The sequence below is a fragment of the Hymenobacter rubidus genome (assembly GCF_016734815.1).
Lineage (GTDB): Bacteria > Bacteroidota > Bacteroidia > Cytophagales > Hymenobacteraceae > Hymenobacter > Hymenobacter rubidus.
In genome coordinates, this window is record NZ_JAERQF010000002.1 from 115,343 (window position 1) to 173,013 (window position 57,671).

47 protein-coding genes (1 of these 47 cut by a window edge) are annotated in these 57,671 nt (G+C 58.7%); 38 read left to right on the plus strand and 9 right to left on the minus strand.

Annotated elements, in window-relative coordinates; genetic code table 11:
- Window positions 1-247: 247 nt before the first annotated feature.
- From JKL48_RS01790 to JKL48_RS01810, 5 genes are all read left to right on the plus strand, one after another.
- Window positions 248-1,153: a class I SAM-dependent methyltransferase gene (locus tag JKL48_RS01790; RefSeq protein WP_201977760.1), complete on the plus strand. Its 906-nt coding sequence runs from the start codon at window positions 248-250 to the stop codon at window positions 1,151-1,153.
- Window positions 1,153-1,437 carry a hypothetical protein gene (locus JKL48_RS01795; RefSeq protein ID WP_201977761.1) on the plus strand — a complete coding sequence of 95 codons (285 nt, stop codon included), beginning with the start codon at window positions 1,153-1,155 and terminating at the stop codon, window positions 1,435-1,437. Before JKL48_RS01790 ends, JKL48_RS01795 begins: the two co-directional genes overlap by 1 nt.
- Window positions 1,421-3,055, plus strand: coding sequence for an Ig-like domain-containing domain (locus tag JKL48_RS01800; protein ID WP_201977762.1), 1,635 nt, complete (start codon window positions 1,421-1,423; stop codon window positions 3,053-3,055). Before JKL48_RS01795 ends, JKL48_RS01800 begins: the two co-directional genes overlap by 17 nt.
- A gap of 997 nt (window positions 3,056-4,052) precedes the next feature.
- On the plus strand, window positions 4,053-4,547 hold the full coding sequence (locus JKL48_RS01805; RefSeq protein WP_201977764.1) for a DUF4385 domain-containing protein: 495 nt from the start codon (window positions 4,053-4,055) through the stop codon (window positions 4,545-4,547).
- Window positions 4,548-4,701: 154 nt separating this feature from the next.
- A complete protein-coding gene (locus JKL48_RS01810) occupies window positions 4,702-5,217 on the plus strand; it encodes a hypothetical protein (RefSeq protein ID WP_236668557.1) in 516 nt (171 codons plus the stop codon).
- A gap of 183 nt (window positions 5,218-5,400) precedes the next feature.
- On the opposite strand, the gene JKL48_RS01815 is transcribed toward JKL48_RS01810, so the two are convergent.
- Entirely contained in the window at window positions 5,401-6,804 is a 1,404-nt protein-coding gene (locus JKL48_RS01815; RefSeq protein ID WP_201977766.1) for an inorganic phosphate transporter, read from the minus strand.
- 285 nt (window positions 6,805-7,089) lie between these two features.
- Between JKL48_RS01815 and JKL48_RS01820 the strand changes: the two genes are divergently transcribed.
- The 14 genes from JKL48_RS01820 (at window position 7,090) to JKL48_RS01885 (ending at window position 24,877) form a co-directional block, all read left to right on the plus strand.
- Window positions 7,090-8,592, plus strand: a complete 1,503-nt coding sequence (locus JKL48_RS01820; protein ID WP_201977768.1) for a glycine--tRNA ligase — start codon at window positions 7,090-7,092, stop codon at window positions 8,590-8,592.
- A gap of 98 nt (window positions 8,593-8,690) precedes the next feature.
- Complete coding sequence (locus tag JKL48_RS01825) at window positions 8,691-8,939, plus strand: DUF433 domain-containing protein (protein WP_201977770.1); 249 nt, start codon at window positions 8,691-8,693, stop codon at window positions 8,937-8,939.
- Between the two features lie 3 nt (window positions 8,940-8,942).
- Entirely contained in the window at window positions 8,943-9,299 is a 357-nt protein-coding gene (locus JKL48_RS01830) for a DUF5615 family PIN-like protein (protein WP_201977771.1), read from the plus strand.
- A gap of 27 nt (window positions 9,300-9,326) precedes the next feature.
- Window positions 9,327-11,771 (plus strand): efflux RND transporter permease subunit, encoded by a 2,445-nt coding sequence (locus JKL48_RS01835; RefSeq protein WP_201977773.1) that lies wholly within the window; start codon window positions 9,327-9,329, stop codon window positions 11,769-11,771.
- Window positions 11,772-11,918: 147 nt separating this feature from the next.
- Window positions 11,919-15,368: an isoleucine--tRNA ligase gene (gene ileS / locus JKL48_RS01840; RefSeq protein WP_201977781.1), complete on the plus strand. Its 3,450-nt coding sequence runs from the start codon at window positions 11,919-11,921 to the stop codon at window positions 15,366-15,368.
- Window positions 15,369-15,535: 167 nt separating this feature from the next.
- Window positions 15,536-16,207, plus strand: coding sequence for a lipoprotein signal peptidase (locus JKL48_RS01845; RefSeq protein ID WP_201977782.1), 672 nt, complete (start codon window positions 15,536-15,538; stop codon window positions 16,205-16,207).
- A 146-nt stretch (window positions 16,208-16,353) separates the two neighbouring features.
- Window positions 16,354-17,022, plus strand: a complete 669-nt coding sequence (locus tag JKL48_RS01850; RefSeq protein ID WP_201977783.1) for a lipoprotein signal peptidase — start codon at window positions 16,354-16,356, stop codon at window positions 17,020-17,022.
- 104 nt (window positions 17,023-17,126) lie between these two features.
- Entirely contained in the window at window positions 17,127-17,435 is a 309-nt protein-coding gene (locus JKL48_RS01855) for a hypothetical protein (RefSeq protein ID WP_201977784.1), read from the plus strand.
- A gap of 165 nt (window positions 17,436-17,600) precedes the next feature.
- Window positions 17,601-19,520 (plus strand): ABC transporter ATP-binding protein, encoded by a 1,920-nt coding sequence (locus JKL48_RS01860; RefSeq protein WP_201977785.1) that lies wholly within the window; start codon window positions 17,601-17,603, stop codon window positions 19,518-19,520.
- A gap of 305 nt (window positions 19,521-19,825) precedes the next feature.
- Entirely contained in the window at window positions 19,826-22,306 is a 2,481-nt protein-coding gene (gene rnr / locus JKL48_RS01865; protein WP_201977786.1) for a ribonuclease R, read from the plus strand.
- 139 nt (window positions 22,307-22,445) lie between these two features.
- A complete protein-coding gene (locus JKL48_RS01870; RefSeq protein ID WP_201977787.1) occupies window positions 22,446-22,745 on the plus strand; it encodes a DUF2695 domain-containing protein in 300 nt (99 codons plus the stop codon).
- A gap of 109 nt (window positions 22,746-22,854) precedes the next feature.
- On the plus strand, window positions 22,855-23,826 hold the full coding sequence (locus tag JKL48_RS01875) for a polyprenyl synthetase family protein (RefSeq protein WP_201977789.1): 972 nt from the start codon (window positions 22,855-22,857) through the stop codon (window positions 23,824-23,826).
- A 6-nt stretch (window positions 23,827-23,832) separates the two neighbouring features.
- Complete coding sequence (locus JKL48_RS01880) at window positions 23,833-24,486, plus strand: rhomboid family intramembrane serine protease (protein WP_317191879.1); 654 nt, start codon at window positions 23,833-23,835, stop codon at window positions 24,484-24,486.
- 100 nt (window positions 24,487-24,586) lie between these two features.
- Window positions 24,587-24,877: a PLD nuclease N-terminal domain-containing protein gene (locus JKL48_RS01885; protein ID WP_201977791.1), complete on the plus strand. Its 291-nt coding sequence runs from the start codon at window positions 24,587-24,589 to the stop codon at window positions 24,875-24,877.
- Window positions 24,878-24,952: 75 nt separating this feature from the next.
- Here JKL48_RS01885 and JKL48_RS01890 read toward each other — a convergent pair whose 3' ends face one another.
- Entirely contained in the window at window positions 24,953-25,444 is a 492-nt protein-coding gene (locus JKL48_RS01890) for a hypothetical protein (protein ID WP_201977793.1), read from the minus strand.
- A gap of 289 nt (window positions 25,445-25,733) precedes the next feature.
- On the opposite strand from JKL48_RS01890, the gene JKL48_RS01895 reads away from it, so the two are divergent.
- The gene (locus tag JKL48_RS01895; protein WP_201977795.1) at window positions 25,734-26,591 is read left to right on the plus strand and encodes a glycerophosphodiester phosphodiesterase family protein; all 858 of its coding nucleotides are present in this window, start codon (window positions 25,734-25,736) and stop codon (window positions 26,589-26,591) included.
- Window positions 26,592-26,814: 223 nt separating this feature from the next.
- Complete coding sequence (locus JKL48_RS01900; RefSeq protein WP_201977796.1) at window positions 26,815-27,201, plus strand: helix-turn-helix domain-containing protein; 387 nt, start codon at window positions 26,815-26,817, stop codon at window positions 27,199-27,201.
- 538 nt (window positions 27,202-27,739) lie between these two features.
- On the opposite strand, the gene JKL48_RS01905 is transcribed toward JKL48_RS01900, so the two are convergent.
- Window positions 27,740-28,048: a DUF721 domain-containing protein gene (locus tag JKL48_RS01905; RefSeq protein ID WP_201977797.1), complete on the minus strand. Its 309-nt coding sequence runs from the start codon at window positions 28,046-28,048 to the stop codon at window positions 27,740-27,742.
- A 79-nt stretch (window positions 28,049-28,127) separates the two neighbouring features.
- On the minus strand, window positions 28,128-29,240 hold the full coding sequence (gene recF, locus JKL48_RS01910) for a DNA replication/repair protein RecF (RefSeq protein WP_201977799.1): 1,113 nt from the start codon (window positions 29,238-29,240) through the stop codon (window positions 28,128-28,130).
- Between the two features lie 74 nt (window positions 29,241-29,314).
- Between recF and pdhA the strand changes: the two genes are divergently transcribed.
- From pdhA to recJ, 12 genes are all read left to right on the plus strand, one after another.
- The gene (pdhA, locus tag JKL48_RS01915; RefSeq protein ID WP_201977800.1) at window positions 29,315-30,499 is read left to right on the plus strand and encodes a pyruvate dehydrogenase (acetyl-transferring) E1 component subunit alpha; all 1,185 of its coding nucleotides are present in this window, start codon (window positions 29,315-29,317) and stop codon (window positions 30,497-30,499) included.
- A gap of 66 nt (window positions 30,500-30,565) precedes the next feature.
- On the plus strand, window positions 30,566-31,336 hold the full coding sequence (locus tag JKL48_RS01920) for a tetratricopeptide repeat protein (RefSeq protein WP_201977801.1): 771 nt from the start codon (window positions 30,566-30,568) through the stop codon (window positions 31,334-31,336).
- A 123-nt stretch (window positions 31,337-31,459) separates the two neighbouring features.
- Window positions 31,460-31,936: a 6,7-dimethyl-8-ribityllumazine synthase gene (gene ribH, locus JKL48_RS01925; protein WP_201977803.1), complete on the plus strand. Its 477-nt coding sequence runs from the start codon at window positions 31,460-31,462 to the stop codon at window positions 31,934-31,936.
- Window positions 31,937-32,125: 189 nt separating this feature from the next.
- Entirely contained in the window at window positions 32,126-32,509 is a 384-nt protein-coding gene (locus tag JKL48_RS01930) for a TraR/DksA family transcriptional regulator (RefSeq protein ID WP_190926318.1), read from the plus strand.
- Between the two features lie 152 nt (window positions 32,510-32,661).
- Entirely contained in the window at window positions 32,662-34,614 is a 1,953-nt protein-coding gene (locus tag JKL48_RS01935) for a pseudouridine synthase (protein ID WP_201977805.1), read from the plus strand.
- 140 nt (window positions 34,615-34,754) lie between these two features.
- On the plus strand, window positions 34,755-35,495 hold the full coding sequence (locus JKL48_RS01940) for a type III pantothenate kinase (RefSeq protein WP_201977807.1): 741 nt from the start codon (window positions 34,755-34,757) through the stop codon (window positions 35,493-35,495).
- Window positions 35,482-36,813 carry an OmpP1/FadL family transporter gene (locus JKL48_RS01945; RefSeq protein WP_201977809.1) on the plus strand — a complete coding sequence of 444 codons (1,332 nt, stop codon included), beginning with the start codon at window positions 35,482-35,484 and terminating at the stop codon, window positions 36,811-36,813. The genes JKL48_RS01940 and JKL48_RS01945 overlap by 14 nt, the downstream gene beginning before the upstream one ends.
- A 24-nt stretch (window positions 36,814-36,837) precedes the next feature.
- On the plus strand, window positions 36,838-37,410 hold the full coding sequence (gene lptC / locus JKL48_RS01950; protein ID WP_262895971.1) for an LPS export ABC transporter periplasmic protein LptC: 573 nt from the start codon (window positions 36,838-36,840) through the stop codon (window positions 37,408-37,410).
- Window positions 37,411-37,436: 26 nt separating this feature from the next.
- Window positions 37,437-37,700, plus strand: a complete 264-nt coding sequence (locus JKL48_RS01955) for a hypothetical protein (protein ID WP_201977813.1) — start codon at window positions 37,437-37,439, stop codon at window positions 37,698-37,700.
- 238 nt (window positions 37,701-37,938) lie between these two features.
- Window positions 37,939-40,062, plus strand: coding sequence for a peptidylprolyl isomerase (locus tag JKL48_RS01960; RefSeq protein ID WP_201977815.1), 2,124 nt, complete (start codon window positions 37,939-37,941; stop codon window positions 40,060-40,062).
- Window positions 40,063-40,241: 179 nt separating this feature from the next.
- A complete protein-coding gene (locus JKL48_RS01965) occupies window positions 40,242-42,068 on the plus strand; it encodes a tetratricopeptide repeat protein (RefSeq protein ID WP_201977816.1) in 1,827 nt (608 codons plus the stop codon).
- 217 nt (window positions 42,069-42,285) lie between these two features.
- Entirely contained in the window at window positions 42,286-44,025 is a 1,740-nt protein-coding gene (gene recJ / locus JKL48_RS01970; protein ID WP_201977817.1) for a single-stranded-DNA-specific exonuclease RecJ, read from the plus strand.
- A 95-nt stretch (window positions 44,026-44,120) separates the two neighbouring features.
- On the opposite strand, the gene JKL48_RS01975 is transcribed toward recJ, so the two are convergent.
- The 3 genes from JKL48_RS01975 to JKL48_RS23490 form a co-directional block, all read right to left on the minus strand.
- Entirely contained in the window at window positions 44,121-44,486 is a 366-nt protein-coding gene (locus JKL48_RS01975; RefSeq protein ID WP_201977818.1) for a DoxX family protein, read from the minus strand.
- 70 nt (window positions 44,487-44,556) lie between these two features.
- Window positions 44,557-45,432: a T9SS type A sorting domain-containing protein gene (locus tag JKL48_RS01980; protein WP_201977819.1), complete on the minus strand. Its 876-nt coding sequence runs from the start codon at window positions 45,430-45,432 to the stop codon at window positions 44,557-44,559.
- Window positions 45,433-46,134: 702 nt separating this feature from the next.
- A complete protein-coding gene (locus JKL48_RS23490; protein ID WP_394368841.1) occupies window positions 46,135-49,272 on the minus strand; it encodes a T9SS type A sorting domain-containing protein in 3,138 nt (1,045 codons plus the stop codon).
- A 200-nt stretch (window positions 49,273-49,472) separates the two neighbouring features.
- On the opposite strand from JKL48_RS23490, the gene JKL48_RS01990 reads away from it, so the two are divergent.
- Both JKL48_RS01990 and JKL48_RS01995 read left to right on the plus strand, forming a co-directional pair.
- A complete protein-coding gene (locus tag JKL48_RS01990; RefSeq protein WP_201977826.1) occupies window positions 49,473-50,633 on the plus strand; it encodes an acyl-CoA dehydrogenase in 1,161 nt (386 codons plus the stop codon).
- A 158-nt stretch (window positions 50,634-50,791) separates the two neighbouring features.
- A complete protein-coding gene (locus JKL48_RS01995) occupies window positions 50,792-51,718 on the plus strand; it encodes a helix-turn-helix domain-containing protein (RefSeq protein WP_201977828.1) in 927 nt (308 codons plus the stop codon).
- A 126-nt stretch (window positions 51,719-51,844) separates the two neighbouring features.
- Here the strand turns inward: JKL48_RS01995 and JKL48_RS02000 are convergent, their stop codons facing one another.
- Together JKL48_RS02000 and JKL48_RS02005 are read right to left on the minus strand one after the other, a co-directional pair.
- A complete protein-coding gene (locus JKL48_RS02000) occupies window positions 51,845-52,654 on the minus strand; it encodes a hypothetical protein (protein ID WP_201977829.1) in 810 nt (269 codons plus the stop codon).
- Between the two features lie 173 nt (window positions 52,655-52,827).
- Window positions 52,828-53,187, minus strand: coding sequence for a hypothetical protein (locus JKL48_RS02005; protein ID WP_201977831.1), 360 nt, complete (start codon window positions 53,185-53,187; stop codon window positions 52,828-52,830).
- Between the two features lie 336 nt (window positions 53,188-53,523).
- On the opposite strand from JKL48_RS02005, the gene JKL48_RS02010 reads away from it, so the two are divergent.
- From JKL48_RS02010 to JKL48_RS02020, 3 genes are all read left to right on the plus strand, one after another.
- Window positions 53,524-54,240: a C40 family peptidase gene (locus JKL48_RS02010; RefSeq protein ID WP_201977833.1), complete on the plus strand. Its 717-nt coding sequence runs from the start codon at window positions 53,524-53,526 to the stop codon at window positions 54,238-54,240.
- A gap of 253 nt (window positions 54,241-54,493) precedes the next feature.
- On the plus strand, window positions 54,494-56,215 hold the full coding sequence (locus JKL48_RS02015; RefSeq protein WP_201977835.1) for a DUF1800 domain-containing protein: 1,722 nt from the start codon (window positions 54,494-54,496) through the stop codon (window positions 56,213-56,215).
- Window positions 56,216-56,233: 18 nt separating this feature from the next.
- A protein-coding gene (locus JKL48_RS02020; RefSeq protein ID WP_201977837.1) for a DUF1501 domain-containing protein crosses the window boundary here: on the plus strand, window positions 56,234-57,671 show its 5' portion. 140 nt of this gene lie beyond the right edge of the window; the window shows 1,438 of its 1,578 coding nt (coding positions 1-1,438); it begins with the start codon at window positions 56,234-56,236; the stop codon falls past the right edge of the window.

Sequence of the window (57,671 nt, forward strand, 5' to 3'; positions counted from 1 at the left end):
GTCTGTCATCCTGAGCAGAGCGAAGGACCTTATCACGTCATAACAAATAGTTGAAACGTGATAGGATGCTTCCTCCGTCAGCATGACAAATGGCACGGTAGAGATGCTGCGGCTACGCTCAGCACGACGTTCTTTTTGCTCTGAAAATAGTCCGTTCCGTTCCTGCTAAAATCTTGCGAACTTTGCCGGGCTACGAATTATGCTGCGCCGCACTTGTGCCGGCCGGCTTTTGCCTTTAGAAGTATCCGTGTCCTACGAACGAATAGATAATTGCCCGGTTTGCGGCAAAACCGAGTTTCGCAACAAAATGGTGGTGGAAGACCGCACGGTTAGCCACGAAAGCTTTGCCATCGTGCAATGCGCGGGCTGCGGCTTCCAGTTCACCAACCCGCGGCCGAACGAGGCCGAAATCGGCAAGTACTACGAGTCGGACGCCTACGTGTCGCACAACAGCGCGGCCCAGGGCTTCGTGAACCAAGCTTACAAGGTGGCGCGGTTCTTCACCATGCGCCGCAAGGTGAGTTTGCTGAACAAGCTGGCGCCGCGCCGGGGCAAATTATTGGACTACGGCTGCGGCACGGGCCATTTTCTGGCCGCCGCCAAAGCCGCCCGCTGGCAGGTGGCCGGCCTGGAGCCCAACGCCCGCGCCCGCGAGGAGGCCAGCCAGCGCCTCGGCCAGCCCATCGGACAGGAGAGCTTGTCCCAATTTCAGCCCGGCACGTTTGATGTGATTACCCTCTGGCACGTGCTGGAGCACATTCATACCCTCAACGAAACCCTAGCCCAGCTGGTGGCCCTGCTGAAGCCCGATGGCGTGCTGCTCATTGCCGTGCCCAACGTGGAAAGCCTCGACGCCCAGCACTACCGCGAGCTGTGGGCGGCCTACGATGTGCCGCGCCACCTCTACCACTTCGCCCCCAAAACCATGGCCCAGCTGCTGAAAAAGCACAAGCTGACCATCCGCCAAACCTTGCCTATGCCGCTCGATGCCTACTACGTGAGCATGCTCAGCGAGAAGCACAAGGCCGAGCGCGCCGGCGGCCTGCTCACCGTGCTCAAGGCCGGCTACAAGTCGAACCAGTACGCGGCCGACCACGAGGGGCAGTATTCGAGCCTGCTGTACGTGGCCGGGCGGCGCACCCCGGCGGCCTGATGCGACGGGCGGCGCGGCGGTGGGGGAGGGGGCTGGCCGTGGCCGCTTGCCTGCTGCCGGCTGCTTATGCCCAAACCGTGCCCACTGCGCCTGCTCAGACGCAGCCCGATTCCATCAAAAAGCCAACGCCGACCTTTGTGGCCGATACCGCCCGGCGCATTGTGGTCGTTAGCGCCGCCGAGCCGACCAACGAGGTGACGCGCCGCACGGGGCTGCGCATCGGGGCGGCCATTGTTGTTCTTACGCTCACCACGCTGCTGCTGTATAATGTCCGTTCGCGCTGAATTGCTGGCTTTGCTGGCGCTGGTTGCCTTGCTTGAAAGCTGCGCCGCCGTGGCCCCGCCCCTGGGCGGCCCGCGCGACCGCACCCCCCCGCGCCGCATCAGCAGCTCGCCCGACAGCGCGGCCCGCAACGTGAAGCAGCAGTTTGTGCGGCTGATTTTTTCGGAGCCCGTCATCACCAAGGACCTGAGCAAAAACCTGCTCATCACCCCGCAGCTGCCCGAAGACAATCCCTACAAGCTGCGCGAAGACCGCAACTCCGTCACGCTACTTTTCGACAAGCCCCTCGACCCGAATACCACCTACAGCTTCAATTTCCGCGACGGGGTGGTGGACATTACCGAAGCGCTGCCGGCCAAAAACGCCTACCTCACCTTCAGTACCGGCGCGGTGCTCGATTCTGGCAAAGTGAGCGGCACCCTGACCGACGTTCTTTCCCAAAAACCCGTGGCCGACGCCAGCATCGGCCTCTACCGCGTGGGCGACACCCTGGGGGTGCGCAAGGGCCGGCCGTACTACACCGTTCTCACGGATAAGAGCGGCAAATTCAGCCTGAATTTTCTGAAAGATGGTTCTTATAACCTCTATGCCCTGGTCGATAAAAACAACAACGGCCACTACGACGAAGGTGAAAAAATAGCTTACCTGCCTGCCCCCGTTAGCATTGTGGGCAGCACCGCTGCGCCCTTCGCGCTCGTGCTCACGCAGCCGGACAAACGGCCGCCCCTCCTCACCTCCCGAAACCCCACGCCCACGCAGTTGAGCATCAACTTTAACGAAGGCCTGCGAACGGCCGTGCTCTCGCCGCTCGGTGCCTCGGCCAGTGCCGCCGCGGTGGCCGAGGCCGTGCAACTCGCCGAACGAGGCCGCGCCGTGGTGGTCTTCAAAACCCCGGAAGTGGGCGACGGTCGCTACCTGCTCACCACAGCCGACAGCACGGGTAACGTCGCTCACGATACCCTCAACATTAAATTTCCGGTGCCGGCCGCCGCCGCCAAAAAAACGCTTCAGCCCACGCTCTACACCGTGGAAGGCGCCCCCCGTTCCGTGTACCACGAGGGTCAGGTCAAATTTCAGTTTCAGGTACCGGTGCGGGTAGTGCAAAACCGGCCTTTCGGCACCCTGGTCGAGGATTCGGTGAAGCGCCGCCCCCTGCGTCTGCCCACCGACGGTACCCTCAGCGCCGACCGCACCCACCTCATGGTGCGCTTCAATACCAAAGCCAAAACCCGGCTCGAAATCTGGCTCGACAGCACGGCCATCACCGCCATAACTGGCCAGAACCTGCGGCTAAAACCTTTGCGCCTCGGCCTAAGCGAGCAAGACGTTTCGACCAGTCTTGCGGGCACCATCACCACCAAGGCAAAGAATTTCGAGCTGCAACTGCTCGATGACAAGCTGCAGGTAGTGGCCAGCTTGGCCTCCCCCAAAGGAAGCTATCTGTTTTCCGACATAGCGCCCGGCACCTACCACCTGCGCGCGCTCATTGACACCGACGGCGATGGCCGCTGGCGCGGCGGCGACCCCAACCTGCTCTTGGCGCCCGAGCCCGTGTACCTCGACCCCAGGCCCCAGCAAGTACGGGCCGGTTTCGACATTGTGGAGAACCTCGCGTTTTAGTCGCGGCCCCCTTCAGAACTTTTCCTGGCCCTGGCAGGGCGGACCTTCCTCATTCGAAGGCCGTCCGGCCGGGGCTTCGTCGTCGGGCTCAGTTTGCGCAGAGTGAATTATCCGCGTTTTTGACCTGGTGTTAACGAAGCTGTTTAGAAAAACGGCTCGGGCCGGTCCCGACGCCCTCGGCGTCCGACCGGTTTTAGGTCGACGGTCGTTTGCGCATCGTTCTGACAACAGCCGGTCGGACGCCGAGGCGTCGGAACGGTCAACGAGGCACTTCCTAATCAGCCTTAACGTGAAGAACACACCCCGCAACGCGGTTTCGTGGATAAATAAGCTTTGAATCCAGTTACTGGGGGTGGTTTTTCATACTAATCCACCGGTTTTCCACGGGTTTTTCCACACGGGTTTGGCTTTGTGGGAAATTTCGGGGATAACCTAGGGGAAACAGGGGCACAACACGGGGATAAATGGGGCACAAGTTTTTTTGGCCATTCAGCCGCCTGCACAGGGACCAAAGCACGGGGATAAACGGGGATAACTTCCACCCGGCAGCGGGCCTTCCCACACCGCTATTTAAAGGTGGATAATAAAAATGTGGAAAGCCGGTGGAGATGTTGAAAAACAATTTAACCGGCTTTATTACAACGCTTTACTTTCCACAATGCTGGTGTATAGCACGTGGAAAAGCCCGGCCTTACCCCCACGTTTTCCACGCTGGGGATAACCTCGCTGGCTTATCCACTTATCAACTGACCTAATGAGTGGAAACAAGAAGAGTTTTTTAGAAAAAAATTTAATAAAAAGTTAAGACTGGGGAAAACCAGAAAAGCTGCGCTTCCTGCCCCACGGTTCGGGCCGCGCTTTGCAAACAGAGTCCGGCCCCCAGAAAAGGGCGCCTTCCAAGGTTTGGTGAAAAAGCTGTTGCAAAAAGCGGAGTTATCCCTGCCGCTTTGTGGAAAAGTGCGTAAAAAGGTCGTTCCAACCCTTTTGCCCACCCGCCATGCCGTTCGATTACACCCTCGATTTCCACACCACCGACTTCCGCCAGCACCCCGAGCTCTACCGCGTGGGCCGGGGCGAGCAGGGCGTGCTGCTGGTGCAGCCCTACAAGGGCGAAATTTTGCCGCACTGGCGCTTCAAAGACGCGGCGGCAGCCCGGGAGTCGTCCGAGACGATTTACGCGCTGTTTGAGGCTTATTTGAAAGCCCACGACTTTGTAGGGGCGGACATGGCCCGGAAGTTCATCCAGATGGGCTTCACCCGGGCCCGGCGCTATGCCAACCACAAAGGCGGCAAAAAATACGACGGCCCCGTGCCCGACGATAAAAAAGGCCAGAGCGGCGCCCACGGCCGTGCCGAATTGCCCCGCACCACCCACCCCGATGCCGACAAGGTAGAGGCCGCTGCCATTTTCAAGCGCAAATGGGACGAGGCCAAAGCTAACCCCGAATACATCCGTCAGAAAGACGCATTTATGGAGAAATACGGAAAGTGAGGTATAATTCTGCCTGTCATCCTGAGCGCAGCGAAGGACCTTATCACGACTGCCCGGCTTGCAGCAAACCAATTGGCACAGTCGTGATAAGGTCCTTCGCTGCGCTCAGGATGACAACCGACACCCGCTGAACACCCAACCTCCCTGCCTACCTTTGCTGACTACCCTTCACCCCAACCGCATGAGCACCACGCAACCCTCCAGCATCGAGGAAAACGAAATTATACTGGGCACCGGCATGGGCCCGCTGCGCTTCGGCGCCACCATGGACGAAGTGCGCACCCTCGTGGGCGAGCCCGAGGAAATTGAAGAGTCCGACGACGACGACGACTTTGAGCACCAAGCCTGGAACTACCACGAGGAAGACTACCTGCTTTCGCTCTACTTCGACCGCGAAGACGACTTCCGCCTGAGCTGCATCGAAACCGATAACCCCAACATGCGCCTCTTCGGCGAAGCCATCTACGGCCTGAGCGTGGACCAGGTGAAGGCCATCATGGCGCGTCACAACCAGCCCACGCCCGAGCTCGAAACCATGGAAGAGGGCGCGGTACGCCTCTCCTACGAGAAGTCGATGATAGACCTATACTTTGAAGAAGGCGAGCTGCAGTTCGTCAATTTCGGCGTCTTCATCAACGACGACATGGAAGTGCAGTGGCCCAAACAGTAGCTCACTTATCCACATTTACCGCTGTTTTTACTGTGGATAAGTGGATAAGTAACTAAAAACAGTGGGGTTATCCCCCAGTTTTGGCTTTCCGCTAGCAACGGTTGGCTTTGCTAATTTGCCGAGCACGAAAAAGGCTGCCCCGTTGAAGGGCAGCCTTTTTCGTATTCAAGCGGGTACGTTTTGTTAGCCCAGCACTGCGCGGAACAGGAGAAACAACAGGCCCGAGAGCACCATGGTCACGGGCAGGGTGAGCACCCAGGCCAGGGCAATGTTGCGCACCATGCCGGGGTTGATGTTCTTCACGCCGCGGCTGGCCACCATGCTGCCTGCAATGCTCGAGGTGAGCACGTGCGTGGTCGATGAGGGCAGGCCAAACTGCGTGCTCACGCCAATCATGGCCGCGGCCACCAGCTCGGAGCTGGCGCCCTGGGCGTAGCTCAGGTGCTCCTTGCCGATGCGCTCACCAATGGTTTTCACGATGCGCTGCCAGCCAATCATGGTGCCCACGGCCAGCGAGAGGCTCACCATCAGCAGCACCCACCAGGGAGCGTAGTCGGTGAAGGTTTTCATCTCCTTCGTGGCCGCGTCGTAGATGTTGCGGTCCTGGGTGCTGAGGCTCACGTTGGGCGAAGCCAGCAGCTTTTTCGACTGGTTGGCCAGCAGCAATACGTCGCGACGAATTTCAAAGCGCGTTTGCTGCGGCAGGTCCTTCACGTTGGTTTTGCCTTCGAAAATGCGGTCGAGGTCGGCGGTTTCGGTTTGAATTTGGGCCAGGCTTTTCTGGTCGTTGGGGCTGAGGTCGGCGCGGTTTACGCGGCCGATGACGTACTCAATTTTGCCCAGCGACTCGCGCAGGTCGAGCGGGTTCTTGGTTTCGTCGAGGGCGAAGCGGAAAGGCACAATGCCAATCAGAATCAGCATCACGAGGCCTACGCCCTTCTGGCCGTCGTTCGAGCCGTGGAAGAAGCTTACCAGCGTGCAGGTGGTGATGAGCAGCAGGCGAATCCAGAGGGGCGGGGGCTTGCGCTTATGCGGCTCCTTAAAAATGGCCTTGCTCGGCGTGAAACGCTTAAACAGGAACATCATGCCGATGGTGAGCGCAAAGCCCAGCAACGGGCCCACCAGCAGCGCGATGCCGGTTTCGCCGGCCTTGCTCCAGTTCACGGCCGCGCCTTTGGAATCGGGCAGCAGCGAAAAGGCAATACCCACGCCCAGAATCGACCCGATGAGGGCGTGCGAGCTGGAGGCTGGAATGCCGTAGTACCAAGTGCCCACGTTCCAGATAATGGCGGCCAGGATAAGGGCGCCCACCATGGCAATGCCGTGGTACACGTTCTGGTCGACGAGCGTTTCGACGGGCAGCAGGTAAATGATGCCCATGGCCACGCCAATGCCGCCGGCAAACACGCCGATGAAGTTCCAGAACGCCGACCAGATAACCGCGACCCACGGCCGCAGCGCGTTGGTGTAGATGACAGTGGCCACGGCGTTGGCCGTGTCGTGAAAGCCATTCACGAACTCAAATGCGCAGGCGGCCAGCAGGCACAGGCCGAGAAGCAGAAGTACGTGAGGTTCTAAACCAAACATAAAAGGCGGGTTTGTGGGAAATTGGATGTAATCATGGGTCAAAGGTAGGGAGGTAGCTTACAGACCCTATGTTACCGAATTGTGACGCGGGGCAGAGGGGATTGAGTTAGAACGTCATGCTGAGCGCAGTCGAAGCATCTCGCGTGCAATAGTGATTCAATCGTTTAAGAGAAAGGATTAGTGATGGCACGCGAGATGCTTCGACTGCGCTCAGCATGACGTTCTTGTTTCGCGCCTTCTACGCACAAGTTTCGGCTTCCGCCGTACCGGCCTACTTTTGTGGATATGAACCCAGCAATCGAAACCACCCAGCTTAAGGATATTGTGGCCCACGCCAAGGAATACGGCTTCGTGTTCCAGTCATCGGAAATCTACGACGGCCTAGCCGCCGTATACGACTACGGCCCCAACGGCGTGGAGCTGAAAAACAACCTCAAGCGCCTGTGGTGGGAAACCATGACCCAGCTGCACGCCGACGTGGTGGGCATCGACGCCGCCATTTTTATGGCTCCGCAAACCTGGAAGGCCTCGGGCCACGTCGACGGTTTCAACGACCCCATGATTGACAACCTCGACAGCAAAAAGCGCTACCGCGCCGACGTGCTGCTCGAAGAAAAAGCCGCTGAATACGAGAAGGCCGGCGACCCCGCCCGCGGCGCTGCCCTCACCGCCGAAATGGGCCGCCTGCTGACGGAAAACGACCTCGCCGGCGTGCGCCAGCTCATCATCGACGAGAAAATTCTGTGCCCCGTATCGGGCACCGGCAAGTGGACCGAGGTGCGCCAGTTCAACCTGATGTTCTCCACCCAGGGCTCGGCCGTGGACGGCGATGCACCGCCCGTGTACCTGCGCCCCGAAACGGCCCAGGGCATTTTCGTGAATTTCCTGAACGTACAGAAGTCGGCCCGCATGAAGATTCCGTTCGGCATTGCTCAAATTGGCAAAGCTTTCCGGAACGAGATTGTGGCCCGGCAGTTCATCTTCCGCATGCGGGAATTTGAGCAGATGGAGATGCAGTTCTTCGTGCGCCCTGGCACCGAAGGCGAGTGGTATGACACCTGGAAAGCCGCCCGTCGTCGTTTTCACGAGGCTATTGGTCTGCCGGCCGCCAAGCTGCGCTTCCACGACCACGACAAGCTGGCCCATTACGCCAAGGCGGCTGTGGACATCGAGTACGAATTCCCCTTCGGCTTCAAGGAAATCGAAGGCATTCACTCCCGCTCCGACTTCGACCTGACCCAGCACCAGAACCTGAGCCGCAAAAAGCAGCAGTACTTCGATGCCGACATCGACCCTGCCACCGGCAAGGCCTACGGCAACTACGTGCCCTTCGTGGTCGAAACCTCCGTGGGTGCCGACCGCCTGTTCCTGGCCACGCTCTGCAACGCCTACCAGGAAGAAACCATCACGGAAGGCGAGGGCGACGCCCAGACCACCAAAACCCGTACCGTGCTGAAGCTGCATCCCGCCGTGGCCCCGGTGAAAGCCGCCATTTTCCCGCTCGTCCGCAAAGACGGCATGCCCGAGAAGGCCCAGGAAATCTTCGACGCGCTGAAGTTCGATTTCCGCCTCGTGCTGGAAGAGCGGGATGCCATCGGCAAGCGCTACACCCGCCAGGACCTCATCGGCACGCCCTTCTGCATTGTGGTGGATGGCCAGACGCTGGAAGACGAAACCGTGACCGTGCGCCACCGCGACTCCCGCGAGCAAACCCGCATGCCGATTTCGGAGCTGCGCGCCTACATCGGCGAGGCGGTGAGCTTCCGTCGGATTTTTGAGCAGCTGTAGTAGCTTGTGGCGCGGACTCGCAGAGTCCGCGCCACTGCCGGGGCACCTTTCTGCGGGCCGCTGCCGTTATCAGTTAATTCTTCGCCAACTCCATCGCCATGCTCCGCTACATTCACGACCGAATTACCGTTCATCCGGATTTGTGCGGGGGGCGGCCAACCATTCGGGGACACCGGCTGACGGTGCAAACGGTTCTGGAATTTCTGGCGGCTGGCGACAGTCCAGAAGAAATTCTGGAAGATTTTGATTTTCTGGAGCCGGCCGACATCATAGCCTGCCAGCAGTTTGCCATGAAAATGGCCCTCGAAGCGCTAAGCCAGCGTACCTACCTGCCGGTGGCCGCCTAGCGCATGGCGGAATATTTAATCGACGCTAACCTGCCCAAAAAGCTCGTTTTCTGGCGCGACAGTGACTGTGAGATGCTGCCGGACAGCCAGTGGCACGATTCCGTCATTTGGCGCTACGCCCGGCAGCATCAGCTAACCATCGTGACGCGAGATGCCGACTTTGAGCGGCTGGCGCTGCTGGAAGGGCCACCCATCGTCATTCTGCTGTGCGTAGGGCCGGCTTCGCGGCGGGTAATCTGGGAAATTCTGGAGCGATGGTGGCCCACGGCTCAGGCTGCCAGCCGCTTGCCGGGCTGCCGATTAGTTCGTATTTATCCCGATTGGGTAGAAACCGTGCCCAGCCCGGTGGCTGACCTGTAATTTTGCCTGATTATTTACAAGGATTTTATGTGGGAAAAGCTCGCCGTCTTCATCATCCGATTCCGCCTGTCGCTGGTGGTGCTACTGGCTGCCATCACAGCAGTCATGGCCTATAAGGCCAAGGACGTGGAAATGACTTACGACTTCGCCCAGGTGGTGAGCGAGAAGGACCCGGACATGCTCTATTTCAAGCAGTTCAAGCGGACGTTTGGGGAAGACGGCAACGTGCTGGTTATCGGCCTGCAGGACAGTTCCATCTACAAGCTGGGTAATTTCAACGAGTTCCGGCAGCTGACCGACACGCTGGCTAAAGTGCAGGGCGTGAACGGTGTGCTTAGTGTGAGCAAACTGCTCAACATCAGCAAGGACACGGCCAGCAACAGCTTTAAGGCCGCGCCCATCTTCAAAGCGCCGCCTCGCTCGCAGAAGGAACTCGACAGCCTGATGCGCGTCGTGAACAGCGTCGAGTTCTACAAAGGCCAGCTCATCAGCCCGAACACCGGGGCCACGCTGCTGGCCCTCACCATGGACCCGAAGTACCTGAACTCCTCGAAGCGGCAGGCGGTGATGAACAACATTCTGGGCTTCGCGGCGCAGTTTGAGAAGAAAACCAGCATCAAGCTGCATTACGCCGGCCTGCCCTACGTGCGTTCCACGATGACAAGCAAGGTGGCCGGGGAGATGAAATTCTTCACCATCCTGGCCATGATTGTGACCGGTATCACGCTGCTGGTGTTCTTCCGGACTTGGTCGGCGGTGCTGTTTCCGCTCATCGTGGTGGGTGTCACTGTCATCTGGTGCATCGGCTCGATTGTGCTGCTGGGCTTTAAAATCAACCTGCTCACCGGCCTGATTCCCAGTATCATCATCGTTATCGGCATCCCGAACTGTACCTACCTGCTCTCGCGCTACCACTACGATTACCGCAAATCGGGCAACCAGATGCTGGCCATGACCCGGGTAATCCGCAAAATCGGCCTCGTCACGCTGATGAACAACACGACCACGGCCGTGGGCTTCATCGTGTTTGCCTTCACGGATATTGCCATTCTCTACCAGTTCGGCCTGGTCGCCACCATCAACATTTTCGCGGCCTTCATCATCAGCTTCATCCTGATTCCGGCTGCTTTCACCTACCTGCCGCCGCCCACGCCCAAGCAGCTGGAGCACCTCGATGCCGCGCCTCTCACCAAGCTGCTGGAGTTCTTCGACCACCTCGTGCTTGACCGCCGGCCCACCGTATACATCGCCGCGCTGGTGCTGGTGGCGGGCGCCGCCATCGGCATCTCGCGCATCGAAGCCGTGTCGTACATGGTGGACGACCTGCCCAAGAAAAGCTCCGTGAACTCCGATTTAGCCTTCTTCGAAAGCCACTTTAATGGCGTGATGCCGCTGGAATTCGAGGTTGATACGCACAAGAAAAAGGGCCTCTTCAAGCTGAAGAATCTGGAGAAAATCGACCAGTTTGAGAAGTACCTGCGGACGCAGCCGGAGCTGTCGCCGCCCGTCAGCCTCGTTACTTTCCTCAAGGCTAGCACCCAAGCCTTCTACAACGGCAACCCCTCGTTCTACCGCCTGCCCGACAACTCGGAAAAGAACTTCATTCTTAGTGCGTTGGCCAACTCCGGCGGCTCGGCCGGCGGGGCGGGCATGAATAGCAAGCTGCTGCGCTCCTTCATCGACAGCACCAGCCAGAAGGCCCGCATCAGCCTGAAAATCGCGGACATCGGCTCCCAGAACCTGGACACGCTGATGAACACGAAAATCATCCCGGAGATGAATCGCATCTTCAAAGGCACGGGCATGGACATTCGGCCCACGGGTACGACCATCATCTTCACCAAGGGCAACGAGTACGTCATTCACACTCTGCGCGACAGCTTGTTCATGGCCTTCGGACTGGTGGGGTTGGTGGTGCTCATCCTCTTCCGCTCGTTCAAAACGGTGCTTTTTGCGCTTATCCCCAATGCTGTCACGCTGATTCTCACGGCCGGCATTATGGGCTATTTCAACATTGCGCTTAAGCCCAGCACGGCCCTGATTTTCGTAATTGCGCTGGGGATTGATGGGGATAACTCCATCCACCTGCTGGCCAAATTCCGCCAGGAAATGGCGCTGAACGGCGGCCGGGTGCGTGAAGCCGTATCCGTGACGCTGAGCGAGGCGGGCACTAGCATGATATACACGAGCATCGTGTTGTTCGTGGGTTTCAGCATCTTCGCCTTCAGCGAATTTGGCGGTACCAAGGCGCTGGGAATGCTAATGTCGGCGTCGCTGTTGATAACAAACTTTTCCAATCTGATACTGCTGCCCTCGCTGCTCGTGACGTTTGAGCACGGCAAGGGCGACACGGATACCAACGCCCTCATTCGGCACTACGATGAGTCGTACCACGAGGAGGACGATGACGCCGACCTGAACCTGAAAGAAATGCACAAAGCCTCCGATTACGAAGGCGATTACTCGATTTAGAACGAGGCTGAACAATTAAAAAGACCGTCATGCAGAGCGCAGCGAAGCATCTTTACCGCAATAGTAAATGAATGCGTTGCGCGGTAAAGATGCTTCGCTGCGCTCTGCATGACGGTCTGATGGACTGACGATTGACTACCTAACCCAATGAAATACCCCGAATACAAGCAGCCGCTCAACTACGGCCAACTCGGCGAGGACATCCTCGCCTGGTGGAAGGAGCACGGCATCTTTGAAAAGAGCGTGAGCAGCCGCGAAGGCCAGCCTACGTTCGTATTTTACGAAGGCCCGCCTTCCGCCAACGGCGCGCCCGGCATCCACCACGTGATGGCGCGCACGGTGAAGGACATCTTCGGCCGCTACCAGACGCTGCTGGGCAAGCAAGTGCCCCGCAAAGGCGGCTGGGACACCCACGGCCTGCCCATCGAGCTGCAGGTGGAGAAGGAGCTGGGCATCACGAAGGAGGACATCGGCAAGAAAATCAGCGTGGAGGACTACAACCAGCGCTGCAAGGAAACCGTCATGCGCTTCAAGGCGCAGTGGGACGACCTGACCGAGAAAATGGGCTACTGGGTCGACCTCAACGACCCCTACGTGACCTTCGAGCCGGAATACATCGAGAGCTGCTGGGCGCTGCTCAAGAAGCTCTACGACAAAGGCTTACTCTACAAGGGATACACCATCCAGCCGTACTCGCCGGCTGCCGGCACCGGCCTGTCGTCGCACGAGTTGAACCAGCCCGGCACCTACAAGGACGTGAAGGACACGACCGTGGTGGCGCAGTTTAAGGTGATTTGGGATGAGAAATCGAAAGCTCTACTTGATGGTCCTTACGGCGAACAAAATGTCTATATCCTAGCCTGGACCACTACGCCTTGGACTTTGCCGGCAAATACGGGCTTGGCTGTAGGTAAAAACATTAAGTACCTACTTGTAAGAACTGTTAATCAGTACACAAGGGAGGAGCAGCTTGTAATTCTGGCTGAAAATTTATTCGGCAAATACTTTGCTGAAACTGAAGAGCATAATAGAAGCAACTCTTATTTGACGATGAACTGGGCAAGTGACGAACCAGTAGTCAACAAAAAAGGCCTGCTTACTCGTTGGGTTATCAACGAAGAATTTACTGGCGCAGACCTCGTCGGCATCAAGTACGAGCGTCTTTTTGGCCCTGAAGAAGGCTTCCCTCACTTTGAAGGCGAAGAGCGGGCTTTCCGCGTCATCAACGGCGACTTCGTGACCACGGAGGACGGCACGGGCATCGTGCACATCTCGCCCACGTTTGGCGCCGATGACTTCCGGGCCGCGCAGCTGGCCGACATCCCGGCGCTGATGGTGCCGGATGCCGAAGGCACGCTCGGCCCCATCGTGGACCGGACGGGCCGCTACGTGCCCCAAATGGGCGAGTTTGCGGGCCGCTGGGTGAAAAACTACGACGGCCACGACGAAACCGGCGCCGACTATAAAACGCTGGACGAGAGCATCGTCATCAAGATGAAGGGCGACGGCACGGCCTTCAAAGTGGAGAAGTACGAGCACACCTACCCGCACTGCTGGCGCACCGACAAGCCCGTGCTCTACTACCCGCTCGACTCCTGGTTCATCAAGACCACGGCGGTGAAAGACCGGCTCATCGAGCTCAACAAAACCATCAATTGGAAGCCCGAAAGCACCGGCACCGGCCGCTTCGGCAACTGGCTGGAGAACCTGGTAGACTGGAACCTGAGCCGCTCGCGCTACTGGGGCACGCCGCTGCCCATCTGGCGCACCCAGGACCGCACGGAGGAAATCTGCATCGGCAGCATCGCCGAGCTGAAGGCGGAGATTGACAAGGCCGTGGCGGCCGAAATCATGACCCACAACCCCTATGCCAACGGCGAAAAAGTGGACCTGCACCGGCCCTACGTCGACGATATTTTCCTCGTCTCGCCCACCGGCCAGCCCATGTACCGCGAGCCCGACCTCATCGACGTGTGGTTCGACAGCGGCGCCATGCCCTACGCGCAGTGGCACTATCCGCTCGAAAACGAGGGCCAGTTCCAGAAGAATTTCCCCGCCGATTTCATCGCCGAAGGCGTGGACCAAACCCGCGGCTGGTTCTTCACGCTGCACGCCCTGGGCGTGATGCTGGAAGACTCGGTGGCCTTCAAGAATGTGATTGCCAACGGTTTGGTGCTCGACAAGAACGGCAATAAGATGAGCAAGCGCCTCGGCAACGCCGTCGACCCGTTTGCCACCATCAAGCAGTTCGGCCCCGACGCCACCCGCTGGTACATGATTGCCAACGCGCCACCGTGGGACAACCTCAAGTTCGACCCCGCCGGCGTGACCGAGGTGCAGCGCCGTTTCTTCGGCACGCTCTTCAATACGTACTCGTTCTATGCGCTTTACGCGAACCTGGACGAGTTTCAGACCAGCGAATTCGACCGCGTGCCGCACGCCGAATTGAGCGAGCTGGACCGCTGGGTGCTGAGCAAATTGCAGTCGCTGATTGTGGAAGCGCGCGGGCACTTGGACAATTACGACCCCACGAAGGCCGCCCGCGCCATCCAGGATTTCGTGACCGACCAGCTCTCGAACTGGTACGTGCGCCTCTCGCGCCGCCGTTTCTGGAAAGGCGAACTGACTCAGGATAAGCGCGCTGCCTTCGAAACCTTGCAGGAGTGCCTGGTGGTGGTGGCGCAGCTAATGTCGCCCATCGCGCCCTTCTTCGGCGAGTGGCTGTACAAGAACATGACCGACGGCATGCGCGCCGAGGCCGAGGCCAAAAACACGCCCCTGGCCCCGGAATCGGTTCATTTGACCTTGCTGGTAGAAGCCGATACGGCCCGCATCGACCCGAAGCTGGAGGAGCGCATGGAGTTGGCCCAGCGCATCAGTTCGCTGGCCCACTCGCTGCGCAAAAAGTCGGTGCTGAAGGTGCGGCAGCCGCTGCAACGCATCCTAGTGCCGGTGCTGAACGAATCGACCAAGGAGCAAGTCGGCCTCGTGGAGGACCTGATTTGCGCCGAAATCAACGTGAAACACATCGAATTCCTCGACGACGAGAGCGAAAGCGGCGTGCTGGTGAAGTCGGTGAAGCCCAATTTCAAGCGCCTCGGCCAGCAATATGGCCCGCGCCTGAAGGCCGTGGGCGCCCGCATTCAGCAGATGACGGCGGCCGAAATCTCGAAGCTGGAGAAGGAGGGAAGCCTCGCCGTAGAAGTCGATGGCCAGCCCATCACCCTGGCCCCCGACGATGTGGAAATCCGCACCGACGACCTGCCCGGCTGGCTCGTGGCCACCGACGGCCCTCTCACCGTGGCCCTCGACGTGACCCTGACCGACGAGCTGCGCCAGGAAGGCCTCGCCCGCGAGCTGGTGAACCGCCTGCAGAACCTGCGCAAAGACTCGGGCCTGGAAGTGCAGGACAAAATCCGCGTCACTTTGGCAGACCAGCAGCCCGAGCTCACTGCCGCCGTGGCCGCGTTCGGCGACTACATCCGCACCGAAACGCAGGCCCTCGCCCTCACCTTCGCGGCCGATGTGAACGGTGGTTCCGTGCTCGAATTTGATGACTACTCTGTGCCGGTCTTTTTGGAGGTCGCAACTAGCTGATGCTGAACGACTCGCCGGGAGGTGAAATACCCGGCGAGTCCTCGGCCGCACAAACAGTCAATAAGCTCGTCTTTGGTCGCACAAAACCTCAGACAATCAGTTGTAAAAGGTACAAAAGGACGGTAATAAAACAGGCCGTCGCTCCCGCCACTTTTGGCCCCGTCTGAATGCATCCAACGCTCACCACTCGCCAGCAAAACGCGGCTAAATTCTTCCTGCTGGCGCTGTTCGTCATTGCCATCGACCAGTTCTCGAAGTGGGCCGTGCACACCTACATGCAGCCCGGCATGGGGGGTGAAATCCCCGTTTTCGGCCACTGGTTCAAGCTGCACTACACGCTGAACCCCGGCATGGCCTTTGGGGCCGAACTGCCCGCGCCGTATGGGAAGCTGGTGCTCAGCGGGTTTCGCCTGCTGGCCGTGTTTGGCTTGAGCTACTACATTATTCGCCTCTGCCAGCAGCGCGCGGCCGGCGGTTACATCGCCTGCATGGCCCTCATCCTCGGCGGCGCCGTCGGCAACCTGATTGACTCGATTTTCTACGGCATCATCTACGACAACGCGCCATTTGGCGCGCCCACGCGCTGGTTCTACGGCCAGGTCATCGATATGCTCTACGTGGACATTTACGAAGGCTTTTTGCCCCAAAACTGGCCGCTGGTAGGAGGGAAGTACGTCTCGCTCTGGCCCATCTTCAACATCGCCGACTCCTCCATCTTCATCGGCGTAGCGTTAATTCTGCTCAATCAGAGCCGTTTTTTCAAGCAAGAAGAGCCTGCGGCTGCGACTGAGAAGCAGAGTGAGCCGCTGGTAGCTCCAGACTCGGAGAATCTGGCGTAGCGAACTGTAGCGTGGACTCTGCGAGTCCGCGCCCGCACGGGTGTCGTTCGGGAATTGTCGGGTTGCGCGGACTCTCAGAGTCCACGCTACAACTTCCGGCATGCCGTTCTTTGTCCTTTCGTTCTGCTCAAGGACAGCTCTCTACAATGCACCCAACGCTCACCACCCGCCAGCATTCTGCGGCTAAATTCTTCCTGCTGGCCCTGTTTATCATTGCCATCGACCAGCTGTCGAAGTATTTGGTGCACACCTACATGCAGCTCGGTTCGGCCGGCGAAATCCCGATTTTCGGCCAGTGGGCCAAGCTCACCTACACGCTGAACCCCGGCATGGCCTTCGGGGCCGAGCTGCCCGCGCCCTACGGCAAGCTGGTGCTCACCGGCTTCCGCATGCTGGCCGTGGGTGGGCTGATTTACTACATTATTCGCCTCTGCCGCCAGCGCGTGGCGGCTGGCTACATCGCCTGCATGGCTCTCATCCTCGGCGGCGCAGTGGGCAACCTGATTGACTCGATTTTCTACGGAATTATCTACAATAACGCCCCTGTAGGCTCGCCCACACGCTGGTTCTATGGCCAGGTCATCGACATGATTTTCGTGCCGCTGTACGTGGGTTATTTCCCCAAATCCTGGCCCCTCATCGGCGGCTCGTACAGCAATGGCTTCCCCATCTTCAACATCGCCGATTCGTCCATCTTCATCGGCGTCGCCTTGATTCTGCTCAACCAGAACCGCTTTTTCAACGAATCGCAGCCCGCTGCCGCTCCCAACGAGCCCCAGCCCCTAGTCGCCGCCGATGCTGAGAAGCTGGCGTAGCAGGGGAGAGGCCGGGCCGTTGAACGGTAATCGTAGAATCGTAGAACGTCATGCTGAGCGCAGTCGAAGCATCTCTACCGCTTCGTTAAGCTATTTTGAATGCTATGAACCTGTTTCGTCAAGTAGAAGGCCACATAGTTCGAAGCTTATTGCTCGATGCGGAGTCAGTAACGCTCGGCTTTGATGCGTACTCTATCGTGGTGTACAACGCATATTCTTTCTCGCACTGCGAGGATATTGGCAATGTCCCTTCCTCCACTGTGAAGCAAGTGAGCATTAACACAACCGAAGTATCGTTTCTACTCACTACAGGATGTATTCTAACCGTCCAACTGGATGAGAAAAGCTATAACGGCCCCGAAGCCCTAGTGCTTTACGACGCAAAAGGCATGGCATTGGCCGTTTGGAACTAGTATTCATTAACGACTTTTTCCTTTCGCTCTTTGAGTCGTTTCGCTGAAACGAGTTCTATCACTTGTTCGGGAGAGATGCTTCGACTGCGCTCAGCATGACGTTCCTGCGTACTTGACGTTCTTGCGTACCGAAACCAACCCAAACTGCCACCCATAATTCCCTCCGTGCCCAACCCGCTGCTCACCGTTTCCAACCTCACCATTGACTTCTCCAGCCACCGCGGCGACGTGCGGGCCGTGGACAACGTGTCGTTTGAGCTGCACCGGGGCGAAACGCTGGCCATTGTGGGCGAATCCGGCTCGGGCAAATCCGTGACCTCGCTGGCGCTGCTGGGGCTGATTCCGATGCCGCCCGGCCGCATTGCCAGCGGCCAGGCCCTCTTCCAGTCCGAAAAGCTGGGCCAGACCGACCTGCTGAAACTCTCCGAAACCGACCTGCGCCAGGTGCGCGGCAACGACATCGGCATGATTTTCCAGGAGCCGATGACCTCGCTGAACCCCGTGTACACCTGCGGCAGCCAAGTGGTGGAAGCCCTGCGCCTCCACACCGACCTCAGCGAAGCCGCCGCCAAGGCCCGCACCATCGAGCTGTTCACCGAGGCGCAGCTGCCGCGCCCCGAAGCCATTTTCGGCAGCTACCCGCACGAAATCTCGGGCGGCCAGAAGCAGCGCGTCATGATTGCCATGGCCATGGCCTGCCGCCCGGCCCTGCTCATCGCCGACGAGCCCACCACGGCCCTCGACGTGACCGTGCAGGCCCGCATGCTGCGCCTGATTGACGACCTGCGCCGCCAGCACAACACGGCCGTCCTCTTCATCACCCACGACCTCGGCGTGGTGGCCGAAATCGCCGACCGCATTCTGGTGATGTACCGGGGCAAGGTCGTGGAACAGGGGAGGGTGCTGGATATTTTTTCAAATCCGCAACATCCGTACACAAAAGGCCTGTTGGCGTGCCGTCCGCGCCTCTCGGTGGGCAAAAAACGCCTCCCCGTGGTGGCCGATTTCATGCGGGAAGACGCCAGCGGGCAGCTTTTGGCCCAGCCCGCGCCCGTGCTTCCGCTGCCAGATGAGGCACTTGCGGAATCTTCGCCCGAAGTGGAGGCCCAGCAGTTACACGATAAAATCGAAACCGCCAAAACGTTCCCCGTGGAACATGGCGTTTTAGGGAATGTTCCACGCCCTGCCGAGCTTACTTCGGCGCCCGTTGCCGCGCCCGTCGTGGCCGGCGTGCCCAACGGTTCTGAGCCGCTTCTCCAGGTTCAAAACCTCCAGGTCTACTTCCCGCTCCGCAAGGGCTTCTTCCGCCGCGCCACCGATTACGTGCGGGCCGTGGACGATGTCAGCTTCACGCTCTACCCCGGCGAAACCATCGGCCTCGTGGGCGAGTCGGGCTGCGGCAAGACCACGCTGGGCCGGGCCCTGCTCCGCCTCACGGAACCAACGGCGGGCAGCATTCTGTTTGAAGGGACCGATTTGGCGAAGCTGTCGAGCGGGGACTTGCGCCGCCGTCGGCGCGATTTGCAGCTGGTGTTTCAGGACCCTTATGCGGCCCTCAACCCGATGCTGACCGTGGGCGAGGCCATCTGGGAGCCGATGCGCGTGCACAACGTGGGCGGCACCCGCCAGCAGCAAAAGGCGAAAGTGTTGGAGCTGCTGCGCACCGTGGGGCTGCGCGACGAGCATTTCCAGCGCTACCCGCACGAGTTCAGCGGCGGGCAGCGGCAGCGCATCTGCATTGCCCGGGCGCTGGCCTTGCAGCCCAAATTGATTGTCTGCGACGAGTCGGTTTCGGCCCTCGACGTCTCGGTGCAGGCGCAGGTCCTGAACCTGCTCAACGACCTCAAACGCGAGTTCGGTATCACCTATTTGTTCATCACGCACGACCTGTCCGTGGCCCGGTTTATGAGCGACCGGCTGCTGGTCATGCACCAGGGCCGCATCGTGGAAAGCGGCCCGGCGGCGGCTATCTACGCCGCTCCGCAGCACGAATACACCCAAGGCCTGCTAGCCGCCATCCCGAAGGACAGCCTGGCCGACATCGAAGCCGCCGTGGCTGGACGGGATGTAGCGCGGACTTTGTAGTCCGCGTCCCCAGCGGATACCTGAACGATTACCAAGCGGCGTGGGGACGCGGACTACAAAGTCCGCGCTACATCAGCCGGCCCTTATACCTTGCGCCGCCAGACTCTCCTTAAGCAGCGCTGACGAAGCTCCAGCTACTGGCTGCTACTGCGTCAATCTCAAACTCGCGCGGACTCGCAGAGTCCACGCTACAACCTCCCGGCCCGGCCCGCGTTTCACTATGCGGCGCGGCCCAGCCAGCCACTCATTTTTCCGCTCTCGCCGCCTGCGACCAAACCACTTTTCGGCGGCCACTTTTTACCCAAATGAATACCCCCGAAAACTCCCGGGCTCCCCGCGCCAAGCGCGAAAAGCCCGAACCCGCGGCCATCACCCAAGACCAAGTCCTGCGCGTCTTCGCCGACAACCCCACCAAAGTCCTCGCCTACCGCCAGCTCTCGCGCCGCCTCGGCGTCACGACCAAGGGCCAGCGCGAGGAGATTTTTGCCCACATCAAGGTGCTGCGCAAAAACGGCCTCATTACGCTGCTCCAAAACGACGAATACCGCCTCGCCGATACCGATGCCGTGGCGGCGGCATTGATGCCGTCCAGCGCCCGAAAATCGGGCAAAAAAGAACCTTCGCCCATCGCCCCGCCCCGCAACCGTTCGGTGCAGGCCGAGTTCGGCCAGGACCCCATTGTGCACCGCCGCCGCTCGGCCGGCTTCGACTACGTGGACGGCGACGACCGCCCCGAACGCGCCCCGTCGAACACCGTCATCGGCACCGTCGATTTGGCCACGCCCAACTTCGCCTTCGTGGTGCCGGAGGGCACGGGCGAGCACGACGACATCCGCGTGTTCACCGACCAGCTCAAGTTTGCCTTGCAGGGCGACGTGGTGCGGGTTCGCCTGCGCAGCGGCTCCCGCGACGGCCGGCCGATGGGCGACGTGGTGGAAGTCCTCAAGCGGGTGCGCCCCGAAATCGTGGGCCGCATCCAGATTCAGGGCACGCTCGGCTTCGTGAAGCCCGACAACCGCAAGGTGTATTTCGACGTGTTCGTGCCGCCGCATTTGCTGCACGAGTCGCGCAACGGCGACAAGGTGCTGGTCCGCATCAACGAGTTTCCGGAGGACAGCAGCCGGCAGCCGGTGGGCGAGGTCATCCGCAACTTCGGCGCGGCCGGCGGCAACGAGGCCGAGATAAACGCCATCATGGCCGAGTTCGGCTTGCCCTTCGAATTCCCCTCCGAAGTAGAGGAGGAATCGGAAGGCATCAGCGAGGTTATCGAGCAGGATGAAATTGCCCGCCGCCGCGACTTCCGCAACATCACCACCTTCACCATCGACCCCGCCGACGCCAAGGATTTCGACGATGCCCTGAGCATTCAGAAGCTGGAAAACGGCCACTGGGAAATCGGCGTGCACATTGCCGATGTCACCCACTACGTGCGCCCCGGCACCGAGCTGGAGCGCGAGGGTAAGCACCGCGCCACCTCGGTGTACCTGGTCGACCGCGTGATTCCGATGCTGCCCGAGCGCCTCTCCAACGGCCTCTGCTCGCTGCGCCCGCACGAGGACAAGCTGACCTTCTCGGCCGTGTTCGAGCTCGACGAAAACGGCAAGCTCTACGAGTCGTGGTTCGGCAAAACCATCATTCACTCCGACCGCCGCTTCAGCTACGAGGAGGCGCAGGAGCGCATCGAAAGCAAGGAGGGCGAATACGCCGAAGAGATAAATCTGATGAACGGTATCGCGCATAAGTTGTGTGCGCTGCGCTTCAAGCAAGGGGCCATCACCTTCGAAACCCAGGAGGTGAAGTTCCGGCTCGACGAGAACGGCAAGCCCCTCGGCGTGTATGTGAAGGAGCGGAAAGACGCCCACAAGATGATTGAGGAGTTCATGCTGCTGGCCAACCGCAAGGTGGCCGAGTTCGTCTTCAACCTCAAAAAGACCAAGCCGCGCTTCACCATGGTGTACCGCACCCACGACGCGCCCGAGCCCGAACGCCTCCAGACTTTCGCCCTCTTCGCCCAGAAATTCGGCTACAAGCTCAAGCTCGAAAACCCAAAAAAAATCAGCACCGAGCTCAACAACCTTAGCTCCGAGGTGATGGGCAAGCCCGAGCAAAACGTGCTCCAGGGCCTGGCCATCCGCACCATGAGCAAGGCCATCTACACCACCGAGCCGCTCGGCCACTTCGGCCTGGCCTTCGACCACTACTCGCACTTCACCTCGCCCATCCGCCGCTACCCCGACATGATGGCCCACCGCCTGCTCGAGCACTACCTGCTCGGCGGCAAGAACGTGGCCGTCGAGCCCGTGGAAGAAGAGTGCAAGCACTCCTCGGCCCGCGAGAAGCTGGCGGCCAACGCCGAGCGCGCCAGCATCAAATTCAAGCAGGTCGAGTTCATGGCCGATGAAATCGGCAACACCTTCAAGGGAGTGGTATCGGGCCTCACCGAGCGCGGCATGTACATCGAAATCGAGGAGAACAAGTGCGAGGGCATGGTCCGCATCAGCGACATTCCCGGCGACGAATACGAGCTCGACAAGGACAACTACCGCATCGTGGGCCGCCGCAACAAGCGCATCATCCAGTTCGGCGACGAGATGATGGTGGTCGTAAAATCCGCCAACCTGCTCGACCGCACCATCGACTTCGAGCTGGTCGACGACCGCCCCGACCATGTGAAGAAACGCGAAGCCGACGAGCGCAAGCAGCGCAGCAGCGAGCCCCGCGGCTACCGTGACCACAGTGGTGGTAAGGGCGGGAGCAAGGGCGGCCATAAGGGAAAGCGGCGGTAGGTCAACCCTGACGCGGGGGACCTCACCCCCGGCCCCTCTCCAAAAGAGAGGGGAGCCTGACGATTTCAGAAGCCCCGACTCAAGTCAGAGTTGGGGCTTCTTTATGTAGTTTTATTCCGAATCTATTCGCTCTTCAAGTATGCCTTCCCAGGAAGAAAAGCAACGCCGCAAGGCCATTCAAAACGAGCTAACCCAAAAAGCCAACGCTGAGAAACTTGAGGCGTTGCCGATACCAAAAGTGAAGCTGCAAGCCTTTTTCGATTACCTCGACCAGCAATTGGAGGAGCATGATTGCGATGATACGCTACGCTTCACCCAAGAATTTGCTGCCAGCCACAACCTCCCGTTTGAGCCCATTAAGCAATGGCTAGGAGACATTGGCGGCTACTGTGACTGCGAAGCTTTAGCGAATGTGGAGGAGAAATACGAGGGCTTATAGAACAGTCCCAGGCTGAACGGTTATCTCACAAGCGCCGCCTTGGCTCCCCTCTCTTTTGGAGAGGGGCCGGGGGTGAGGTTCCCCGCGCCTGCCGTTCTTTGCACCACCTATGACCCCAGCCGACTTCCCCGCTAACATCACCGCCGCCCTCGCCCAACTCGACTACGGCCAAGCCCCAGAAACCCTCTACGCCCCCATTCGCTACATCATGGGTCTGGGCGGAAAACGCATCCGCCCGCTGCTCACGCTGCTCGGGGCCCACCTCTTCACCGACGACCTCAGCGGCGTTATCAAGCCCGCCCTTGCCACCGAAGTCTTTCACAACTTCACCCTCCTCCACGACGACCTGATGGACCAGGCGCCCCTGCGCCGTGGCCAGGCCACCGTGCACGAAAAGTGGAACCCCAACGTCGCCATCCTCTCCGGCGACGTGATGCTGGTGCGAGCCTACGAGCTGTTCCTAGAAGTGAAGCCAGAAATCCTCCCGCGCATCCTCGCCCGCTTCAGCCAGACGGCCGCCGAGGTCTGCGAAGGCCAGCAGTGGGACATGAATTTCGAAACCGAGCCCCAGGTCAGCATCGCCCAATACCTGGATATGATTCGCCTGAAAACGGCCGTCCTCCTCGGCTTCTGCCCCGAGCTGGGGGCCCACCTCGCCGGCGCCTCGGAGGAAGATGCCGAGCACCTGCGCCAGTTCGGCACCGACATCGGCCTGGCCTTCCAGCTGCGCGACGACCTGCTCGACGTGTACGGCGACGCCGCCACCTTCGGCAAGCGCGTGGGCGGCGACATCATTTCCGACAAGAAAACCTTTCTCCTGCTCTCCGCCCAGGCGCAGGCCAGCGCCGCCCAACAAGCCGTCCTGGCCCAGCACATCGGTCAGCCTGTAGCCAATGCCGAAGCCAAGGTGGCCGCCGTGCGCGCCATCTACGACGAGCTCAAAATTCGCCCTCAGACAGAGGCTCTGATTAACGACTACTTCCAGGATGCCCTGCAGCATCTGGAGCGCGTAGCGGCCCCCGCAGCCCGCAAAGAACCCCTTCATCACCTCGCGCTCCAGCTCATGGACCGCGAAAAATAATCTCCTGTGCTTCTTCCCATCTTCGTTCTCATTGGCCTAACCGTCGCTGCTTCCGCCTATGCTTGGTCCAACAACCAGCTGATGGAATCTTGGATATTGCAGCCTTACATCATGGCCCGGTCCGGTGGTGGCCAGTGGCATCGGCTGCTCACTTCCGGCTTTCTCCACGCCGACTGGACCCACTTGTTCTTTAACATGTTTGCCTTTTATTCCTTCAGCCCTGTTGTATTGGGGACTTTGATGGAAGGCTACGGGCAGGGCTTAGGGCTAGGCTTATTTCTATTGCTCTACCTCGGCGGCATCGTCGTTTCCGACCTGCCAACTTATTTCCGCCACCGCGACGACCGTAATTACCGTAGCTTGGGAGCCTCGGGCGGAGTTGCGGCTGTGCTGTTTGCCAGCATCCTGCTTTTCCCAGTGAATACGCACGGCGGGGGCATCATCATTTTTCCCATCCCATTTCCCATTCAACCGTTTCTGTTTGGCTTCCTTTACCTCCTCTATTCTTGGTACATGGGTCGCCGCCGAGGCGATAACATTAACCATGACGCGCACTTTTATGGCGCCATCTTTGGCGTCATCATCATGTGGGTTCTAATGCCGGCTGCTGCTCCTAATTTTGTGCAGCAAATCAGTGCTTTTATTCAATCAAAAATTTGATAATCAATGTATTATAAATAAAATCATTGAAGTTTTATATCTATTCTCATGAGGGCTGCGTAAGCGAAGGCATAATCCACTTTTTCATTTCGCTTTCCCTATGCAGACTCTTCGCAATTCCGCCTCCCGCCTGCCCTTCGCAGTTCTTCTGCTCCCGCTGATGCTTTTGATGTCGTCTTGCTCGCGCTTCAACGATGATGGAAGCTTGGCCACCTGGGGGTATGTGCTACTCGCCCTTGATATTCTGGCGATGCTAGACGTTTTCCGCCAGCCTTGGACTATTGGCAAAAAACTAATGTGGGCCGTCATCATTTTCATTTTTCCCCTCGGCGGCCTCATTTTGTATTATCTTTTTGCAGGGCGGGGCAAGTCCAACACCGGCATCGTATAGCTTACTCACTTGCCAAAAAACACAAAGGGCCCGTCGCAGAAATGCGACGGGCCCTTTGTGTGTGTCATCCTTGCGCTAGTTCAGCAGACGTTTCTTTTCGAGTAGGGCCACATGGCGCAATAACTCGCCGCTGTTGGTTATTTGCGTCATCTGCCAGTGGTCGCCCTGGCGGCGCATCTTCACTTCTACTACCATCGTAGTATCGTACTTAGGCTGGGTTACTTCCAGGCCCACGAAGGCGTTATCGCCTTCCTCGCGGGTGTACTTGATGCCCTTGAATTCACTGTCGGGGCTCACCACTTTACTAGCCAAGCCGGTCAGTGAGATGTTCACCATCCGCTTCGGGGCCGCTGCCGCCGCGGCTTCCAACGAACCTGTTTCCACGTAGCGCTGCACTTCTTTGTGCGCCGCCTTGGCCAGTGTAGGCTTGATTAGGCGCATTGCTCCGCCCATCAATAAGCTGCCTCCTGGCAGCAACGACGTCAGCATGGAGCCCTGCTGCGCTACATCGTCTACCAGATGCGTGGTTACGCTGTTCACGTCGACGTATTTCTCAAACGTAGCCATATCATGGGTTTGGACGGCAGCTGCTGCTGCCACCAAGGCACCACTTGGACCTTGCTTTAGGCTCCGGTAGTAAAAATATCCCCCAGCCACTACGGCGAGTAGTAGGATGAGGAGAAGAAGTTTTTTCATAAGGCGTAAACAAAGATGATGAGCCGCAAAATTACCCTAAACCAGCCTTTAATACACTTTCAGGTATTGCCACCATTTCGTTTCAAAACCTCTGTGTACCGAGCCGCATCGCCCTTTGTTTTCCCCATTTTTCTCACTTTTCTGACCTTGCATAGCCATCATGCTTATCCAACCAGCACTCACTTTTCGTCCTGAAGTACACGGCCATCGGGGCTGCCGTGGTCTGCGACCTGAAAACACCATCCCTGCGTTCCTGCATGCTGTTGCTTTAGGAGTCGATGTGCTCGAAATGGATGTGGTTGTTTCCGCCGACAACCAAGTCGTCGTTTCTCACGAATCTTGGCTCAATCCCCACATTTGCCTTGACCCAACAGGGCAGCCCCTGGTGGACGCTGCCCCTGCGCAGTTTAACCTGTACCAAATGCCTTACCGGGTCATTCGCCAGTGCAATTGTGGCTTGCGTCGTCATCCTGATTTTCCCGAACAGCAGCTTGTATCTGCTCACAAGCCCCTGCTGAGCGAAGTGCTTACTGCTGTAACCGCTGCTTCAAAGCACCGCGCCACTCCCATTCGCTATTCAATCGAAATTAAAAGCACCCCTGAAGGCGATGGTGTTTTTCATCCTGACCCGGCCATGTTTCTCCGCTTGGTCCTCACCGAGCTTTCTGCTGCGCAGGTAGTACCAAGTACAACTATTCTGAGCTTTGATGCTCGCATTCTTCAACTGACTCATCACGTTGAGCCGGATATTGCAACGTGCCTCCTCGTGGAAGCTTATCAGCCCTGGCTCGCCAACCTCAACACCCTAGGCTTTGTGCCCACAGCATTCGGACCAGATTTCCGGACCGTTACCCTCGCTGCTGTAACGGAGTTGCGACTTGCTTTTCCGCGCCTGCGCCTTGTACCCTGGACCGTGAATACACTGGCAGATATGAGAGCATTAACAAGCCTTCAGGTAGACGGCATTACAACAGATTACCCCGATGTATTGATAGCTCTTTTTCACTCACCATTTTAAAAGCAGCCGTTTATAATTGCAGTCAAGTGTAATCTTTACATTGCTAACTATGTAACGCTTGTAATTGTAAAGATAAATTAGTTACAAAAATTTGTTACAACAAAAATAGTTACACTGTTTTGATTTGTTCTTGTATCATTCTGGCGAATCATTTATTTAAACAAGTTTGTATTATTCTGTCTTGTTTAACATATTTGCATCAGCGTAACGCAACACTCCAATTATGCCACATCAAGGCGAAATCCTGCAGGAAGCCATTAAAAACAGTGGTATTTCGATTACACGTATAGTGGACGAATTGGGTATCACACGTCCAACCATTTACCGTAAATTCAAAGAAGAAACCATTGATTACACCTTTGTAAAGAAAATTGGCGACATTATAAACCACGATTTTTCTCAGGACTTTACTGTTTTACAACAATCTTCCCTTTCATTTGTAACACATGCGCCCCGTCAGGGTGTTACAAATAGTGTTACGCGAAGTGTTACAGCGCCCCAATCGGCTGATTCTGACCCTTCGAAGCAACTTTTGCTCTTGCAAACGAAGTACATTGCCCTCCTCGAAGCCTACAATGAGCTTTTGCTAAAAGTGTATGGGCCGAAGTGACAAAAATGTTCCACGTGAAACATTTTTGTCCCCATGCTCACTCGCCCCTATCAATTATTACAGCACGGTCATGCTTTAGAAACTATTTGTGTTGCCACAGATAGGTGTTGAAAGTAAACTTGATAAATGCAGAAGAATCCGCTACAATCCGTTTAAACGTAATGGGGGAATGGGATAAAAGAAATCCTGAAGTTGTTTAATCAGTCGGTTCTGCTCGGTCCGACGCCGTAGGCGTCCGACCGGTTGCCGCCCGAACGATGCGACAACGACCGTTGACCGACGACCGGTCGGACACCACGGCGTTGGACCGGCGAGCGAGACACTTCCGAAATAGCTTCCCTGTCTGTCGGTTGGCAGAATGCGATATCTAAGCCTCATTGTTCGGAACAAGGCTTATGTTAATTAGTAGGGAAACAGCTTAATTTAGGCAGCCACGCAAGTAGGTGGTGCTTCTGCTTTTTACTAAGGAAGCGAAATAGAATGCGCCAACCATGGTAGTGTTCTAGTCCTGCTACCCTACCTAAGAAGTAGAAGCCGCTTAGAGAAAAATTACTTCGTGGATGACTGTCTCGCCGACCTCCGCATTGATTAATTCAGCGACCCTGGTTTTAGCCATTAGCAACTCGTGCTTAAGCGGGGCGGAACTGAGGCGAACGAAAAGACGCCCCTTGTTGACGTAGACCTCTTGGGTTTTTAACGCCACTGCCTTTCCCATTACCCGTTCCCAACTGGATACAACCGTAACTTCGTTGAGCTTACCTTGCAGCCGATAGGCACGCACTAGCGCTTCGAGACCTTCCTTGAGTGGAATGATGTCGCCGGAACGAGAAGAGGAAGGCTTTTTCACGAAGTAATAGAAGTAGGCAGTAGTAAAAATTTACTGTTGCATACAGGGTTGCAAAGGTAGGGGATGCACCCGCCGATGCCTAAACCGGCGCAACACTTCCCTCGTGAACTCGGAACCGGGTAATGGGCACCGACACCCGCGCAAGGGCCAAGTCAGTGCGCTCAAGGTTCGTATCGGTGAGGAAAACTTGGCCAAAGGTTTCATCGGCAACCAACTCAAGAAGGCGCGCGATGCGCTTGTCGTCTAAGCGGTCAAAAATGTCGTCTAGTAGGAGTAAGGGCTTTTGTTGCTGCTTAGCAGCGAGCATTTCGAATTGAGCCAGTTTGAGCGCAATAGCGAAAGACTTTTGCTGACCTTGGGAAGCGTGGCTTTTAACAGGTTGGTCAGCCATTAAAAAAACAAAATCGTCGCGGTGCGAGCCAGTGGTGCTGCGCTGCAAAGCAAAATCCCGGCGTTCGTTATAACGCAGCAAGTGGGCGAAATCAGCACCGAGTAACTGCGTCTTATAGGTGAGCGTGACGAACTCCCGGCCATCGGCAAGCTGCTGATAGTGGCGCTGGAATATTGGAACGTACTCTTCTAAAAATGCCGCACGTAAAACCGTGAGTTGTTCGCCCAGTGGGGCAAGCTGTTCGTCAAGGGCCAATAAGTAGTCGCGGTCAAAGCCATGCGAGGGCCGGTCGCCCTGTTTAAGTACCGCATTGCGCTGGCGCAGCAAGGCATTGTAAGAAATCAGCAGCTCCAAAAAACCGTGGTCGAGCTGCGCCATGAGGCTGTCGAAATACTTGCGACGCTCTTCGCTGCTCTGGCGAATAAGGTCGGTATCATAGGGCGAAATGAGGACGGCCGGGTAGCGACCGATGTGGTCGGCCATGCGCTCATAGGGCTGCTTGTTATGGGTAATGGTCTTTTTCTGACCCTGACGCAGGCTCACTTGGATGGTTTCGTGCTCAGAATCAGATTCTAAAGAAAAATTTCCTTTAACTACAAAGAAATCAGCGCCTTGCTTAATACTCAGGGCATCGGAAGACGTAATGGCGCTTTTCGTTAAGGATAAGTAGTGAATGGCGTCGAGAAGGTTGGTTTTGCCACTGCCATTATCGCCAATGAAACAGTTGAGGCCCGGCGATAAACGCAAGGCGGCCTCGTCGTAATTCTTAAAAAAAAGCAGCTGGAGGGAGTCAAGCGTCATAAGGTTCGGTATTGCCAGCAGTTTTACGTAATTTCGCCCTCCCAACGCGAAATAATTCTTTCCTTTAACGTGCTATGGCGGATACGAAAGTAAAAGCTGCTCCTAAAAAATCGACGGCCTCGAAGGCTTCCACTGGTTCAGCCGCGAAAGCTGCCAAAGGAAAAAGCAACGGTGTAGAAACCGTAGCGCAGCCCGACCCCGTCCTGCCCGGTACCGATGCGCCCACGGCGGCAGCTTCGGGCAGCGCCCTGCCCACGCCCCAGGCTACGCAGCCGTCGTTTCCGAAGGAGACGTATCTGCAGTGGTACGAGCAGATGCAGCTCATGCGCAAGTTTGAGGACAAGGCCGGCCAGCTTTACGGGCAGCAAAAAATCAAAGGTTTTTGCCACCTCTACATTGGCCAGGAGGCCTGCGTAGCTGGTGCCGTATCGGCCCTGGAGGTAGGCGACAAATACATCACCGCTTACCGCGACCACGCGCATCCGCTGGCCCTGGGCACCTCGCCCAATGCCGTGATGGCCGAGCTATTTGCCAAAGCTACCGGTTGCTCGAAAGGCAAAGGCGGCTCCATGCACATGTTCGACAAAGAAGTTGGTTTCATGGGCGGCCACGGCATCGTGGGCGGCCAGGTGCCCATGGGCGCCGGCATTGCCTTCGCCGAGAAATACAACAAGACAGGTAAGCTCTGCATTTGCTACATGGGCGATGGCGCGGTGCGCCAAGGGGCCCTGCACGAGGCCTTCAACATGGCCATGCTGTGGAAGCTGCCGGTCATCTTCGTGATTGAGAACAACGGCTACGCCATGGGCACGTCGGTACAGCGCACCTCGAACGTGACGGACCTGTATAAAATTGGCCTGAGCTACGACATGCCTTCTGAGCCCGTGAATGGCATGCGCGTGGAAGACGTACACGAAGCCGTAGCTCGTGCCGCCGAACGCGCCCGCAAAGGCGACGGCCCCACGCTGCTCGAATTCAAAACGTACCGCTACAAAGGCCACTCGATGAGTGACCCGGCCAAGTACCGCACCAAAGAAGAGTTAGAGGATTACCGCCACCGCGACGCCATCGAGGGTGTGCGCCACACCATCCTCAGCAACAACATGGCGACCGAGGCAGACCTGGAAGCCATTGACGAGAAAATCAAAGGGCAGGTGAACGAGTCGGTAGAATTTGCCGAGACATCGCCTTTTCCCACGCCCGACGAACTGTACAAGGACGTTTACGTGCAGGCCGATTATCCCTATATCCACGACTAACTAACCCGGCCCTTGTTGGGCCGAATGACTTGCGCGCAGGTCACACCGATAGAAATACCCCTCGTAATGTCGAAGATTCCTTACACTGGCAAAAGCCAGCAAGCCCGCCAAGGGCAAGTAACCCAGAACGTACCCGCTGACCCGCTGGCGCCCGTCGACGAAAACCTGCCGGCTGAAAATCCGCTGCTGGAAGACCCGGATGCCCTGGCTGCCCGCCTGGCCGAATCGGAGGATTTCGTGCGCAACAACCGCAATGTGTTGCTGGGCATTCTGGCTGCCGTGGTGCTGGCCGTGGTGGGAGGTTTCGGCTTCTATACCTGGCGCAACCAGCAGGATTCGAAGGCACAGGCCAGCATGTTCCGGGCCGTGAATAACTGGGAGGCCGACTCGCTGAACAAAGCTGTGAAAGGCGATGGCAAAGCGCCCGGTCTGGTGACGGTGGCCAACGAGTACGGCAACACCAAAGCCGGCAACCTGGCCAACTTTTACGCCGGTGTGGCTTCGCTCAAGCAGGGCAAATACAAGGAAGCCATCGACTACCTCGAGGATTTTAGCTCCGATGATTACCTGGTGCAAAGCCGGGCGTATTCGCTGATGGGCGATGCCCAGCTGGAACTCAACAAGCCCAAGGAAGCTGCCGACCTATATGCCAAAGCGGCTGACCACAACGCCAACGAATACTTCTCGCCCGGCTACCTGCTGAAGGAAGCCACCGCCCGTGAACTGGCCGGCGATAACGAAGGCGCCCTGAAAGCCTACGACCGCATCATCAACGAGTATCCCTCGGCCCAGGAAGTGGCAGAAGCCCGCCAGTTCAAAGCCAAGCTGGAGAAATAATAACGTATTCATTTGGTCATCCTGAGCGTAGCAAAGGACCTTATTGCAACCGAACGATGCCGTTCAACCGTGATAAGGTCCTTTGCTACGCTCAGGATAACTGCTTTTATCGACTACCTGAGTATGGCGACTTCTCTTCAAAACTTAAGCGAATACGACGCTTCCCAATTCATCGACATCAGCACCAAGCGTTTTGGGCTGGTGGTGGCGGAGTGGAATCGCGAGCTCACCGACGTGCTCAGCGCCGGGGCTTACGATACCTTGCTGAAGCACGGAGCGTTGGCCGAGCATATTTTTCGCAACACGGTGCCTGGTAGTTTCGAGCTAACGCTGGGGGCACAGTTTCTGGCCCAGCACGAAGAAATAGATGCCGTGATATGCTTGGGCGTGGTAATTCAGGGCGAAACCAAGCACGATGATTACATCTGCCATGCCGTGGCGCAGGGCATTACGCAGGTAGGCCTGAAATTTAACAAACCGGTAATTTTTGGTCTGGTAACCACCAATACGCTCGAACAGGCGTGGGACCGGGCCGGCGGCAAGCACGGCAACAAAGGGGTAGAAGCCGCAGTGGCGGCCATTCAGATGCTGGGATTTTAGGTGCTGGAAGAAAAGCAGCCCAAATTCTGTAACTTCGCACCCGCAAAAATCAAGCAGCCAGCAGCTTTTAGGCCGAGCCGCCGTTACCCGCATAGCGTGCCAAACCATTTGGCAGGCCGAGGCGTTGCTGGGTGGTAACTTGGCATCAACTACTGACGACTTACTAGCAGTTCTTTTTTTACCCATTCAATGAACGACGACAACATTCGCTATTCCCGGGAGGACTTGAATGAGTTCGACCAGATTATTCAGGAGAAACTCACGGCGGCCCGCAAGGAGTTGTCCTTTATCAAAGAGACCCTGAACCGCAGCAACGACTCTGGCACCGACACCACGGCATCGTCGGCAAAAGTGCTGGAAGATGGCGCCGATACCGCCGAGAAAGAAAGCATGAACCAGCTGGCCTCACGCCAGATGAAGTTCATTCAGCAGCTCGAAAACGCGCAGGTCCGCATCAAAAACGGCACGTACGGCGTCTGCATCGGCACCGGCAAGCTTATTCCGAAGGAGCGGTTGCGCGCCGTGCCGCACACCCAACATTCGATTGAAGCCAAAATGGCGCGACGCGACTAAGCGCGCTGCTTTTTTGGTAGTCGGTACGGGGTAGTCAGTAGTCAGAATGATTTTCAGGTTGGAGGTGTTCAACCCATCTGACTACTGACTATCCCGTACCGATTTCTTTTTTAACCAGTACCGTAGCGATACGGCACGCAACTTTTCTCCCCATGGGCAAGAAACATTTTTCAGAAGATAAAGCGGACCGTCGCGGCGGCCGCAGTGCCGGTGGCCCCGGCGGCTTCGGTGGCAAGAGCGACCGGCCAGGCGCCGGCGGGCCAACCGGCCGTCCTGGTCGCCCTAGCACCAATGGCGCATTTGGCCGCCCGGCTACCAACGGCGCTTTCGGCCGACCCAGCGGCGGTGCCTTTGGCGGCAGCAAAAAATTTGGGGAAGGGGAGAAGCGGCCGTACGGCAACAGCTACGGCGGTAGCAGCCGCGAAGGCGGCAGCGGCTTTGGCAAGAAGGAATATGGCCAGCGTGAGGCGGGTGGCTTCCGCCCCGGCAGCGACCGGCCCTATGAGCGTCGCGAGGAGCGGCCCCGCGTAGGCAAAGAACAACGCACCGGCACGAGCTACGGCCGCACTGCCGCACCGCGCCCCGAGCGCAGCGGCTTTGGCAGCGACCGGAGCGACCAACGCGGCCCGGCCGCCGAGCCCCGGCCCATCCGGCCGTATCAGCCCAAGGAAAACTGGAATGGCCAGCCCTACCGCCGCGAAGGGGAAAAGGCCGTGCCCCGTGGCCTGCCCGGCGAGCGCAACCGCAAATTCCATAAGAGCAACCCCTACGAGCAAACCGACAGCAGCGCCCCGCGCAGCGGTGGCAGCTTTGGTCGGAGCACGCCCCGCGAGCCCGAGAATTTTGACCGGAACGCGGAACGCGGCGAAGAGCGGGGCCCGAACCGGCCCATCCGCGCAGCGCGGCCCTTTGTGGCCGAGCCGCCCCAGCCGCGTGAGGAGCGCAACGACCGGCGCGACGCCAATATTGAGCGCGCCAATGCCGGCGATGCCGATTACCGCGCCGACCAGGCCGCGTTTGGCCGGAAGTTTACGCCAGGGGCCTTTGGCCGCCGCGATGGTGCGCCCGGCACCGGCCGCAGCACCGGCGAGCGGCCCGGCGCCTACGAGAAGCGCGGTCCGAAAGAGAAGTGGGCGCCCGCACCCGGCAGTTTTGCCGAGCGCCGCGAGGCCCTGAAAGCGGCCGAGCGCAGCGTGCGCCGCTCGGGCACAGGCTATGGCGCCAGTGTGGACAAACCGCGCCCGGCCCGGCCTACCATGCAGGAAAACCGCGCCGACAAGCCCAAGTATGGCGAAAAGCCCGGCGAGGCACCCGATTATAAAAACCTGAAGCACTACGAGCAGGATAAGACCCGCGGCAACAAGCGCCGCCGCGAGGAGCTGGAAGATTTTGGCACCGATGAGACGCGCCTGAACCGCTACATTGCCAATGCCGGCATTTGCTCGCGCCGCGAGGCCGATGCGCTGATTGCCGCCGGCGAAATCAAAGTGAATGGCGAAGTGGTGACGGAAATGGGCTACAAAGTGCAGCCCGAAGACACCGTGCAGTACGGTAAAACCAACCTCAACCGCGAAAAGGCGGTGTACGTGCTGCTGAACAAGCCCAAGGACTTCATCACCACCACGGAAGACCCTGAAGGCCGCCGCACGGTGATGGATTTGGTGGCTGGCGCTTCGAAGGAACGCATTTTCCCGGTGGGCCGCCTTGACCGGAATACCACCGGTCTGCTGCTCTTCACCAACGATGGCGAAGTGGCGCAGAAGCTCTCGCACCCTTCGCACAAGAACAAAAAAATCTACCAGGTGGAGTTGAGCCAGCCGCTGGCCGAAGACGACCTGCGCAAGATTTCGGAAGGACTGGAGCTGGAAGACGGCAAAGCCGTGGTCGACGATGTGGCCGTCGTGGCCGGCAACGCGCATTTCGTGGGCATCGAAATCCACATTGGCCGCAACCGCATTGTGCGTCGCATTTTTGAGCACCTGGGCTACGAAGTGGTGGCCCTGGACCGCGTGCAGTACGCTGGCCTCACCAAGAAGGACCTGCCCCGCGGCAAATGGCGCTTTTTGAGTGAGCAGGAAGTGATTCGTCTGAAATATTTCTTGTAGGTTTTTGTCAAGGAAACCAAAACGTCCTGCTGAGCGGAGTCGAAGCATCTCTCCCGCGCAAGTAACTATTTACTGCTGCACGCGAGATGCTTCGACTCCGCTCAGCAGGACGTTCTTTCTTTAAAAAGCAAGTAAAAGCATTGCATACCCTCGCTCTAGACATTGGCAACACGGCCGTAAAAGCCGGCTGTTTCGATGGCCCGGTGCTGTGCGAGATGGCAGCGGGATTGACGGCTGCCGAAGTGGTCGGGCTGGTAAAGCGCTGGCAGCCGCAGCACGTCATCGTCGCCTCGGTAGCCGAAGACGCGGTGTTGACTGTTGAGGAGTTGCGGGACATGGTGCCGGGCGACATCCTGGCCTTCAGTGCCGGCTCCACGGCGGTGCCGTTGCGCAATGCTTACGCTACGCCCCACACCCTGGGCGCCGACCGGCTGGCCGGGGCCGTAGGCGCCGCCACGTTGCGGCCGGGGCGCGACACACTTGTTGTTGACGCCGGTACGGCCCTGAAATTTGACCTGGCGACGGCCGATGGTACTTACCACGGCGGCAGCATCGCGCCGGGGCTGGGCATGCGGCTGCGGGCGCTGCACACCTTCACGGGGCGGCTGCCGTTGGTAGAGTTGCCCGCCGCCGATGCAACGATTCCGCTCGTGGGCGACTCCACTACCGGGAGCCTGCTGAGCGGCGTAGTGAACGGAACCGTGGCGGAAATCACGGGGCTCATTGCCCACTACCAGCAGCGCTATCCAGGGCTGGGCGTGCTGCTCACCGGGGGCGATGCCGCATTTCTCGCGGCCCGGCTCCCGGCTCGTATCTTTGTTGTGCCTGAGCTGGTGCTGCTCGGCCTTAATCGGATTTTAGCTTATCATGTTGACAAATAAAGAGATGAAGCGCCAGGGTGCGGGCGTGTTGCTGGTGGGGATGGCGCTGCTGCTGGCCGATAGCGCGCAGGCGCAGGGCCTGGGCAACTCGCCATACTCCCGCATTGGCCTGGGCGAGTTCAATGCCAATACCGGCGGCGTACGCCAAATGGGCATGGGCGGCGTGGGTTTGGCAGCACCTAACGCTGTCAATGTAAACGAGTTGAATCCGGCGCTGCTTTACTATACTTCCCGCACGACGTTTGAGGCGGGCTATTCCGGCCAATACAAGACCGTGAAAAACGCTAGTGCCTCCAGCCGCAGCGGCAACGGCACGTTGGGCTACTTCGCCCTGTCGGTGCCACTGAGCACGAAATGGGGCGCCGCCGTGGGCCTGAAGCCCTTGAGTGCCGTGGATTATGAGTCGAACACGCTCCAGGCGGTGCAGGGCGACCCCAACTCGCAGTCGCTGAAACAATACAAGGGCACAGGCGGCATTTCCGAAGCTTACTTTGGCCAGGGTGTTCGCATTACCAAAGCCCTGACGCTGGGCTTTACCGCGTCGTACGTGTTTGGGGTGGTGGACGAAACCACGGGTACTTCCCTGCAATTGGCCAACAGCACGGTGACCGACAAATCGGTTGACCGCACCCATACGCGCTACTCGGACTTTGCTTTTCGGGCCGGCGCCCACTACCGCCAAAAGCTGAGCAAAGACATCAGCATGAACCTGGGCGGCGTCTACAGCTTTGCCCACAACCTGAATGGGCTGCAAACCACCACGCAGGAACACGAAAACGCGGCCGGTACGCTCATTGGCACCGTGGCCACGCTGAGCAACGGCCGGGGCAGCACCTTTGTGCCCGCTTTGGCACAGGGCGGCATCAGCTTCGACAACAACAAGAACTGGAGCCTCAACCTAGACGTGGCGCAACAGCAGTGGTCGAAATACCGGAGCTTCACCAGCACTGGTCCGGCCCTGAGCGATACCTGGCGCTTTGGCCTGGGGGGCGAACTCGCACCCGACCCCGGCTCGGTGGAGCATTACTTTCAGCGGGTGAGCTACCGCGCCGGCCTAAGCTTTGCGCAGCTGCCCTACCAGCCGGGCGGCAAAACCCTCTATGACCGGTCTGTGAGCTGGGGCTTTGGCTTTCCGCTGCCCACGGCTTCGGCGCTGGAGGCCACCACCATCAGCCTGGCCTTCACCTATGGCGTGCGGGGCAACACCGACGTGCTGAATGCCGTGACGGCGACCAGCAACGTGCAGGAAAACTACATCCGGGGCCAACTGGGCATTACGCTGAACAACCGCTGGTTCATCAAGCGGCGCCTGCAATAATTTCGGGGGGTTGACTTCATCGTGATGCACTCGTTCAGCCCGTCATTGCCAATTAGTCGTGCCTTGGTTGCGGGACTTAGTCTGCTGTTGCTAACTGGCTGCGACAAGCAAAAAGCCACCGGCCCCATGCTCGTATACACCGGTCCGCTGATGGAAACCACCAACGTGCGGACCCTGGTGAGCGACTCGGCCAAGCTGAAGTTTGAACTTACTGCGCCGCTGGAGCAGCAGTTCGAAAACGGCGACGTCATCTACCCCAAGGGCATGCTCGTAACCTTCTACTCGGCTGATGGCAAGAAGCGGATTATCAACACGCTCGCAGCTAATTACGGGAAGTCGGATAAGGGCAAAAACATGTACATCATGCGCGGCAAGGTGCGCGTGATAAATGTGGAGGAGCAAAAAAAGATGTTCACCGAGGAGCTGTTTTTTGACAAAACCAAGCAGCTGATTTTTACCGACTCGGCGATGGAGGTGAAAGTGGAAACACCCACCGAAATTTTGACCGGCCACGGCCTGCGCGCCAAGCAAAACCTCAACCCGTACCGCATTTTCAGCCCTTCCGGCATTATCGATAAAGTGGGGGCCGGCCTGTGAGCCCATTGCCCACCACCAGCCAGCGTATGACTTTCGACAAACCCCTTCTGCGCACCGTGCTATTTGCCGTAGGCGTGGTGGCCCTGGTTATTGGCATTTACCAAACGCTGCTATTCAACGACCTGGCGCGCAACTACTGGATTTTTATGGTGTCGATGGTGTGCTGGATGCCGCTGCTGTACTGGCGGCAGAAGGAGCGGCTGGAGGCAAAAATTGCAGAGCAAAAAGCCAAGCTCGCGCAACAGGCCCGGGCCAAAACCCCGGCCAAATCCACGAAGAAACGGCGTTAGACCAGTCTTTGCGGCCCCATTGTATGCTGGATGGGGAGACAGGCGGGCTGGTTTTTGCAATCCATTGGGGGACTTTAAATCGGGTAAAACTTTGATTACCGGTCAAATTCTGGTTATTTTGCGCCTCTTTTGACCTATTACAATAGTTGTCAGTTGCCCGTTGTCGGTTGTCAGTTTGTTCTGAATGACTGCTCTGGAACTGACAACGGACAACTAAAAACGGACAACTAGTACCTAAATGGCTTTAATTAACACGATTCGGGAAAAATCTGGCTGGGCGGTAGGCACCGTGGCTGTCGGGATGCTGCTCTTCATTGTGGGCGGCGACCTGGTGGGCGGCAAAAACCGCCTCTTCAACCGCAACGACCAGGTGGTGGGCGAAGTAGCCGGCCAGAAAGTGGAGCTGGCCGATTATAACAACGCCCTCGAGCAGGCCAAGCAGGCCTTTGCGGCCCAGCAGCAGCGCCAGCCCGACGAGCAGGCCCTCGGCTACCTGCGCGACCAGGCCTGGAACCAGACCCTCTACCGCCTGGCCTTCAAGCCGGAGTGGGAGAAGTTGGGCCTGGCCGTCTCGGACGACGAGCTGGTGGACATGGTGCAGGGCGACAACATCAACGCCGGCATCAAGCAAGCCTTTACCGACAAGGCCACCGGCCAATTCGACAAGGCCCGCCTGATTGAGTATCTGAAAAACCTCGACAAGCTGCCCCCCGAAAACCAGGCCGCCTGGCACAATTTCGAAGCCAACCTGCCCGCCGAGCGCCTGGCCAACAAGTACAACGCCCTGCTGAAAAACTCGGTGTACGTGACCACGGCCGAAGCCAAGCGCTACGACGCCAATCAGAACACCAAGGAAACGCTGAAGTACCTGTTTGTGCCCTACGGCAGCATTTCGGACTCGGCGGTGAAAGTGACCGATGCCCAGCTGCAGGCCTACCTCGACAAGAACAAGGGTAAGTACAAGGTGGAAGATGGCCGCTCGGTCGAGTACATCGCCATTCCGGTAGTGGCCTCGAGCAAGGACAGCGCCGACGTGAAAGCCACCATGGCCGACCTGACCACGCAGTTTGTCTCGGCGCCGGTGGATTCGCTGTTTGTGGGTGCCAACTCGGAGCAGCCCTACAACAAAGCCTTCCGTAGCCCTGCCGACCTGCCCGAGCAACTGCGCAAGCAGCTGCCCCTGACGCAAGGCCAGATTTACGGTCCGTATGCCGAAGCCGGCACGTATTCGCTCTACAAAGTGACGGGTGTTGGCACCGGCAAGGAGCCTGCCGCCCGCGCCAGCCACATTCTCATCAAGGCCGACGGTACTACGCCCGAAGCCAAAGCGGCGGCGAAGGCCAAAGCCCAGGACATCCTGAACAAAATCAAAGGAGGGGCCGATTTCGCGGCCATGGCCCGGCAGTTTGGCACCGACGGCACGAAGGACCAGGGCGGTGACCTGGGTTGGTTCGGCAAGGGCCGCATGGTGCCCGAGTTTGAGAAAGCCATTTTCGGCGCGACGGCCCCCGGCCTGTTGCCCAACGTAGTAGAAACCTCTTTCGGCTATCACATCATCAAAATCACGGCCGCGCCCACCAAGCAAACCTATCAGGTAGCCGAGGTGAAGAAGACCATCGCGCCGAGCGATGCCACCCGCGAAGCCGCTTACGCCAAAGCCCAAGAACTGAAAGGCGAAGCCACCGACTTGGAAAGCTTCCGCAAGCTGGTGACCAAAGACAAGACCCTGCAAAAGCAGGAAGCTAAAAACCTGGACCGCGGTGCCCGAAACGTGAACAACCTGCAAAACGCCCGCGAACTGGTTCGTTGGGCCTTCGGCTTCAACCCCAATGGTTCCGAAACCAAGGTGGGCGACATTTCGGAAGTGTATGAGATGGGCGACCAGTACGTGATAGCGGCCCTCACCGACGAGCGTGCCAAGGGCACGGCCACGGTAGCCAGCCTGCGCCCCGAACTGTCGGCGCTGGTGCGCAACGAGGAGAAAGCCAAGCAAATCATGGCCAAGCTGCCCAAAGCCGGCACGCTGGAAGAAATGGCTTCCAAGTACGGCCCCACGGCGCAGGTAGGCACCGCCGAAGGCGTTATTCTGGGCCAGGGCAGCATCCCGAACGTTGGCTTCGAGCCGCTGGCCGTGGGCAAAGCTTATGCGCTGAAGCCGGGCCAGAAGTCGGCCCCCATTGCCGGCGAGCAGGGCGTGCTGGTAGTAGAGCCCGTGAGCGTTACGCCGGCTCCCGCTACGGCCGACCTGAAGGCCGTGCGTCAGCAGCTGGCCCAGCAGCGCAGCCAGGCGCAGGACGGCAAGATTTACGAGGCCATCAAGGCCCACGCCAACGTGAAAGACAACCGCACGAAGTTTTTCTAGGACGTCAATCCACGAGTTTGAAAAGGGCCGTACCTTCGGGGGCGGCCCTTTTTTTATATTCAGCCAGAGTTCAGCGTGACAGAAATTGTGTTGAACGAAGCGTCTGAATTCCGGCGTTTAAGGCGTGCACTTGTTGCGGTAGCCGATGACCGCTGCTTCGCGAAATGACTTTTGATTCTATGCGTTTGCTTTCTCTCTTTGTAACTGCCGCCCTGCTGTTGGCCCTCGGGGCCCAGGCCCAGCCCTCCAAACCGTGGGCCCCGGTGAGCAGCACGGCCTTGGCGCAGGACTATGCTCGCCGGGGCGAGCACGAAAAGGTGGTGTTTTTGCTCGAGAAACTGTCGGCTGAAGAGCAGGTCAGCGCCTCCGTATTTCCGGTGTATCTGGCTTCTTTGCAGGCTCTGAAGAAATACAAGGACGCCGAGAAACTCGCCAGAAAAGCGGGCAAGCTGCACCCCGAAGATGCCACAATGGGGGTGGCGCTCGGCAGCGTGTACGCCGCTGCGGGCGACCAGCCAGCGGCGGAAAAGCAATGGCAAAAAGTGCTGGCGCAGCTAACCCCGGCGCAGGTGCAGCCGGTAGCGGCAGCCTTTAGCCAGCGCGAACTGCCGCAGTGGACGGAGCGCACCTACCTGCGCGGCCGCGCCCTGGCCAAAAACGACACCGAGTATGCCCCGCAGCTCATTCAGCTGTACACCCAAACCCAGAACCAGCCCCAGGTACTGGCCGAAACCTTGAACTTGGTGGCACAAGACGACCGGCAGCTACCCTTCGTGCGCAACATGCTGCAAAATGCCCTGCACGAGGAAAAAGACTTTGATGCCCTGGAAAAGCTGCTGCTGACCGCCACCCAGGAGCACCCCGAGCAGGGCGCTTACAGCGAGCTACTGCTGTGGCTGCAGGTGCAGCGCCGCGACTTTACGGGCGCGCTGGTGCAGGCGCGGGCCCTGGACCGCCGCAGCCACGGCGAGGGCGTGCGCGTAATGGAGCTGGCCGCCATTGCGCAGCAGAATAAGGATTATGAAGCGGCCATTGATGGCTTTGGCTACGTGGCCAAAGAGTACCGCAACGGCCCCTACGGCAATGCTGCCCGCCAGCGCCTGCTGCAAGCTCGCGAGGCCCAGGTGCGCGAAACGTACCCGGTGGACGTAGTCAAGGTGCGGGCGCTGGTGACGGACTATGAGCAACTGCTAACCGAGCTGGGGCGCACCCCCGAGACGGCGCCCGTGCTCCGTAATCTGGCCAACCTCTATGCCTTTCAACTCGACGACCGGCCCAAGGCGATGGCGTTATTGCAGGAAGTCATCGACATGCCCCGCGCCAGCGACGAAGTGGTAGATGAGGCCAAAGTGACGCAGGGCGACCTGTACTTGCTGAAGGGCGAGCCCTGGGAAGCCACGCTGCTGTATTCGCAGGTGGAGAAGTCGCATAAGGATTCGCCGCTGGGCTACGAGGCCAAGCTGCGCAACGCCCGCCTGAGCTACTACGCCGGCGATTTCAAGCTGGCGCAAAGCCACCTCGACATTCTGAAAGAAGCCACGACCCGCGAAATTGCCAACGATGCCATGCAGCTTTCCCTGCTGATTCAGGACAACACCGTGGAGGATACCCTCGGCATCGGCCTGAAAGCCTACGCCGCCGTGGAGCAACTGGTGTTTCAGAACAAGCTGAAAGAAGCCATTGCGGGGCTGGACGCGCTGCTGGAGAAGTTTCCCGGCCATTCACTTTCCGACGACACGTACTACCTCAAAGCCCAGCTGCAGCGCCGCACCGGCGATTTTCCGGGCGCCATTGCCACGCTGGAACGCATCACGACCAACCCCAAATACGACGTGCTGAGCGACGACGCCCTGTTTCTGCTGGCCCGTATTCAGGAAGAAGACGTGAAGGACAAAGTGAAAGCCCAGGAACTCTACAACCAGGTGATAGTGAAGTACCCCGGCAGCATATATGTGGCAGAAGCCCGCAAGCGGTTCCGCAAGCTGCGCGGCGACGGCGTGCAGTAGCCCCGGCTACCGGAAAAACACGAACAGCAGGGCCAGTACCACAATGAATACCACATACATCAGCGCATCGGTACCGATGTACTGGCGGTATTGGCGGTAAAATTCCTGAAGCTTACGCATGGGGTACGGAACTAGAACAACGAAGGACCAAAGATAGGACGAGCGGCGGGGGGAGGGGATTGGTCGTACTTTTGCAGCCATTTTGACGAAGTATCCGATGCCTGTATCCGCTAGTAAGCGCTGGAATTATATCCCCGAAGCCGACCCTCAGAAGGTCCACAGCCTCACGCAGGCACTGTTCATTGCTCCCGAAATCGCCGCCCTGCTCGTGCAGCGCGGCATCGACACGCCCGAAGCCGCCGCAGCCTTCTTCCACCCCGACCTGCGCCAGCTGCCCAACCCGCTGCTGATGCGCGACATGGACCGCGCCGTGGCCCGCCTCGCCCACGCCCTGGAAGCCGGCGAAAAAGTGCTGGTGCTCGGCGATTACGACGTGGACGGCATCACGTCCGTGGCCACGGTGATGAGCTACCTCACGCCCTTGTTTGGCGTTGAGCGTCTGCGCGACTACATCCCCGACCGCTACACCGAGGGCTACGGCATCTCGCAAAAAGCCATCGATTTTGCGGCCGATAACGGTTTCGCGCTCATTGTGGCGCTCGACTGCGGCATCAAAGCGGTGGAACCAGTGGCGTATGCTACCAGCCGGGGTGTCGATTTTATTATCTGCGACCACCACCTGCCCGGCGAAGAATTGCCGGCCGCCGTGGCCGTGCTCGACCCCAAGCGGGCTGACTGTGAATACCCTTACAAAGAACTGTCAGGCTGTGGCGTGGGCTTTAAGCTAATGCAGGCGCTGGGCCAGCACCTGGGCCTGCCCGATGCGCCGCTGTTCGACCTGCTCGATTTGGTGACCGTCAGCATTGCCGCCGACATCGTGCCCATCACCGGCGAAAACCGGATTCTGGCCGCTCACGGCCTGCGCCGCTTCAACGAGGACATTGCCCTGCTGCGTCCCGGCCTAGCTGCCTTGCGCGAGCTGGCCACCCTGCGCGAAGGGCCCATGGGCATCAGTGGCCTGATATTCGGTTTTGCGCCGCGCATCAACGCGGCCGGCCGCATGGGCGACGCCCGCCGCGCCGTGGCCATGCTGCTGGCCCCCGACCAGCAGGAGGCCCGCTACACCGCCGAAGTGGTGGACCAGATGAACCAGCAGCGCCGCGGCTCGGACCAGCACACCACCCAGGAAGCCCTGGACATGATTGCCGGCAGCCCCACCCTGCAAAATGCCCACGCCACTGTCCTCTACAAAGCCGACTGGCATCAGGGCGTCCTCGGTATCGTGGCTTCGCGCTGCCTCGACCAATACTACCGCCCCACCGTCATCCTGACGCAGCGCGACGGCAAGGCTACCGGTTCGGCCCGCTCCGTGGCCGGCTTTGATGTGCACGAGGCCTTGGAAGCCTGCGCGCCCTTGCTCGACCAGTTTGGCGGGCACCGCGCCGCCGCCGGCCTCACCCTGAAGGTGGAAAACGTACCCGCTTTCCAGCGCCGCTTCGAGGAAGTGGTGGCCGATACCCTCACCACGGAACACCTTGTGCGCCCGGTGGAAGTGGCCGCCGTGCTGCCGTTGGGCCGCATCAACGAGGAGTTTTTTGCCGAGCTGCGCCGCATGGAGCCCTTCGGCCCCGGCAACCCCAACCCGGTTTTTGCCTCCCAGCGCTTGGTGGCCGTGCCCTACAGCGCCCGCGTAGTAGGCCAGGGCCACCTCAAGCTCCGCCTCGCTTCGGCCGATGCCCAGGGCCCGGCCGTGGACGCCATCGGCTTCGGGCTGGCCGACTACCTGCCCCAGATAGAGGCCGGCCAGCCCTTCAGCGCCTGCTACACCGTAGAGCTGAACGAGTACCGCGGCCAGCGTGCCGTGCAGCTCCGCCTGCTCGACGTGCGTTGGGAGTAGGACGCCTGCGGCTTAATGAGGAATGAGGAATGAGGAATGAGGAATGAGGAATGAGGAATGAGGAATTTTGGCCCTGACTGCTAATTCTTCATTCCTCATTCCTCATTAAGCGAAGCGTAATACGTCCACCACAGCAGCGGCAACTGCAAGGGCAGCCGCCCCCACGCTACCCAGCCGGGAATATGCAGCTGTTCATGGATGAGGGCCATGTAGACGTTGGCTGGAAACACGGCCACCAGCAGCGCCAGTAGGCCCCAGCCGGCCAGCCGCCGGGTACGGTGCCACAGCAGGCCCAGGCCGCCCAGGATTTCGAACACCCCGCTCACGTACACCAGCACCAGCGGTAGGGGCAACTGCGGCGGCATAATGGCCAGGTAGGTAGCCGGGTGCACAAAATGCCAGATGCCAGCCAGCACAAATAGCAAAGCCAGCGCGCAGCGGCTGAGGAGGCGTAAGGTCATAAGGGCTGAAACGAACTAAGCGAAGAAATAACCGGCTACTTCGGTTCATTCCGATGCCCTCGTTCGTGCTTCACCGAGCTACGGCTAGTTTCTGGCTAGGTCCTCGTTGACCATTTACCCAGAGCGTAGCCGTGTAAAGGCCCGTCGGCAGGGCCGCCACCAAGAGGTGCGCCTCCCCCGCAGCGGGCAGTTCCTGGCGCAGCACCACGCGGCCCAGGGCGTCGCGCAGCTCCAGCGTGGCCGGAACGGTCCCGTGGTAACGCACGGTCACCGTCTCGCGGGCCGGGTTGGGAAACAAGTCCAGTTCCGCACCCGTGGCGCGGGCGGGGCGGGTGGCCAGGGGCTGGGCGGCGGGCACGACGTGCGAGTCGATAACGCGGGGCAAGCCCGGCACGCGCAAGTGGGCCAGGTAAATGCGCGAGGAAGTTAGGTCGCTGCCTCCGGCCACGAGCATGAGGGTAGAATCGGAAAGCGGCTGCAGGCCCTGGGCCACGCCGAAGAAGCCGTAGCGCCCACCGCCGGTGTTGGCCGTGAGCACCTGCGAGACGAAGGGGTATCGCTGCTGCAAGGTGCCCGTGGCCGAGAAGCGAAACAGCCAGAACGGATAGTTGCGCCCACTTTGCGCGTTGCTGGCCGCAACAATGAGCGAGCCGTCGGCCAGTTCCTGGGGCTGGGCAAATTGCATGTTTTGGGTGGCCTGGGCACGGTACACATAGCTCCAGGTCAAGTTTAAGTTGCGGTCGAGCCGCGCCAGAAAGGGACGGTCATAGCCGGTGTTGGCTGAATCGAGCCTGCCCACCAAGGCAAAGCCCCCGTCTCGTAGAGGCAGCAACGAACCCGGCACTGTCATAGGCAATGTGGTCTGTTGTGGGTCAAGCAAAACCCGGTGGGTAGTGAGCGAATCGCCTTGCTGACTGAATTCCATCACGCCGGTAGCGTCGGCCAATACAGGTACACGAACAGGGTATTGCACCGCTAATACCAGCGTTCCAGTGCGCGAATACACGGGGGCGCTTAGTGAATAGTTGATTCGCTGACCATACGTCCGACGCCATTGCACCTGCCCCAAGCTGTCGAGTCGAATAATGAAAGAGAAATTGCCGCCCAAGCCATTAACTTGACCACCGAACAGGAAAAAGCCATTGCTGGGAGCTTCAATCAAACCATTCACCCCTTCACTAACCGATTGAGGACGAATAGCTCTGAACCATCGGACTCTTCCGTTACGACTGAATAACTGCACGCCGAAGCCTACGCTGTCGTTGTTGCTTGCTGTTCTTCCACGTTTTAGCTGAACAGCTACTAATACCTGTCCACGACGGTTTTTGCAAGCAATGCTGGGTATGGAATACGGATTTGTTAACCGGATTACCGCCGGTCCTGCTAATAAAGTGTCACAGCCGTTAGGTGCTATCCGTTGCACACGAGTCAGCAGGACTGGTTGGGAACTCGGTGGAAAATGGTCGCTCACCAAACGCAGCGAATCAGGTTGCAAACTTAGTAACGTAGCTGCACGAAATACAGATGGGAAGTTTGCACCTAGCTGTCGCTCACATAGGAGTTGTTGCGCAAGCGTAATGCTGGCGTGGCTCAAGAGCCACGCCAGTAAAAAAAGTCCGCGTTTCATTGGCGTAGTTCCGCAAAAGAGCTAGCGAACGATGGTCAACTTGCGGCTAACCTGCACTTGCCCGGCTACCTCCACGGTGCCTATGTAGAGGCCGGCGGGCAGGTGTTGCACCGACAGTCTTACTTCGCCGGTTCCTTTCTGCGTCAACGGCTGGATGGCCATCTGTTGGCCCAGCAAGTTGCGCAACACCAGCACAGCCGGCGGGCTATTGGTCGGCAGAGCGTAGCTAAAGGTCACTGCCTCACTGGCTGGGTTGGGGTATGCTTCTCCCAAAGTAGCCTTAATGGCGGTGCTTTTACTTGCTTCGATTGGCGGCGGCGTAGTGGCGGAACGGACATTCACGCCTGTAGCAGAACCGCCACAAGCATAAGTGCCAGTTATGGTGGGTGTAGGAGATGAGCCGGTTGCGCCATTTGATACGCCACCGGAACCATATATCGTGTTGTATAGGCTTCCGCTAAACCGCTCTTGAGGTGAGTCGTAGCGGTAATATCTGAACGTGCCTCCGGCATCATAAACAAACCGTTTGGTGTCATCTATGATGCCATCAAAACGATTGCCATTTGGCTGGCTGCTACTGCCTAGGTCTGTTGGAAACGGTGCCCCAGCCGTCACATGCACCCCAATGCCCACGCCGCCCGATAGGCTGGTGCTAAACGTGTTGCAGCGCAGCGTGACGGTTACCGGGTAAGTAGGGTAGCCATTCCAATGGGAGCCGATAAAGCGCAGACCCACCACGTTATCGGCAAAGGTATTGCTCACGATATAATGGGCGGTGGCACTAAAACTGTCGTTGGTGGAAACAGTGACGCCCTCGTTTAAATAGCGTAGTACATTGCCGTCGTACACCTGGCTGCTGCCATTGAGGGCCATGCCCACCTGCTTCACGCTGTTGGTTGTCGGGGTGGTGGTAGCGCCTACCACCGTGTTGCTGGTAATTTCCACCACGCCGCTGGAGTTGATGCCGTGCGATTCGGGCGCGTAGCCAGCCTGGTACTGTGCGAGCAGCGCGGCCGGCCACACGGCGGGCACCACAATGGTATTGTGGTAAATCTCGCCGCCGCTCGTGGCGGTAGCGTACATATCAATCGCCGTCAGGTAGTTGTTGGTGTACGTGTTGTTGGTGATGTGCAGGGCTCCCGCTTGTCCCGTTATGCCATATGACAGGTTTTTAAAGGAGTTCCCGTCGAAGCTCGCGTCATCGTAGTTACCGCCATATACTTTGGTAGGGTAGTAATCGACGGATTCGAGCTGAATCCCTACCCGGCCATCCTGGAACGTGCAACTGCGGGCGCCTTCGCCCGGCTGGGCCGTGCCCTTCACCAGGTCGTACAGGCCGGTGTCGTTGTTGAGGAAATCGGTTTGCGACAGGTAATACTCGTTGGTGTTGGCAATAGTCCAGTCGGGGGTAAAGCTGTACACGCCGGTACGGGCATCCCGAATAACGGGCCTGTACGTGCGCTTGCCAACTGCCGTGGCCTCGGTGTAGAGCTTGCCGTTGCCGGTGAGGGTCACGCCGCCCCAAGGGTCGGGGCAGTTGGCTTGTAGCGTGGCCCCGAATAGGCGCAGGGTGGCATTTTGCACATCGAGGGTAGTACCGTTGTTGTAAGGAGGGTTGCGTGACTGCCCGCTGCTGCCGTCCACGTAGAACACGGTAGTGGGCAGCAGGTGCACCGTGCCGTTGATGAATTGTACATCGCCTCGCACGTGGTACACGCCATCGAATGCCACGGTGCCGTTGTAGGGCGGCTGGCTGGCGTCGATGACGGTGGTGGTGCCGTAGGTGCCTATTTCGGCCGGCGAGGTGGTATTGCCGTGCAGCGCCGCTACGTAGGTTGCCCCGCTACGCTGGAAGTAGGCCCGTTGGGGGCCGCAGGCGGGGAAGGTGACTCCTGGGGGGACGCTTGGGCACAAACCCGTGGGGGTGGTTGGCTGAGTCGAGCCTCCGTTAGGACCCGGGTTCGCCGGCGTGTAGCCCAGCGGATAAAGCCCCCAGGTTTTCACCGTCCCGTTTGGTTCGATGCTGGTAAATAAATCACTCTGTCCTTGCACTTGGGTATTAGCCGGAAAGGCGGGTCCGTTGACAGGGGAATAGGCGAACGCCGGGACCGACACGCCTAATCCTCCGTAGTAGTTGTCGCCCCACACAGAGGCCGCAGTATTGCCCGCAACCCCCCGTACCGCGATGGTTGCATCTTCATTGATGGCTACCCAGCGGGCATCGTTGAGCCAGCCAGCACCTACTTGGGTTGGCACATTGGTATAAGCGGTGCTGTTTAGGCCCAAATGCCCGGATGCGTTTTCACCCCAGGTCCAGACCGTGTTATCCGTCCGCAAGGCCACCGCTCGGTTATTAGCTACGTCAATCTGCTGTACATTGCTTATGGGCAGTTGCGTAGGAGGCTGAATATTGGGCGGGTTGCCAGCGCCACTGGCCGGTTGGCCAGTGCCGAGGTTTCCGTTCGCATCAAGGCCCCAGGACCAGACGCTACCGTTTGCATCCAAAGCCAAGCAAAAAGTAAGAGCATCCGCGATAGCGCGGATGTTATGGAGTACTGAAACAGGGATTTGCTGCGGCGTATATACCGTGCTCCCTATCGTGCCAGTACCAAGCGCTCCATTCTGGTTGCTGCCCCAACTCCATACTGTGCCGTCCGCACAAAGCGCGATGGTTTGGTAGAGAGAACCTTTCACTGATACAACGTTGGCAATGTTGGGCACTTGCATGGCCGTAGCAGTGGAAGTAACAGTACTGCCTACCCCCAATTGTCCGTAACTGTTGCCGCCCCAAGCCCACAACGTGCCATCGGTCATGATAGCGAAGCTTGATTGAAAAGTAGCCATGACTTGCACCGGCTGACTTGGCAGCCCAACGGTTACTAAGGTTGGCATAGAAACGGTTAAAGGTAAATTTCCAAGCTGTCCGGAGTCATTGAGCCCCCATCCCATGATGCTGCCGTCTGTGCAAAGCATAAGCTTGTGGTTAGCCGGGTTGTTGGTGGGCTGCAATGTTTCGTTGGAAGAATGCTGAACCGATTCCTGAGCGGCGGCCGTTAGGCTGGTCAGGGCCAGTAGCCAGCACCACAGCAGCGTAGGCAACCAAGTCCTACTAGAAATTTCCGTACGGTTGTGGAGCGAGGAGAAGTAGAAAAGTGTCATGCGGTAGCAGAGAAAAATGAAATGATGTTGCTAGATAAGCAACTAATCGGATATTGCCAGGGGTGATAACAAAATGATTATGAAACGTATAATCTTAGGAAGGTTACCGCTCGCAAAAGCCAGTTGCGGCCAAGCGGCCTTGTCCTAACAACCGTTAGCAACGTACTTTTGTAGCATCAACTCACAACTCCCACCGCCCCATGCAAACCGCCACTTCCTCCAACATTTACCAGCTCTCCGAAGAGCAGTTAGCCGTCCGCGATGCCGCCCGTGATTTTGCCCAGAGCGAGCTTTGGGCCGGCGTCATTGAGCGCGACGAGCACCAGAAATTTCCTGCCGAGCAGGTGAAGAAAATGGGTGAACTCGGCTTCATGGGCATGATGGTGAGCCCCGAGTACGGCGGCTCCGGCCTCGACACGGTGAGCTACGTGCTGGCCATGGAGGAAATTTCGAAGGTCGATGCTTCGTGCTCGGTCATCATGAGCGTGAACAACTCGCTGGTGTGCTGGGGCCTGGAGAAATACGGCACCGAAGAGCAGAAGCAGAAGTACCTGCCGCGCCTGTGTTCCGGCGAAATCATCGGGGCATTTGCTTTGAGCGAGCCCGAAGCCGGCTCCGACGCCACCAGCCAGCGCACCACCGCCGAAGACATGGGCGACTACTACCTCCTCAACGGCACCAAAAACTGGATTACCAACGGCACCACCGCCTCAGTCTACCTCGTCATCGCCCAAACCCACCCTGAGCTAAAATCGCGCGGCATCAACGTGCTGATTGTGGACAAGGATACGCTCGGCTTCACCCAGGGCCCGAAGGAGAACAAGCTCGGCATCCGCGGCTCCGACACCTGCTCGCTGATGTTCACCGACGTGAAGGTGCCCAAGGAAAACCGCATCGGCGACGACGGCTTCGGTTTCAAGTTCGCCATGCAGGTGTTGGCCGGCGGCCGCATCGGCATCGCCGCGCAGGCCTTGGGCATTGCCTCGGGTGCGCTGGAGCTCAGCCTGAAATACGCCAAGCAGCGCAAAGCATTTGGGGTGGAAATCGCCCAGCACCAAGCCATTCAGTTTAAATTGGCCGACATGGCTACCAACATCGACGCGGCCCGCCTGCTTTGCCTGCAAGCCGCCGCCGACAAGGACCACGGGCACGACTACGGCAAATCGGGCGCCATGGCCAAGCTCTTTGCCTCGAAAGTGGCCATGGACTCGGCCGTAGAAGCCGTGCAGATTCATGGCGGCTACGGCTTTGTGAAGGAGTACCACGTCGAGCGCCTGATGCGCGACGCCAAGATTACCCAGATTTACGAAGGGACGTCTGAAATTCAGAAAATTGTGATTTCTCGGGAAATCCTGAAATAGAGACAGAATTGCCTAAAATTCAGATTCATTGCACAAAACCCAGCCGGCTTTCGGCTGGGTTTCTTGTTTTTGTGAATTTCAAGGTGTTATCTTGCACTGCGGTAGCCACTAATTCCCCGCAACCGCACCTTTTTTAGGCCGTTTTGCTTCGATAAATTATGGAAGATTACAATAAAGTCATTGAGTCGTTGGGCGTCCGCTACATCAAGGCGAAGAACCTGGTGTTGCATCAGCCCTTCACGGTGCGCAATTCTTATGACGTAGGCAACAACCTCATTCTCTTGCACAAAGGCCATATCACCTTTGGGGAAGAGGAGCTGGTGGTGGAGGAGGGCGAAATGCTGTTCATCCCCGGCGGCCGGCCTACGCGGGTGAGCTACGGCGTGGACCAGAAAAACCGCGTTATCACCAATGACGACCTGATTTCCAACAAAGATAAGTTCTTCCATTCCAACGATAACCTCGACCTCATCGGCGACGCCGACGAAAGCCACAGCTTCGTGAGCTTCGAAGCCAAGGTGTTCGACTCGGTGAACTTTTTCGCCTCGCTCGACGTGCCGGCTTTCCTCATCTCGGGGCAGCCCAAGCTGGCCAACCTGGTGATTAAAGTGGTGGAGGAGAGCATTCAGGACCTGCCCGGTCGTGAGCGGCTCATCAACATCTACACCGAGAACATTGTGGTGGAAGTGGTGCGCTACGTGTTGCGCAACAACATGTTTGTGGAGCAGCTGGCCACCAACAGCACCTACTTCAAAGACCCGCGCCTGATTGACCTGTTCAACTACATCAAGGAAAACCTGGGTGGCGACCTGAGCAACAAGGTGCTGAGCGGTGTGGCCAACGTGAGCGAAGATTACGTGGGCCAGTACTTCAAGATGCTGACCAACATCAACCCGCAGGACTACATCGAATACCAGCGCATGGAGCGCGCCGTATTCCTGCTGCGCACCACCAAGAAAAGCATTCGCGACATCGGCAAGGAAGTGGGCTACAAAGACACCGCTTACTTCTGCCGTCGCTTCAAGATGATGTTCGGCATCCCGGCTGGCAAGATGCGCCGCCGCGAGTCGGCCATGAACATCTAGGAAGTCTTTGCAGGTGAGAAACGTAGCGCGGACTTTGTAGTCCGCGTCTTCGCGCTAGCTGCTGCTATTGTAAACAAAAAGCCCCGCTTCGGAATGAAGCGGGGCTTTTTGTTGGCTTAAGCCGAATTATTCAACGTTGCTGAAGCCATCTTCTTTCGAACGGTAGCTGCTTTCAGAGGTGCGGGCGCCATGGTCGACATTAGCGGAGGCGCCGCCGTAGCTGCTCTCGCTCCGGCCACTGCCCGAATGGATACCGGTGTTGTGGCTGCCGGGTGTGCTGCTGGCGCTGCTGCCGTAGTTGGAACTGCTGCCACCGTAGCGGTTGCCGCTGTTGCCGTAGGGCGAGCCGCTATCGGCGCGGCCTGAGGCACCTGATACTGTGCGGCGGCTGGTGGAAGCATCAGGGGCCTGGTAGCCGTAGCTGCGGCGGCCGTAGCTGCCAGCGTCGCGCTGCCGGCCGTAGTTGTACGGGCTGCTGTCCGAAGACGAGGACTTTCCTTTGCGGGTAGCCAGCCAGCCGATGCCAGCGGCCAGAATGGCACCGCCTACCACTTTTTGTGTGGTGCTAAGGCCGTTTACTTTGTCGAGGGCGCGATTGCCGAGGTCTTTCAGGCTCTGGGGCAGCTGGTTCACGCTGTTGAGAACACCGGAATCCTCAATCCATTGCTTGCCGCTGTTCAGCGCGGCATCGAGAAGCGTGCCCTCCTGAGCGTTGGTTTGCTGGCCTTCGCCTTGGCGGTCGGCCCCGGCATTGGCCGTTTTCTGGCTCGAAGCATCGGGAGTAGGCGAGGTGCTTTGCGCGGTGGGCGTCGCAGCGGATTTGCGGGAAGAGGCGGAGGCGCCGCTGGCGCTACCGGGCATGGAGGTGGGATTTTGCGAAGTGCGGTCGGCGCTGCCCGAGTTCGAGGCGCCGAGCTGGTCTTGCTGGTTATCCATGATAATGAGACGGAAAGGAAAGTGGAAGGAAAGGAAAAAAGCCCGCTTGGCCGTGGCGAAGAAGGCGTGGAGAGTATTCGTAATCGGCTCTTGGTAAGTTGCAGTTAGCGCACTTTATTTTTCAATCTGACGGTGCTGACTCCTGCATTTTGCCCAAGCCGGCGCAGTATTAGCTAAGCATCAGCAGGCGGCTGGGCGTGGCGCGGCAACGGCTGCAGCACGTGCGTGGGGTCGGCCAATACCACACGGCGGGCTTCCTCGCGGGCTTCTACTTCATACCTATTCTGGTAATAGCCGACCCGCGCCGACTCCAGCAGGTACTTCCACAGGAAAGGCAGCAGGCCGTGCTCCTGATACTGGCGCAGGTGCACAGCTTCGTGCGCTACCCATTCGGCATCGGCCAGAAACTCCTCTCGGGAGGCGCCGCTCAGGTGCACCGTCTGGCCGATGACCATGGCCACGCGAGGGGCTTTGAGCACCATGCGGGCAATGCGGGCGAGAGGGGAACCGGTCCAGGTGCGGGGCGTCGTCATAGGGCAAGATATAGGAATATTCTCGGCCGCGCTATTACGGCAATGGTTGAGGTATGGTTGCAAGCGTAAACGTTATTTTTTGCCTATTTATTTGTGATAAATAAAGAATATTTGATTTTTTCCAAGCAAAAATGACCGAGTTACCAAAAGTTTAACTTAGTTTTACCCAGCGACCTGTTCCATGCACAATAGCAATTAATGGGTATGACATCTTTTTCTCACTTCTTCACTCGGCTCAATTTAGCCTTGCCTATCGCCTAAGAAAGCTACTAGCCCGGCTCTTTCTCTCCTTCCAGAAACCCGGATTTTTTGCCCCTAACCCTCTAACGACGGACAATGAAAAACAGCCTCCTGTATTGCCTCGCCGCTGGTTCGCTAGCTCTCTCCTTCTTCTTTGAACGCGCCCCCGATGCTTCGGTGACGGCCCGTGCCACGTCGGCACCGGTCGTCGCCGAAGCATCGCTGCTTCCGGCCCTGACGATGGACGAGTCCACTTTCGAGCTACGCGCCGATGGCAACCCCGGTTCCGGGGAAAAGCCGGCCGCTCCCACGCCCGCCGAGCTGGCCGCCTCGCGCGACTCGCTCACCTATCATTACTACGCCCAGACGCTGGGCCTGCACCTGGCCTTTAACGAGAACAAGGACCTGCTGCGCACCGTGACCGACTGGATTGGCGCCCCTTACAGCTACGGCAGCAACTCGCGCCGGGGCACCGACTGCTCGGGCTTCGTGACGCGCGTGTTCCACGAAGTGTATGGCATCAACCTGATTCACTCGTCGCGCTCCATGTTCAGCACCACCAAGCGCGTGGCCAAGAGCGAGATGCAAACCGGTGACCTGGTATTTTTCCGCCGGGGCCACGGCCCGATTTACCACGTTGGCATCTACCTGAAAGACGGCAAATTTGCCCACTCGGCTACCAACGGCGGCGTTATGATAAGCTCGCTGAACCAGCCCTACTACCACCGCAATTTCTATGCGGCCGGCCGGGTAAGCGCCGCCGCTGCGGCCGATGAAGCCTTGGTTGCCTCGACGACTGTGGACCAAAACTGAGTCGTTGCAGTAAAGCATCGCAATGGCAAAACGCCCAGCCCCACGGCTGGGCGTTTTTTTTGGTCCATTCGCGGGGCAAATAGCGCCACTGAGCTGATATTCATCACTTCCCCACGGAGATAATCTGATATTGTTATTAAACCCAAAGGGAATGTAGCAGTCAATGGTAAACCATTGGTTCGTAAGAAGAAGGGCAGTAGGGTGATGGGCGTTTAATTCCATTTCAATTGATTTCACCTTTACGCGGCTGCTTATGAATCGCAGACATTTCCTCCAACGAAACACGGCTGTTCTAAACGCTCCGGCTACTGCGGCGGCCACGGCCCCAACCCCGCCTGGCCCGCCCGAAACAGTAAGCCGCTACGCCAACACGAAGCTGCCTACCACGCTGGCCCGCACCACCAGCACGCTCACGCCCTACACCGGCACCTGGGGCTATGCCCAGGCGGCGCATCTGCTGCGACGCACATTATTCGGCCCCACCCGCACCGAGATTCTGACGGCGGCCGGCTCTACGCTCACGGCTACGTTGAACACGCTGCTCACGGTGCCCACCACCGCGCCCGACCCGCCCGTGAACGTGTCGACCACCGACACCAGTGTGGCCCTGGGTACCACCTGGACGGCGCAGGTGTTCGACCAGAACTTTGAGGGGGTGCGCCGGGCTTCGCTGCGCGACTGGTGGCTGGGCCTGCAGCTGGGCCAGGGCACCTCGCTGCTGGAGAAGATGACGTTGTTTTGGCACAACCACTTCGTGATTGAGTTCAGTACCATCAACGATGCCCGCATGGGCTACGAGTACGTGCGTCTGCTACGCCAGCACGCGCTCGGCAATTTCAAGCAACTGACCAAGGACGTGACCGTGACGCCCGCCATGCTGCGCTTCCTCAACGGTAACCAGAGCATTGTCGGCGCCCCTAACGAGAACTACGGCCGCGAGCTACTGGAGCTGTTTACGGTAGGGAAGGGGCCGCTGATTGCCGCTGGTAACTACACCAACTACACCGAGGCCGACGTACAGGCCGCCGCCAAAGTGCTCACCGGCTGGCGCGACCAGGCGGCGCCGGTAGGCAGCTACTACACTGCCAGCCGGCACGATGTCACCACCAAAGTGTTTTCGTCGGCTTTCGGCAATGCCAGCATTGCGCCCAATGGCAGTACCGAGTATCAGGACCTCATCAACCTGATTTTTCAACAGGTAGAAACGGCCCGCGCCATCGTGCGGAAGCTGTACCGGTTTTTCGTGTACTACTTAATTGATACGCAAGTCGAAACCGACATCATTCGGCCGCTGGCAACCTTGCTGATATCGAACAACTTCGAGATTGCGCCGGTCCTGCGCACGCTGTTTAGCTCGGAGCACTTCTTTGATGTGCTGAACGTGGGCTGCCTCATCAAGAGTCCGCTCGATTTTACCGTTGGGCTGATGCGCCAGATGGAAGTGGTGTTTCCGACGGCGGCCACCAACCAAGTGGTGCAATACGGCATGTGGGACTACCTAAACGGCTTAACCAGCTTGCAGCAGCAATACCTCGGCGACCCGCCCAACGTGGCCGGCTGGGCCGCCTATTACCAGACCCCGCAATACCACGAGCTGTGGATAAACGCCGTGACACTGCCGCGCCGCAACCAAGTGACAGACCTGTTCATCAGCACGGGTTACACGCGCAGTAGCGTCAACATTAGAATTGACGTGTTGGCACTAACGCAGTCGTTCCCGGCCGCTACAGCTGCTGACTGCAACCTGCTCATCGCCGAGTACGTGCGATTGATGGTGCCCATCAGCCTGACCGCCAACCAGATTACATTCCTGAAAAACACCTTGCTGCCGGGCCTGCCCGATTTTGAATGGACCGTGGAATGGCAGCAATACCTGGCCGCACCCACCAATACGGCCAAAAAAGCGGCCGTAACCACCAAGCTCCAAGCCATGCTGCGCGCCCTGATGGGGCTGGCGGAATACCACTTGTCATAACGCCAACAGCCTTCTCCCATGAAACGTCGCGAATTTCTACAAACCACGGCTGCAGCCTCCGTCGGCACTGCTTTTCTGAGTGGGCTGCCCATTGGCGCCTACGGCTACTCGCCGCAGCTGGCGGCCCTGACTAATGCCACCACGCAGTCGGATAAGGTGCTGGTCATCATTCAGCTGCAAGGCGGTAATGACGGCCTGAACATGATTATCCCCCTGGACCAGTACCCGGCCCTGATGGCGGCGCGCGGCAGCATTGCCCTGCCCCAAAACCAGGTGCTGGGCCTGACCACGGCTACCGGTATTCATCCGGCCATGGCCTCGCTCCAGAACATGTACCAGAACGGCAAGCTGGGCGTGGTGCAGAGCGTGGGCTACCCCACGCCGAACTTCTCGCACTTCCGGGCCACCGATATCTGGACCTCGGGTTCCGATTCGAACGTGACCCTGACCACGGGCTGGGCCGGCCGCTACCTCGACAGCGAATACGCGGGCTACCCCACCGGCTACCCCAACACCCAGAACCCTGACCCGCTGGCCATCAGCATCGGCTCGGTGGTGAGCAACTGCGTGCAGGGGCCCAGCGTGAACATGGGCATGGCCATTGCCAGCACTTCGTCGTTCTACCAGCTGCTGAGCGGCGGGGTGGATGTGGCGCCCAACACGCCGGCCGGTCATGAGCTCACCTTCATTCGCCAAGTGGTGAGCCAGACGCAGGTGTACACCACGGCCATTCAGACGGCCGCCGGCCGGGCCCAGAACCTCTCGCCGCTGTACCCCACGGCTGGGCAAAACTCGCTGGCCGACCAGCTTAAAATAGTAGCCCAATTGGTTGCCGGCGGCTTGCAGACGCGCATTTACGTGTGCACCCTGGGTGGCTTCGACACGCACACCCTGCAGGTGCCGGCTACCGGCAGCACGGCCGTAGGCACCCACGCCACGCTGCTTGGGAAGATTGCGGAGGCCGTGAGTGCCTTTCAGGATGATTTGCAGCGCCACAACGTGCAGGACCGGGTGGTGGGCATGACGTTCTCGGAGTTTGGCCGGCGCATCAAGGCCAATTCGGGCTACGGCACCGACCACGGCGCGGCGGCCCCGTTGCTGGTGTTCGGCTCGAAGGTGAACCCCATTGTGCACGGACCCAATCCCACGCTGCCCGCCAATGCTGGGGTGAACGACAACATCAACATGCAGTTCGACTTCCGCAGCATCTACACCAGCATTTTGCAGGACTGGTTCCGGGTGACGCCGGCCACGCTCACGCAGCTCTTTGGGCGCAGCTTCCCCTACGTGCCCGTACTGCGGCCCGGTGCGCTGCTCGCCACCAAAGAGGCTCCGCAGGTGGCCGATTTCACGGTGTACCCCAACCCCGTGGCCCGCGACGGCCGCACCACAGTGGCCTACGATTGCGCCGGCGGCCACGTGCAAGTGGTGCTGCTCGACCAAATGGGCCGCGAAG

Excerpts from the sequence above, each read along its gene's own strand:
- JKL48_RS01795 (WP_201977761.1), top strand. The coding sequence starts at position 1,153 with ATGCGACGGGCGGCGCGGCGGTGGGGGAGGGGGCTGGCCGTGGCCGCT.
- JKL48_RS01800 (WP_201977762.1), top strand. The coding sequence starts at position 1,421 with ATGTCCGTTCGCGCTGAATTGCTGGCTTTGCTGGCGCTGGTTGCCTTG.
- JKL48_RS01805 (WP_201977764.1), top strand. The coding sequence starts at position 4,053 with ATGCCGTTCGATTACACCCTCGATTTCCACACCACCGACTTCCGCCAG.
- JKL48_RS01815 (WP_201977766.1), bottom strand. The coding sequence starts at position 6,804 with ATGTTTGGTTTAGAACCTCACGTACTTCTGCTTCTCGGCCTGTGCCTG.
- JKL48_RS01820 (WP_201977768.1), top strand. The coding sequence starts at position 7,090 with ATGAACCCAGCAATCGAAACCACCCAGCTTAAGGATATTGTGGCCCAC.
- JKL48_RS01825 (WP_201977770.1), top strand. The coding sequence starts at position 8,691 with ATGCTCCGCTACATTCACGACCGAATTACCGTTCATCCGGATTTGTGC.
- JKL48_RS01830 (WP_201977771.1), top strand. The coding sequence starts at position 8,943 with ATGGCGGAATATTTAATCGACGCTAACCTGCCCAAAAAGCTCGTTTTC.
- JKL48_RS01835 (WP_201977773.1), top strand. The coding sequence starts at position 9,327 with ATGTGGGAAAAGCTCGCCGTCTTCATCATCCGATTCCGCCTGTCGCTG.
- ileS (WP_201977781.1), top strand. The coding sequence starts at position 11,919 with ATGAAATACCCCGAATACAAGCAGCCGCTCAACTACGGCCAACTCGGC.
- JKL48_RS01845 (WP_201977782.1), top strand. The coding sequence starts at position 15,536 with ATGCATCCAACGCTCACCACTCGCCAGCAAAACGCGGCTAAATTCTTC.
- JKL48_RS01850 (WP_201977783.1), top strand. The coding sequence starts at position 16,354 with ATGCACCCAACGCTCACCACCCGCCAGCATTCTGCGGCTAAATTCTTC.
- JKL48_RS01855 (WP_201977784.1), top strand. The coding sequence starts at position 17,127 with ATGAACCTGTTTCGTCAAGTAGAAGGCCACATAGTTCGAAGCTTATTG.
- rnr (WP_201977786.1), top strand. The coding sequence starts at position 19,826 with ATGAATACCCCCGAAAACTCCCGGGCTCCCCGCGCCAAGCGCGAAAAG.
- JKL48_RS01870 (WP_201977787.1), top strand. The coding sequence starts at position 22,446 with ATGCCTTCCCAGGAAGAAAAGCAACGCCGCAAGGCCATTCAAAACGAG.
- JKL48_RS01875 (WP_201977789.1), top strand. The coding sequence starts at position 22,855 with ATGACCCCAGCCGACTTCCCCGCTAACATCACCGCCGCCCTCGCCCAA.
- JKL48_RS01885 (WP_201977791.1), top strand. The coding sequence starts at position 24,587 with ATGCAGACTCTTCGCAATTCCGCCTCCCGCCTGCCCTTCGCAGTTCTT.
- JKL48_RS01890 (WP_201977793.1), bottom strand. The coding sequence starts at position 25,444 with ATGGCTACGTTTGAGAAATACGTCGACGTGAACAGCGTAACCACGCAT.
- JKL48_RS01895 (WP_201977795.1), top strand. The coding sequence starts at position 25,734 with ATGCTTATCCAACCAGCACTCACTTTTCGTCCTGAAGTACACGGCCAT.
- JKL48_RS01900 (WP_201977796.1), top strand. The coding sequence starts at position 26,815 with ATGCCACATCAAGGCGAAATCCTGCAGGAAGCCATTAAAAACAGTGGT.
- recF (WP_201977799.1), bottom strand. The coding sequence starts at position 29,240 with ATGACGCTTGACTCCCTCCAGCTGCTTTTTTTTAAGAATTACGACGAG.
- pdhA (WP_201977800.1), top strand. The coding sequence starts at position 29,315 with ATGGCGGATACGAAAGTAAAAGCTGCTCCTAAAAAATCGACGGCCTCG.
- JKL48_RS01920 (WP_201977801.1), top strand. The coding sequence starts at position 30,566 with ATGTCGAAGATTCCTTACACTGGCAAAAGCCAGCAAGCCCGCCAAGGG.
- ribH (WP_201977803.1), top strand. The coding sequence starts at position 31,460 with ATGGCGACTTCTCTTCAAAACTTAAGCGAATACGACGCTTCCCAATTC.
- JKL48_RS01930 (WP_190926318.1), top strand. The coding sequence starts at position 32,126 with ATGAACGACGACAACATTCGCTATTCCCGGGAGGACTTGAATGAGTTC.
- JKL48_RS01935 (WP_201977805.1), top strand. The coding sequence starts at position 32,662 with ATGGGCAAGAAACATTTTTCAGAAGATAAAGCGGACCGTCGCGGCGGC.
- JKL48_RS01945 (WP_201977809.1), top strand. The coding sequence starts at position 35,482 with ATGTTGACAAATAAAGAGATGAAGCGCCAGGGTGCGGGCGTGTTGCTG.
- lptC (WP_262895971.1), top strand. The coding sequence starts at position 36,838 with ATGCACTCGTTCAGCCCGTCATTGCCAATTAGTCGTGCCTTGGTTGCG.
- JKL48_RS01955 (WP_201977813.1), top strand. The coding sequence starts at position 37,437 with ATGACTTTCGACAAACCCCTTCTGCGCACCGTGCTATTTGCCGTAGGC.
- JKL48_RS01960 (WP_201977815.1), top strand. The coding sequence starts at position 37,939 with ATGGCTTTAATTAACACGATTCGGGAAAAATCTGGCTGGGCGGTAGGC.
- JKL48_RS01965 (WP_201977816.1), top strand. The coding sequence starts at position 40,242 with ATGCGTTTGCTTTCTCTCTTTGTAACTGCCGCCCTGCTGTTGGCCCTC.
- recJ (WP_201977817.1), top strand. The coding sequence starts at position 42,286 with ATGCCTGTATCCGCTAGTAAGCGCTGGAATTATATCCCCGAAGCCGAC.
- JKL48_RS01975 (WP_201977818.1), bottom strand. The coding sequence starts at position 44,486 with ATGACCTTACGCCTCCTCAGCCGCTGCGCGCTGGCTTTGCTATTTGTG.
- JKL48_RS23490 (WP_394368841.1), bottom strand. The coding sequence starts at position 49,272 with ATGACACTTTTCTACTTCTCCTCGCTCCACAACCGTACGGAAATTTCT.
- JKL48_RS01990 (WP_201977826.1), top strand. The coding sequence starts at position 49,473 with ATGCAAACCGCCACTTCCTCCAACATTTACCAGCTCTCCGAAGAGCAG.
- JKL48_RS01995 (WP_201977828.1), top strand. The coding sequence starts at position 50,792 with ATGGAAGATTACAATAAAGTCATTGAGTCGTTGGGCGTCCGCTACATC.
- JKL48_RS02000 (WP_201977829.1), bottom strand. The coding sequence starts at position 52,654 with ATGGATAACCAGCAAGACCAGCTCGGCGCCTCGAACTCGGGCAGCGCC.
- JKL48_RS02005 (WP_201977831.1), bottom strand. The coding sequence starts at position 53,187 with ATGACGACGCCCCGCACCTGGACCGGTTCCCCTCTCGCCCGCATTGCC.
- JKL48_RS02010 (WP_201977833.1), top strand. The coding sequence starts at position 53,524 with ATGAAAAACAGCCTCCTGTATTGCCTCGCCGCTGGTTCGCTAGCTCTC.
- JKL48_RS02015 (WP_201977835.1), top strand. The coding sequence starts at position 54,494 with ATGAATCGCAGACATTTCCTCCAACGAAACACGGCTGTTCTAAACGCT.